Raw genomic sequence first — 56,812 nt, forward strand, 5'->3', positions numbered from 1 at the left:
GCCCGCCATGTCGACTGGCTCAAACAGTGGCGCAATGCGGTCGAGCCACGCCCCGCGGCGCTCTTCTGCCAGGATTGGGGAAGCCTGCTGGGTCTGCGCATGGTCGGGCAGGAACCCGAACGCTTCACCTGCGTCGTCGCCAGCAACGCAGCGCTTCCCGTCGGGGGCAAGATCACCGATGCCTTCCTCGCCTGGCGCGAGTTCGCCCGGACCTCGCCCGATTTCGTGATCGGGGATCTGCTCCAACGCGCGACGCAGACACCGCTGAGCGACGTTGAAGTGGCGGCATACAATGCCCCCTTCCCTGACGAAGCGAGCAAGGCCGGGGCGCGCGCCTTCCCCCAGCTCGTGCCGGTCGAAGACGGGATGGACGGGATCGCCGAAAACCTGGCTGCCTGGGAAGGACTTGCCAACTTCGAAGGCCCCTTCCTGACCCTGTTTGGGGAGGATGACCCGGTCCTCGGTTCGGCGGCTCCCATGCTCAATACGCGTATCGCAGGCGCCAAGGGCCAACCTCACGCAATGTTGAGCAAATGTGGTCACTTCAGCCAGGAGGACCGGCCTGCAGAACTCGCCCAGGGCATTGTCGACATGGCGCGCAAGGCTGGCCATCTCGCTTGAGCACGACAACCTACCTATCGCGGCGGCAGGAACACCTGCTCGCGGCCGTTGCCGCCGTGGTAGTGGCGAATGCCTATTATATTCACCCGATCATCGGCGAAGTCGCGGATCACTTCGGGGTTAGCCACGCCCGCATTGGGCTTGTCCCGGCATTGAACCAGCTCGCGCTCGCGCTGGGAATCTTCCTGCTGCTTCCCCTGGGTGACCGGTTCTCCAATCGGCGATTAGCGATCCTGTTCGCGACTGGTCAGACGGCCGCCATGGGCTTGATGACGCTGGCAGGCGGCTTCGTACCATTCGTTACCGGATCGACGCTTCTCGGCTTCTTCACCATCACGCCTTACCTGCTTCCCGCCTACGCCTCGAAGCGCGTTGCACCCGAACGACTGGGACAGGTCACGGCGCTGATCGCCGCCGGAGCGATCCTCGGTATCCTCGTTGCCCGCGTGGGTGCCGGGGTCATTGCCGAGCAATTCGGCTGGCGCAGCGTCTACTGGATTGCGACCGGCTTGATGGTCCTGGTCACGCTAACGCTGCCGAGGATCATGGAGCACGGCGAACGAGACAGTACGGCGCACCATTCCTACCCGGCTCTGCTGCTCTCCGTCTTCCCGATGATCCGTGAGCACCGCGAGGTATTGCTGTCGGGGATCATCCAGGCGCTGAATTTCGGGCAGTTTATCGCCTTGTGGCTGGCGCTCTCACTCTACCTCACGTCACCGTCCATGGGCTACGGCACCGACACCGTCGGCTATCTTGCAGGTATCGCGGCGGTGAGCATTGTCTCCACACCCCGTCTCGGCAGCTGGGCCGACAGGATCGGCCCGCGCAAGGCTCGGTCTATTTTCGCGCTCGTCCAGCTTGGCGGCATCTCCCTGTTTTGGCCAATGGGCGACACGCTCTGGATGCTGCTGATGCCACTGTTCATTGCCAATCTCGTTGGCCCGGGGATCGACGTAACCTCGCGGATGACCTTCCTGACACTACGCCCCGACCTGCGCACAAGGCTCACGACGATCTACGTAGTACTCATGTTCGTGGGCGGGGGAATTGGCAGCGTTACCGGTACCGCTGCCTTCGACGCATTCGGTTGGAGCGGGACCTGCATCGCGTTGGCGGGAATGTCGCTGACCCTGAGCCTCTTGGCGTCTTTCGGGAGGCGGTTCGGGCAATAGGCCGAAAGTGTGGTGCGCCCGACAGGATTCGAACCTGTGGCCCCCAGATTAGGAATCTGGTGCTCTATCCTGCTGAGCTACGGGCGCTTCCGGGCCCCGTATAGCGGCTCGGACTCGGGAGGCAATCAGTTGAGTTCGTCGGGAGGCGCAACCGGGAACAGCAATGGGGCCACCGCAATGCCTTCGGCGAGCATTTCTGCCGCTTCGTCTTTCGTTGCCTGGCCGTGGATCGGCGCCTCGTCCACCTCGCCGTAATGCATGGAGCGCGCCCGTTCCGCGAATTTGTCGCCGACCCAGGTACTCGATTCGAGTGCCTTGGCTTGCGCTTCGGCCAGCGCCTTCAGGGCCTGTTTGACCTCCGCCGGCATTTCGCCGCGCGCCATTTGCGTCGGTACCGGCTGGTCGGACTTGCTGTTTCCCTTCGCGGGAACTGCCGGTGCCATGGGTGCCTTCGCGACTTCGTCCGTACCGCATTGGGGGCAAGAGACGAGCCCGCGGGCTTGCTGGTCGGCGAAATCGGCTGACGAGCCGAACCAGCCTTCGAACCGGTGCCCTTGGCTGCAGGAGAGGTCGTAAACGATCATCGCACAAGCCTATTTGGCGATCGGGCGGCGGTTGGCAAGGCTCGGGACCTGCGCGCGAACGTCGGCGATCCGCGCAAGGTCGATATCCGCAAAGCCGACTCCCGGCGCATCGCCTCCCATATCGAGCAGCACTTCGCCCCAGGGGTCGACCACCAGGCTATGGCCGTAGGTGCGCCGCCCATCAGCATGCTCACCCACCTGAGCGGCGGCGACCACAAAGGCGCTCGCCTCGATCGCACGGGCACGCTGCAGGACATGCCAATGTGCCTTGCCGGTCGGAACCGTAAAGGCGGCAGGAATCGAGATTACGTCGCAATGTCGATTGCCAAGTTCTTCAAATAACGCAGGAAAGCGCAAATCATAGCAGATCGTCAGCCCAAGCCGACCAACGGGCGTATCGTCCACTGTGACGACGTCCGAACCGGCTGCATAGGCATTGGATTCGCGCCAGCTCTCGCCCGTCGCCAGGTCGACGTCGAACATGTGCATCTTGTCGTAGCACGCCGCGACATCGCCTTTCGCGTCAATCAAGAACGCGCGGTTGGCCCAGCGTCCATCCGCCACCTGGACAGCGAGCGAGCCAAGCGCGACCCAGATACCTGCCGCGGCGGCAGCCTCGCGGGCGCGCTGCAACGCAACGGTCTGCTCTTCCGCCACGATCGAAGCGGCAGCGCGCTTGCGATCGCGATCGAGCACTCCCGACATTTCGGGAGTAAAGAGGATCGCCGCACCATCTCCCGCCGCGCTCGCGATTGCTTCCACAATCGTTGCGGCATTGACCTGCGGATCGATCTCCGCGGTCATCTGGAGGATGGCGATCCTCGTCATTCAGCCCGCCAGCAACACATCCAGCTTGCCCGCCCGCTCAAGGGCAGCAAGCTCATCCGAGCCGCCAACATGCGTTTGACCGATGAATATCTGCGGAACCGTCCGCGCATTGGGCGCGCGATCAAGCATTTCCGTACGCTTGGGACCGCCCATCGTAATATCGTGTTCGGTGTACTGGACACCCTTCTGGTCGAGCAACCGCTTGGCCCTGTAACAATAGCCGCAACCGAACTTGGTGTAGATGACCACCGGGGGATTAGTCATGGAAATTCCTCACTTTCAATCACTAGCGCTAGCGATGCCGCAGCAATCTTGAAAGCGCTTTTGCTTGCCCTATCTAGGTTCTGCCGGAGCATTCGCAAAGGCGGCGTGGTGCCGATTACGGGCCGCGCCATAACAAATTGCTCATAAGAGGATTTGCCACGATGAACCGTATGGATTTTACCCCCTATCGCCGCTCGACCGTTGGTTTCGACCGCCTGTTCGACCTGATGGAACGCCAGGCACGCAACGCCGGTGGCGACAATTACCCGCCCTTCAATATCGAGCGTCGAGGCGAAGACGAATACCGCATCACTCTTGCGGTTGCGGGCTTCCGTCCGGCCGATCTCGATATCACCGCACAGCAGAACCTGCTGGTTGTCCAGGGCCGCAAGCGCGACGAACTGACCGAAGGCGAGATGCTGCATGTCGGCATCGCCAATCGCGGCTTTGAACGCCGCTTCGAATTGGCGGATTATGTCCGGGTCGAAAACGCGGACCTTGCCGACGGACTGCTCGTGATCGACCTGGTGCGCGAAGTACCCGAAGCGATGAAGCCGAAGAAGATCGCGATCGGTGGGCAGGCTACCCTCGAAGTCGTCAAGGATAGCGACAGCGACACCAAGGCCGCCTGACAAGCGACGGCCCACCAGCAGAGTGCTGAAAAACGTAGGGGGCGGAACCTAGGTTCCGCCCCCGCGACGTTTACCGCCGCCTAGCCCCCAAAAACGGTCGTCCGGGTCGCAGAAGACAACCGGCTTCGAGGCAAGCCCATCCCACTCGGCGAAACAAGTGTCTCGAAAGTCCGTAGTTTTACCTCCGAACCGAGTGCAATCTGCACCATTTGTGACACGAGATAAACCAGAATATCACCCGAGCGGCCAAACTTGTCGCACTCTTACAAGTACTTAAACTGACATCTCAATCTAATCAGACACTTGGCACGTCGTTTTTTTACAAAAAATCTTTAAACCAGCCTTGCCTGCTCGAGTGCGGCGCCGATGAATCCGGCAAAAAGCGGGTGGGGATCGAACGGTTTGGACTTCAGTTCCGGGTGGAACTGCACGCCGACGAACCACGGATGATCCGGCCGCTCGACGATTTCAGGCAACAATCCGTCGGGCGACATGCCGGAGAAAATCAGCCCCTGCTTCTCCAGCGGGTCGATAAAGGCCGAATTGACTTCATAGCGATGACGGTGGCGTTCCGAGATTACCGTAGAACCGCCATAGATGCTCGACACATGGCTGTTGGCCGCCAGCTTGGCGTCATAAGCGCCCAGGCGCATCGTCCCGCCAAGATCGCCGCCAGCCTCACGGGTCTGAAGCCCTTCCTCGGTCATCCATTCGGTGATGATACCAACCACCGGATGTTCGGTATCACCGAACTCGGTCGAGCTCGCCTGCTCGAAGCCGGCCGCACGAGCCCCTTCGATGCAGGCCATTTGCATACCGAGGCAGATACCGAGGAACGGGACGTTGCGCTCGCGGGCAAATCGCACAGCGGCGATCTTGCCTTCGCTACCGCGCTCACCGAATCCGCCGGGCACAAGGATCGCATGCATCGGCTCAAGCTGCGCAGCGATGTCGCTGTCGCCCTGCTCGAACACTTCGGCATCGATCCAGTTGATGTTGACCTTGACCCGGTGGGCCATGCCCCCGTGCACCAGTGCCTCGTTCAGAGACTTATAGGCATCCTGCAGTCCGACGTACTTGCCGACCACGCCAATAGTCACTTCGCCTTCGGGGTTCGAATGGCGGTCGACGACATCGTACCAGCGTGAAAGGTCGGGTTCCGGGGCATCGGTAATCCCGAAGCCGCGCAGGACCTCGGTGTCGAGACCTTCCGCATGGTACTGGAGAGGGACCGAGTAAATCGACGGAGCGTCGAGCGCTGGAATTACCGCTTCCTTGCGCACGTTGCAAAAGTTCGCGATCTTTTGGCGCTCGCTATCGGGGATCGGGTGTTCCGCGCGGCACAGCAGCACATCGGGCTTGATGCCCAAGCTTGCCAGCTCGCGCACAGAGTGCTGTGTGGGCTTAGTCTTAAGCTCTCCCGCGGCCTTGATATAAGGCACCAGCGTGACGTGGACGCTCAGCGTCTGGAGCGGTTCCAGCTCATTCCTCAGCTGGCGGATCGCTTCCATGAAGGGCAGGCCTTCGATGTCGCCCACCGTCCCGCCGATCTCGCACAGGATGAAATCATGGTCGCCCTGGTCGGCCAGTGCGAATTCCTTGATCGCGTCGGTAACGTGCGGGATCACCTGCACGGTCGCGCCCAGGTAATCACCCCGCCGCTCCTTGGCGATGATCTGCTGATAGATGCGCCCTGACGTGACGTTATCGCCCTGATGCGCCGACACGCCAGTGAAGCGTTCGTAGTGGCCAAGATCGAGGTCGGTTTCGGCCCCGTCATCGGTCACATAGACCTCGCCGTGCTGATAGGGACTCATCGTCCCCGGATCGACATTGAGATACGGGTCGAACTTACGAATGCGGACCTTGTAGCCGCGCGCTTGCAGGAGGGCAGCGAGCGATGCTGCCATGAGACCTTTGCCAAGCGAGGAGACCACGCCGCCGGTGATGAAAATATACCGCGCCATGGGAGTCGGGCCTTAAGCTGAGGAATGGAGTCGGGGCAAGCGCAAAGCCATGCGAATTGCGCCGCACAGGCGGAGCAATCCACAATTCACGCCAATGGAAGTACTTATTCGGTCGCGTCGGACAGCGGATCAGCGGTTTCCGCCGGCGCAGCGTCGCCACTTGCCGGAGTCGCTTCACCAGTGGTTGCCGCACCAAGCGGATCGACCGGAGCGGCCGGAGCCACTGTACGATCAAGCGTCGATTCAACGCCGCTAGTATCCGAACTGCTCACGGCGATCGCCGCAAGCGCAATCGACAGCACAACGAAAGTTATCGCCAACCAACGCGTGGAACGGGTTAGAAAGTCGGCTGCGCCGCGAGCGCTGAGCATCCCCGCCGGGCTACCGCCGATGCCAAGGCCACCACCTTCTGAACGTTGCATCAGGATGACACCGACAAGCGCGGCGGCGACGATCGCCTGTACGACGGTTAGGAAAAGGAACATCTGGCTGGGCTACTCTTGAAATCGGATACTGTGCTTGAACCGCGCATCTAGGCGCAGTTCGCCTAAACGACAAGGCTGTGCCGGATCAGGCGTCCTCGGTTTCCGAAGCGGCGACGACGATTCCCAGGAAGCTTTCTGCCGACAGGCTGGCGCCACCGACAAGCGCGCCGCCCACTTCCGGTGCCGACAGGATTTCGCGTGCATTCTCCGGCTTGACCGATCCGCCATAGAGGATGCGCACAGCCGACGACACTTCTTCGCCATACGTTTCGTCGAGCAGCTGGCGGATCGCACCGTGCATTGCGGCAATGTCTTCCACAGTTGCGGTCCGGCCGGTGCCGATCGCCCAGATCGGTTCATAGGCAATGGTCAAACGCTCCGCCGGGTCGGTAAAGGCCGGCAGCGCCGCCTTGAGTTGACGGAGCACAAAGTTCTCCGCGTCGCCCGCGTCGCGCGTTTCCAGCGTTTCGCCGCAGCACAGGATCACGCGTAAACCCGCTTCCAGTGCCGATTCGATCTTGGCATTGATCAGTTTGTTGCTCTCACCATGATCCTGGCGCCGCTCGCTATGGCCAAGGATGACGAACTTCGCCCCCGCATCGGCGATCATGGATGCGCAGATATCCCCCGTATGGGCGCCTTCATTGCCCGGATGGCAATCCTGCGCGCCCACGCCGATCTGCTCGGCCTCGCGATGAACGGCGTGAATCAGGGTGTAAGGCGGCGCGACCGCCACCTCTACCTTCATGTAGCGCTGTGCTGCACGGTCGATCGCGCGTGCTTCCGAAAGCATCGCGCGCGTCCCGTTCATCTTCCAGTTTCCAACGATATAGGGCCTAATGGCCATTGTGTGTTCCTGCGGTAAACTAAACTTGGTTACCCTACATAGGGGCGTTGTCTGGCGCCCCGGTAGACAAGCTTTGTTTGCGCGTCAAAAGCCTTTGCGACCTGTTGCCGCGAGGTCGCAGGCCGGATAAAGCGCGCTCTTCGGTGCTGGCGCTACCTCCGTCGCACTCCTGTCAGAACCAATAATCGGAATCCCTCGCCAGCATGCTCCAGTTTTTCCGCAATATGTTCAAGTCGAAGATCGGCCTGGCAATCGTGCTTGGTTTCATCGGCTTGATCGGCTTCGCCTTCGCCCTCAGCGACATCTCGGGAGGATCTACTTTCGGGGGAGTAGCGGGTGGTGACCGGGTGGCGGTAGTTGGCGATGAGAAGATCGGGACCGCCGACCTGCTGCGCGCTGTCAACAACGGACTCGACCGGATGCGGGAGGAAGACCCGACGCTGACGATGCCCAGGTTCATAGCGAATAAGGGGCTCGATCAATCGCTCGACGCCGTGATCGATCGTTTCGCCCTCGCGACCTTTGCCGACAAGTATGGTATCCGTGCGGGCGATAATCTCGTGAACAGCGAAATCCGCCTGATCCCGGCCTTCCGCGGACCCGATGGCAACTTCAGCGAAGACACCTACCGGCAGGTCCTCGCGCAACAGAGGATCACCGATGCGCAGGCACGCGATGACCTGGGGACGCGATTGCTGGCGCAGCAGGTTTTTGTTCCTGCCGGATTGGGCGCAAGCATTCCAAACAAGATGGCCTATCGGTATGCCCAGCTGTTCAAGGAGCGGCGCAAGGGTTCGATCGCACTGCTCCCCGCGGTCGCTTATGCGCCGCCACCGGGCGCATCCGACGATACGCTGAGGGCTTACTACGATTCGCACAGGACGGAGTTTGTACGGCCCGAACGCCGCGTCATCCGCTATGCTACCTTCGACAGCAGCGACCTCGGTGACCGTGCAGTCCCGACGGAAGCGGAAATCTCCGCGCGCTACAAGCAGGATGCAGCCAAGTACTCCGCCAGTGAAACGCGCGACGTCACCCAGTTGATCGTTCCCACCGAAGCGGCGGCGAAGTCGATCCGCGATCGCATCGCAGCTGGCGCCTCGTTCGACGCAGTCGCCCGCGAGGCAGGCCTGCGCGCAGCATCCATCACTGATGCGAGCCGTCAGACGCTTTCGACAGAGGCCTCCCCGGCCGTTGCGAACGCCTATTTCTCGACCGCCGAGGGCACGATTTCATCACCGGCACGCAGTGCGTTGGGTTGGCATGTCGCGCGGGTTGACGCAATCAAGTCAGTCGCAGCCCGCAGCCTCGATCAGGCACGCTCGGAAATCACGGAAACGCTGCGTGAAGAAAAGCGCGTGCGCGGGCTGGCCGAATTGGCGATCGAAGTCGAAGATCAATTGGCCGATGGCGCTACCCTTGCGGAAGTGCTCAATGATCTCGGCCTCGAGCTCCAAATGACCAAGCCGGCGCTCGCCAACGGCCAAGTGTACCAGGCGCCAGGTGAATCGCTGCCCGAAGTCCTGGCCCCGGCGCTCAAGACCGCATTCCAAATGGATGAGGAAGAGCCGGAAATTGCCCCGATTGCGGGTGGCGAGACCTATTTGATCTTTGAAGTCGGTGACATTACGCCGGCAGCAACGGCTCCGTTCGCCGAGATCAAGCAGGCGGTCGAGGCAAACTGGCGCCAGTCGCAGGGTCTCAAGGCAGCGCAGGAAGCTGCGGACCGCGTGCTGAAGCGGGTACGTGGCGGTGCCACGCTCGCCGCCGCGCTCGCCGCCGAAGATGTCCCCCTCCCCTCGGTCGACTCGATCGATCTGACGCGCGAGCAATTGGCGTCCCAGCGCGAACGTCGCATCCCGCCTCCTCTCGCACTGATGTTCAGCATGGCCCAGGGAACCGCGAAGAAGCTGGAAGCTGCGCAGAAGCTGGGTTTCTTCGTCGTCGACCTTGACGCCATCACAATGGACGAACTCGACCGGAACGACCCGCTCGTCACCCAGGCACGCGGCCAGATGGCTCAGCTTGTCGGCGATGAGTATGGCGATCTCCTGCGTTCGGCGATCCGTGCCGAAATGGGCGTCGAACGCAACCCGACCGCCATCGATGCGGTTCGCAAGCAACTGCTCGGCGGGAACTGAGGCGCGCTTGGCACCGGCACTGGAAGGTATTGAGGTAGCACGTGCCGCGCTGGCAGCGGGCAAGCCTGCGCTCGTGTGGCGCAAGGTCGTTGCCGATACCGAAACGCCGGTAGGCGCAGCGCTGAAGCTGTTCGAGGAAGGGCGCGGGGACTTCGTCCTGGAATCGGTCGAGGGTGGCGAAGTCCGCGGGCGCTACAGCCTGATCGGACTCGATCCGGATCTGGTTTTCCGGGCAACGGGCGCCAATGCCGCCATTAACGCCCGTTGGCGCGAAGATCGCGACGCTTTCGAGCCGTGCGAGAACGAAACGATCGAGGCACTGCGTGCCCTCTCTGCTTCATGCCGCTGCGATGTGCCCGAAGCATTACCCTCGGCACTCGCCTGCCTGGTGGGATATTTCGGTTACGAGACCATCGGATTGGTCGAAACGCTGCCGCGCGCGCCGCAGGGCGAACTCGACTTGCCGGACATGCTGTTCGTGCGGCCAACAGTGATCCTTGTGTTCGACCGGTTGAGCGACGCGCTTTTCTGCATTGCGCCAGTGTGGCCCGAGGGCTCGATCGAACTGGCGGGCGAGCGGATCGACGAGGTGTTGCGTAAGCTCGCTCAGCCGCTGCCGATCGCGAAGGTCGTCGCGCAGGGTCACCCTGAGCCCGCGCTCGCACCGACGATGGCTGCGTCCGATTACGAGGCGATGGTCCTGCGCGCCAAGGACTACATCGCCGCGGGAGACATCTTCCAGGTGGTCCTGTCGCAGCGCTTCACTTCGCCTTTCGAACTGCCGCCGATGGCGCTGTATCGATCGCTGCGGCGGATTAACCCCTCCCCCTTCCTCTATTTCCTCGACCTGCCCGGCTTCGCCGTCGTCGGTTCGAGCCCGGAAATCCTTGTTCGCGTGCGCGAAGGCGAGGTGACGATCCGTCCGATCGCCGGAACCCGCCCGCGCGGGGCGACGCTGGCAGAGGATCGGCTCGCCGAACAATCGCTTCTGGCCGACCCGAAAGAGCGGGCCGAGCACTTGATGCTGCTCGACCTTGGCCGCAACGACGTCGGCCGGGTCGCCGAATCCGGGACCGTCACCGTCACCGAAAGCTTCACCGTCGAACGTTACAGCCACGTCATGCACATCGTCAGCAATGTCGTCGGGCGCCTCGCAAGCGACAAGGACGCGCTTGAGGCGCTATTTGCCGGCTTCCCTGCCGGCACCGTCAGCGGCGCACCGAAGATCCGCGCCTGCGAGATCATCGCCGAGCTCGAACCCGCGACTCGCGGACCCTATGCCGGCGGGGTCGGCTATTTCGCACCCGATGGCTCGGTCGATAGCTGCATCGTTTTGCGTACCGCGGTGGTCAAGGACGGCATCATGCACGTCCAGGCCGGGGCCGGCATCGTCGCCGATAGCGAGCCCGCCTATGAGCAGCGCGAATGCGAAGCCAAGGCCGGCGCCCTGCTTGCCGCGGCACGCGAAGCCGTGAGGCTCGCGCAGGAACCAGGCTTCGGACAATGATGACTCGCTTCGCCGCTCTCGCCTTGCTCGTGCTCACCGCATGCAATCCGCAGCCGGAAGGCGAACCGGTCGCGCGTACCCGCATCGATGGCAAGGGCGCGACACCCACGCCAACGCCCACGCAGACTGTGGCAAGCTCGGTCGAAAGCGCCTGCCGCTCGATCATTTTCGAGGATGCGCCGCTGACCGATTGCGTGGCTATCCCAACCCGGCATGAGATCGGAATGGACCTGGGGCCAAGCGGGGAAGCGCCCTATCGCAGCCTCGCGACCTTCGCCAAGGCGCACGACCCAGACAGCATAGCCTTCGCGATGAACGCCGGAATGTTCGACGAAGAAGGGCAGCCGGTCGGCTATTTCGTCGAGAACTCCGAACGCCTCAAGGAGCTCAACACCGCCGATGGCGAAGGCAATTTCCATATGAAGCCCAATGGAGTCTTCTACGGTACCGGCGGCGAATGGCACGTCCGTACGACCAAGGATTTCCTGGCCAATGTTAGGGATCGCCCGGGTTTCGGCACGCAATCCGGGCCGATGTTGGTTATCGGCGGCAAGATTCATCCCGAAATCACCCATGACGGCTCTTCCAGGCTGGTGCGCAACGCGGTTGGCGTGGACGAACAGGGCCGCGCGCATTTCGTGATCTCGAACGCACCGATCTCCTTCGGCAAGCTCGCGCGCTTCTACCGCGACGAGCTCAAGGTGAAGGACGCGCTCTATCTCGATGGAACGGTTTCGCAGCTGTGGAACCCAGCCACCGACCGGCTGGACACCGGCGAACCAATCGGGCCCATCGTCATCGTGACGAAAAAGGACAGTGAATGACGCAAGACCGCCGCACTCTCTACCCCGAGATTGAACCCTATGCGACCGGCATGCTCGAAGTCGGCGACGGGCATACGATCTATTGGGAGAAGGTAGGCAAGCCGGGTGGCAAGCCCGCGGTGTTTCTCCATGGCGGCCCCGGTGCAGGGTGCAGCCCGGGCCAGCGCCGCCAGTTCGATCCCGAACTCTACGACGTGCTGCTGTTCGACCAACGCGGCTGCGGACGTTCGACACCCTTCGCCTCGCTGCTCCACAACACGACCTGGCACCTCGTGCGCGACATGGAAAAGCTGCGCGAGATGTGCGGGCACGAACAGTGGCTGGTGTTCGGCGGCAGTTGGGGATCCACCCTGGCGCTATCCTACGCCCAGACGCACCCCGATCGGGTTAGCGAACTGATCCTGCGCGGCATCTTCCTGGGTCGCCAGATCGAGAACGACTGGCTCTGCAGTTTCGGCGCCAGCGAACTCTATCCCGAAGCATGGGACGATTTCATCGGCCACATCGACGAGGACAAGCAGGACGACCTGATCGAGGCCTATCGCGAACTGCTCGACGATCCCGATCCCGAAGTGCGCAAGGCCGCCGCCGCCGCGTGGAACCGCTGGGAAGGCGCCACCGTCACGCTGCTGCCCGAAGACGACACCATCGACCACATGGCAGAGGGTGAGAACGCCGTCGCCACGGCGCGGATCGAGAACCACTATTTCCGCAACGGCTGCTTCCTCGAGGAAGGCCAGCTGCTCGAGAACGCGTGGAAATTGGCCGACATCCCCGGCATTATCGTGCAGGGCCGGCACGACTGCTGTACCCCGCCCCGTTCAGCTTGGGATCTCAAGCAGGCATGGCCGGAAGTTGAACTGCAGATCGTGCCCGACGGCGGGCATCTCTATACCGAGCCCGGCATCACCGATGGCCTGATCCGCGCCAGCGACCGGTTTGCTGGCAAGTCCGCGTGACGCCACGGCGAGCTTAACTTGCTTGATAGCGCGGCTTCGCGCGCCCATTGACGCCCACTATGACCAACCGCCGCACCATCCTTGTCATCGACAATTACGACAGCTTCACCTTCAACCTCGTCCATTACCTGATGGAGATGGGCGCGGGTGTGGAGGTCGTGCGCAATGACGCCATTTCTGCCGGGCAGGCGATCACCAGCGGCGCGGCCGGCTTCCTGATCTCGCCCGGCCCGTGCACCCCCAACGAGGCTGGCGTCAGTCTCGACCTCGTGGCGGCATGCGCGGATGCAGGCAAACCCCTGCTCGGCGTGTGCCTGGGCCACCAGTCGATCGGCCAGCACTTTGGCGGCAATGTGGTGCGCGGCGGGCTGATGCATGGCAAGACGTCACCGGTCACGCATGACGGCAGTGGTGTCTTTGCCGGATTACCGTCACCCTTTACCGCGACCCGCTACCATTCGCTGGTGGTTGAGGAGATTCCCGACAGTCTCGTGGTCAATGCCACCAGCGATACACCCGGCCTCGACGGCAGCAGCGTGATGGGGTTCCGCCATCGTGAATTGCCAATCCACGGCGTGCAATTCCACCCCGAGAGCATCGCGACCGAGCACGGCCATGCCCTGCTCGCCAACTTCCTTGCCTTGTGCGGGATCGACGCGAAGCTTCCCGCATGAAGACGCTACCCGCATCGGAACCCCATCTGAGCGAAGCCGAGGCCGAGGAGGTTTTTGGCTGGATCCTTGATGGCGAGACCAGCGACGAGGAAATCGCCCGCTTCCTGCTGGCAATAACCGAGCGCAGCGAGACTGCGGAAGAAATTGCAGGTGCCGCACGCGCGCTGCGGGCTCGCTATATTCCCGTGGCCGGGCCTGAAAACGCCATAGATGTCTGCGGCACCGGCGGCGACGGGCACCACACGCTCAACGTTTCGACCGCGGTCGGTCTGGTGGTAGCCGCCTGTGGCATTCCGGTTGCGCGTCACGGCAACCGCGCAATTTCATCGCTGGCGGGCGTGGCCGATACGTTAGAAGTCTTGGGACTCGACATGGTCGCTGCCGGACGGACGGCGGAAAAGACGCTCGCGGAAATCGGCATCTGCTTCCTGTTTGCGCCAAACCACCATCCAGCGATGGGGCGTATCCAGCCCATCCGGAAGAAGCTGGGTCGCCGGACAATCTTCAACCTTATGGGACCGCTTGCTAATCCGGTGGGAATCAAGCGACAGCTGATCGGCATTGCCCGGCCCGCATATGTCTCGATTTACGGCGACGCGACCGCGCGATTGGGTACCAAGCGTACCTTCATCGTCTCTGGTGACGAGGGGCTGGACGAACTGAGCCTGGCGGGCGGAAATGAAATGGCCGACGTCACCGGGCACGATTTCGAGATGAAGAGGGTGGATGCGGGCATAGCCGGGATCGGGCATGCGCCCCTCGAGGCGATACGTGGCGGCGATTCGCGACATAACGCACAGGCACTCACCGCACTGCTTGCTGGTGAAAGCGGTCCCTATCGCGATACGGTGAGATTCAATTCGGCGGCCGCGCTACTGGTTGCCGGTGCCACCGAAAGTTGGGAGAGCGGCGCGGCGATGGCTGGCGAAGCTATCGACAGCGGCAAGGCTGCCAAGCTGCTGGCCGACTGGATTGAAATGGCGAAGTGAAACGATGAACAAGCTGGTCGAGATCTGCGCCACCAAGCGCGATGAAGTCGCTGCGCGCAAGACTGCTCGTTCGCTGGGCGATCTTGAAGCGCTGGCCGCTGAACAGGGTGCGCCGCGTGGATTTCGTGCTGCGCTGGAGCGCGCGCAGGCAGGGGGTTACGGCCTGATTGCTGAAGTGAAGAAAGCTTCGCCTTCCAAGGGATTGATCAGAGAGGACTTTCGCCCTTCTCAGCATGCCCGTGATTATGCCATCGGCGGGGCTGCGTGTCTTTCGGTACTGACCGATGCCCCTTATTTCCAGGGCCACGAGGACTTCCTGATCGAAGCCCGGGCGGCCTGCGACCTGCCCGTCCTGCGCAAGGACTTCATGGTCGACCCGTGGCAGGTTGCCGAAGCGCGTGCCATCGGTGCCGATGCTATCCTGATCATCGTTGCCGCGCTCGAGGATGCGCAGATGGCAGAAATCGAAGCGGCAGCGATGGAGCACGGGATGGACGTGCTGGTCGAAGTGCATGACGAAGCCGAAATGGAACGTGCCGCGCGCCTTCGCTCGCGCCTGATCGGGGTAAACAATCGCGACCTCCGCACTTTCGTCACCGATCTGGCCACGACGGAACGCCTTGCGCCGCTTGCGCCGCAAGGGGCCCTGCTGGTCGGCGAAAGCGGCATTGCCTCCCATGCCGATTGCCAGCGCCTTGCCTTGGCAGGGGTGCGCAGTTTCCTTGTCGGTGAGAGCCTGATGCGGCAGGCCGACGTCGCGTCGGCTACCCGTACACTTCTGCGGGGATGATCCTGTCCTACAGGTCCGCCGGGCGCTAACTTGGCGGCATGCGTGCACCATTTCCCTTCAAGCTTGCGAATGAACTTGTCGCTCGAGCTGGAGGCAATTTTTTGGATTCAGGACTGTGTTCCATCTGTTCCACGGTTCAGGCCCGTAGCTGAGAGTCTGAACATGACCGACGCGCAATCTGGACCGAATGGAGAACACCTGTTCCACAGGAAAAGCGTAAAAGTGGCGGGATTGCTTGACTTACGAATCATGGTTGCCTAATTGTTCCTTATTCGTTCACGGGTTGTGAACAGCGGCACGGGAGTATCGCACCAATGCTGACGGCCAAGCAGCACGAGCTGATCCGCTTCATCCAGCAAAAGCTGGAAGAGACCGGCATTTCACCCAGTTTTGAAGAAATGAAGGAAGCGCTCGACCTCAAGAGCAAGTCGGGCGTTCACCGCCTGATTTCGGCGCTGGAAGAGCGCGGTTTCATTCGGCGCTTGCCCAATCGTGCTCGCGCGCTTGAAGTAGTCAAGCTGCCTGAAGATGCCGTAACCGGCGGAGCCCGGCCGCGTGCAGCCAATGACGCCGTGTCGGCAGCAATTGCTCCGAAGGCGATCGCGCCCGAACCGGCCAATGACATCATCCAGGTGCCGCTGCATGGGCGCATTGCCGCCGGCGCTCCGATCGAAGCGATCGAGGGTCAGTCTAGCATGCCTGTCCCGGCCGCCCTGCTCGGCCCGGGCGAGCACTATGCGCTCGAAGTGTCGGGCGATTCGATGATCGAAGCGGGTATCTTCGACGGCGATTTCGCGCTGGTGAAGCGGACCGAAACCGCACGCGACGGCGAAATCGTGGTCGCGCTGGTCGACAATGAGGAAGCGACTCTCAAGTACTTGCGGCGTGAGGCTGGTCGGATACGGCTTGATCCCGCCAATGGCGCTTACGAACCGCAAATCTACGAGCCGCACCGGGTCAAGGTGCAAGGCAAGCTGGCGGGACTGTTGCGCCGCTATCACTGAGTGGATGGTGGCGCTCTGCGGGGCCGATCTTCGCGTGGCCGCCACCAGCCATGCTCACCCTGCGTTCGGGCTACCGTGTCGATGCGGCCCGAGGCAAGATAGAGCGCAACACCGCCTTCACGCTGGAGGAATCGACGATCGAGCCTGAGCCATGCGGGGCGGCACGCACGAGGCAAGTATCGATCGGAGATCACGATATCTGCCTTCTCGCACGCTGCAGCGAGCGCCCGCTCCTCAACGAGGTTACGACTGCGCGAAACCAGCAGGCGCCAAGTCCTCCCTCCACGATCAAGCTCCAGCGCGCAAAAGTCATCGCTGCATCGCGCGCCCGACCATTCAGCCAGCGCCTGTGGCTCGGTTCCGCTTGCGGCGATCTCCAGCAAGCTGTCCTGGGCATATCCGCCCTCGCTTTGGCGGAGCACCAGCACCTGATCGCCCTCCCCGACTATCGCGAAGTCACGACCATCGCGCGTGACAAGGATGTCGGGCACAGGTGCGCTCAGCATCCACACCGTTGCGGCAATGGCTGGGACCAGGCCCCAAAGTCGTTGAGTGCCGTGCCACAGGGCGAGCCACAGCCCGCCACCTACGAACAGCAGCAGAGCCGCCGGGGGAACCGGAGGTGCGAGCTTGACTGCCCCGGGCAAGCCCGCGGCGAAGTGGGCCAAGTCGAGCAGCAGCTCGAGCGAATGCCCGGCCAGCCACCAAAAGGGCGCGCCCATTCCTACCATGTCGAACGCCATGGCCAGGGCCAAGAGCGGCATCGATACGAAGGTCACCAGAGGTATCGCAACTAGGTTCGCCAAGGCACCATACACGCCGGCCCGATGGAAGTGGAACAGCACGATCGGCATCAGCGCGATCTCGATCACCAAACCGGTAAGGAACAGAACTGCGAGCCGCCGCCCAAGGCGGGATGTCCACCCCTCCTCTCGCGGTGCAAGGAATTCGCGCACCGGCTTCGCGCCATGTAGCGCGACGATCGCCAGCACGGCGGCAAAGCTCATCTGGAAACTCGGTCCAATCAGCGACTCCGGCCACAACAGCAAGACGAGCATGGCCGCCACCGCGACCATGCGCATCGACAGCGGTTCACGTCCCAGCGCCAGTGCCAGCAACACGAGAACCGCGCCGATACAGCTGCGGATTGTGGGGACTTCGGCCCCAGTAAGCAGCGTATAACCGATCCCCGCCAATGCCGCTGCTCCTGCAGCAACCAGCGGCAAACGCACGCGCAACGCAAACCAGGGCCAACAAGCCAGCAGCTTGAGCGTCAGGAGATAGGTCGCCGCGATGATGGCACTGACATGCAGTCCGCTGATCGACAGCAAGTGCGTCAGTCCGGCGTCGCGCATGGCTTCCTCGTCAGCGCTCGGAATTGCCCCGCGATCGCCGCTCGCCAATGTCGCTGCGATGGCACCTGGCGCTCCGTCGAGCCGGCTCCGCACATAGGACGACAGATCGCGCTGGACCCGAGCGAGGCGGCCCTCATTTTGCTTAGGTGGTTCCAGAACCTCGACCGTCCCAGCAACCGCGCCGGTCGCAGACAGCCCTTCGAACCAGGCCCTTCGCGCGAAGTTGTACGCTCCCGGTACAATCGGAGGTGCGGGAGGCAGCAAACGCACCGAAAGCCGGACTCGTGCCCCTTCACGCAAGTTCTCGGCGTCCTGATCAAGCGGTAGGTTGACCCGATATGCGACTGCGCGGCCCGCCACTACATCACGCGCAGCTAGGGTAAGGCGTATGCGCCCTTCCGTAGGCTGCTCTTGTCGCTCCAGGATACGCGCATCGAGCCGCTCGAAACGCGGGGCAGGAATGGGCTCGGCACCCACGATTTCGGAGCGCGCCCATACCACCGCAACACCCAGGGCTATAGTCAACGACACTGCAATGGCGGCTACCATCACATACGAGCGTTCGTTCCGCCCGCGCCAAATCGCAGCAGCCGATAATGCGAGGAGCAGAAATGCGCCCATTGCTGCAAGCCACTGCCAAGGACTCCCAAGCCCGAACCAAAGGGCAATGCCCGCAGCCAGTGCCACCGCCAACCAAGGCCCACGATCGAATTCCGATCCTGCAAGCAGGCGCTCGATCCGGTCCGTGAATCTGGACAAGAGGCCGCGCATGCGCCAAGGGCGCCGCACTGCGTCGCGGGCAGTGCCGCCCGCCTCCCCCAATGGTACAAGAGGCGTCCCTTGCGTCGCCATGTAAGTGTTTGAAAGGAAGCGAGAGACAATGGCAAGCGATAGTGTGAGCACCGCTGCTTCGCCATCCGGGACGGTCGTCACCCGCTTCGCCCCCTCACCCACGGGTTATCTCCATATCGGCGGGGCGCGCACGGCGTTGTTCAACTGGCTATACGCGCGCCATCACGGCGGTCGCGTGCTGCTCCGCATCGAGGATACCGATCGCAAGCGCAGCACGCAGGATGCGATCGACAAGATCATCGACGGACTCGCCTGGCTTGGCCTCGATTTCGACGAAGCACCCGTATTCCAGTCTGATCGCGCTGAGCGCCACGCTGAAGTCGCCCGTCAGCTGCTCGCAGCGGGCCATGCCTACAAGTGCTTCGCCACCCAGGAAGAACTCGAAGAGATGCGCGAAGCGCAGCGTGCGGCAAAGCAGCCCTTGCGCTACGATCGCCGTTGGCGTGACCGAGATCCGTCCGAGGCGCCTGAAGGCGCGCCCTACGTGATCCGGCTCAAGGTTCCGGTCGAAGGCGCAACCACGATCGAAGATGCGGTCCAAGGCAGCATCACCGTCCAGAACTCCGAGATTGACGATTACATCATCCTGCGTTCGGACGGCACGCCGACCTACATGCTCGCGGTAGTAGTCGACGACCACGACATGGGCGTGACCCACATCATCCGTGGTGACGATCACATCAACAATGCCTTCCGACAGCTGCCGATCATCCGTGCAATGAACGAGATCGAGGGCAACTGGCCCGATCCGGTCTATGCGCATGTCCCCCTGATCCACGGCGCCGACGGGGCGAAGATGTCTAAGCGACATGGAGCGGTCGGGGTCGAGGCCTATCGCGACGAGGAAGGCATTCTCCCAGAGGCGCTGGTCAACTATCTGCTCCGACTCGGTTGGGGGTATGGCGATCGCGAGGAAATCAGCCGAGAGGAAGCGATCCAACTGTTCGATCTCGATGGGGTCGGCAAAGGCCCGGCACGCTTCGACATCAAGAAGCTCCAGAATCTCAACGGCCACTATATCCGCGAAGCAGACGATGCACGATTGGCTGCACTCGTAGCCGAGCGCATTGGTTCCGATGCAGATGTTGCGCTGCTGACGAAGGCAATGCCTGTCCTTAAAGTTCGCGCCAAGTCCGTCAATGAACTCGTTGAAGGTGCTGCGTTTCTCTCCGCAAAGCGTCCGCTCGAAATGAGCGAAAAGGCAGGCGCATTGCTCGACGATGAAGCGCGCCAGCGACTGGGTGAACTGTCCAAAATGCTGCAACTGCAAAATGACTGGACAATCGAGGCTCTCGAAGCCACTACGAAATCGTATGCCGAGAACCTTGGGGTTGGGCTCGGTAAGCTCGCGCAACCGATGCGTGCAGCACTCACCGGTACGACCACGTCGCCCGGTATTTTCGATGTGCTGGTCCTGTTGGGAAAGGAAGAGGCGCTCGCTCGTATCGACGCGCAAGCCTGACCTTCCCCGGGAACCGCAAAAGACGTTTGAGGAGACAAGTGTGGCCGACAATCAGGCAACTCTCGATCTGGGTGGCAAGACCCAGGAATTCCCCGTCCTGAAAGGGAGCGTCGGTCCCGATGTGATCGACATTCGTAAGCTTTATGGTGCGACCGGGGCGTTCACCTACGATCCCGGCTACAAGTCGACCGCGAGCTGCGAGAGCGCCCTCACCTACATTGACGGTGAAGAAGGCATCCTGCTTCACCGCGGCTACCCTATCGGCCAGCTGGCCGAGCATTCGAGCTTCATGGAGGTCAGCTATCTGCTGCTGAACGGCGAACTGCCGACGCAGGAAGAGCTCGACGATTTCACGTACACAATTACCCGCCACACCATGGTGCACGAACAGCTGCGGAGCTTCTACCAGGGCTTCCGTCGCGATGCGCACCCGATGGCGATCATGTGCGGCGTGGTGGGCGCGCTTTCGGCCTTCTACCACGACAGCACCGACATCGCAGATCCCGAACAGCGCAAGATCGCCAGCCATCGCCTGCTGGCGAAGATGCCGACGATCGCGGCGATGGCCTACAAATATTCGGTCGGTCAACCGTTCCTGCAGCCGAAAAACTCGCTCAGCTACACCGGCAACTTTCTGCGCATGACCTTCGGCGTCCCGGCCGAGGAATATGAGATTCATCCCGCCATCGAACGCGCGATGGACCGGATCTTCATTCTCCATGCCGATCACGAACAGAACGCTTCGACCTCGACCGTCCGCCTTGCAGGCTCGTCGGGAGCCAACCCGTTCGCCTGCATTGCCGCGGGCATTGCCTGCCTGTGGGGCCCGGCGCACGGCGGCGCGAACGAAGCGGCGCTCAACATGCTGCAGGAAATCGGCTCTCCCGACCGCATCCCGCACTATATCGAACGCGCCAAGGACAAGAACGACCCGTTTCGCCTGATGGGCTTCGGCCACCGCGTCTACAAGAACTACGACCCGCGTGCGACGGTCATGCAGAAGACACTGCGAGAGGTGTTCGACGCGCTGAACGTCGACGACCCGGTGTTCGAAACCGCGTTGCGCCTGGAAGAACTCGCGCTGAGCGACGATTACTTCAAGGAGAAGAAGCTCTTCCCGAACGTGGACTTCTACTCGGGCATCATCCTCAACGCGATCGGCTTCCCGACCACCATGTTCACCGCACTCTTTGCGCTCGCCCGCACGGTCGGCTGGGTTGCGCAGTGGAATGAAATGATTTCCGATCCTGCACAGGTCATCGGCCGCCCGCGCCAGCTCTACACTGGCCCGACCGAACGCGATTACGTGCCCATCGGCAAGCGCTGAGCGGACTTTAGGAACCAGAGATCAAGGGGCGCCTCGGCGCCCCTTTTTCATATTAGCGGCTGTTGCCGCCGCGTTCCTCGCTGCGTAGATCGTCGGCCGCCGGGACCGAAAGCGTAAATCGCGCACCTTGCCCCGGCGCGCTCTCAACCGTCAGATCGCCGTCCATCGCACGGGCAATTCGGCGCGAGATATAGAGCCCCAAGCCGGAACCTCCGTCGCCACTACGTCCGAGCCGCTCGAATTTCTCGAAGACTTTCTGTTGCTGAGCCTCGTCGAGCCCATGGCCCTGGTCGGCCACGGTGATAAGCGCACGGCTCCCTATCCGATCGAGACGGATCCAGACCTGGCTGTCTTCCGGCGAGTACCGGATCGCATTGCCCACAAGGTTGAGCAGGATCTGTAGCACTCGACGGAATTCGGCGATTGCCAATTGGCTCTCGCCTTCGACCGGTGGCACGAGCGTAATGCCCTTCTCCTGCGCCCGAACGCCCAGGATTCCGCATGCTCGCCGCGCGACATCGGCCAATTCGATGCGGTCTGGTGCGGTGACAAACTGGTCGGATTCGACCACCTCGAGATCGGAAAGGTCATCGATCAGCGCCAGCAAGTGCTGCGCGGCAGTCGCTATATCTGCCGCATAGTTCGAATATTCGTCAGCGATCGGTCCCGCCAGCTTCGTCCGGATCGTTTCGGCATTGGCGATGATGCGGTTGATCGGTTGGCGCAGGACAGGGGTAAGGTCGCGTCCGAATGACGCACCTTCGATGGCCGTGCCCGAAGCAGGATCGAACACCGCCGGATCGGGGGTGTCCGCAGTAAGGTAGAGCACGAATCCAGCGCTGCCGGGTTGCCCCTGCCCTAGTGGCTCAAGGTGAGCGGTCCACTGGCGCGCGGATCCAGGAATCTCGCAGTGCGCCCCATCGAGGAGCCGCCAATGGAGCGGTTGCTCGTGTGCATTGCCCGGCAGGCGGACAAAATCGGTCCAGGGTCGCCCGATTGCGTCACGGGTCGCCTCGACGAAGTCCGCCAGGTCTGGCGCTTCCGTGACAACCGATAGAAGCCCCTGGCGCGGATCGAGACGCGCGGTGCAATCGGCAAGGTGGCGATTGATCTCGACGCGCCGCCGCGCGGACTCGAGCTCATTTTCGGGGGGCAACTCCTCCGAATGCCAGCTAACCACATCAATGGAACAAGCCTCGACCGCACCCTCACCTCCGAGTTCCGGCGCTATCTCTACCCAGGCCGAAATACGGTTCTCACCGTCGATGGCGTTGAACTGGCGAGCGAGACGGAGGCCGTAGTGACCCGCCTTGTCAACAAGAGCGCGCAGCTCCGGGATAGCGATCGTGCTTCCCAACTTCCCTCCACATGCCTCCTGGAGACTGGCAAGGGGTTCACCGGCCTCAACCAGATGCCCCTCGGCATCAGTGCGACCATGCGCAATGTAGCGGGTTCCAACGCTGGCCATCTCAGGCGATCCCCAATGTGCCGGCTTCCGCTAGCATTTGTGCAGCTTCGCCCGGTTCGAGCGATTCAAGACCCCGTATCGGCTCCGCCGAAGGATGAAGGCGCAAGACCTGGTTTTCGATCTCGACCCCGCTCAAGCCTGCGGCACGCAGCCCGAGCGCAAATCGCGCCGATTGCTTTGCGTTGGTGGATAGTACGGCCATAGACCGCGACTGGCGTGACCCTGTCGCAAGGGCGGTAAGGAACAGCGGAACGCCTGCCTGTTCGATATCGAGCGCTTCCCGAGCATGGTCGCCCATACCGGCGATAAGGCGCGCCAGCAATGCAAGCCTTCCCGCGCTCTCGTCAAACCCGTTGCGTAGCTTGGCCTCCGCCCGGACCATCGCATCTGAACGGCGTGGGCCGTTGAAGGCTCTCCAGCCCAGCAACAACTCATGGAACAGGTCCCCGGGCAGTTCGCCCAGCGGAAGCTCCATGCGTCGCTGCGATTGTGCGAACCGGGCCTGCGCCGCCAGTGCAGCCATTGCAGCGCTTGCCTGACTGGAGTCTGCTGATGCGATCAATTGCTGGAGGACCGGCGAGAGCACGGGATCCATCCCGTATTGCGCCTCCAAGCGTGCCGAGAGCTGCCACTCCAATGCAAGGGCATGGCAATGCGATAGGACCTGCGGGCTGCTGAAGAAGTGCTCCGCCAAGGCTTCGCCATGGCGTTCAGCGAAGGCTTCGCGTCCCGCTTCGCCTGTAGCTTCGGCTTGCGCCCGCAACACTTGCGAGGAGAGATCAAGGCACATGGCCCGGATGCGCGCGACAAGTTCATCCGAAAACAACGACGTGTCCGGAGTCGCAAGCAGATGCGTAAGGATTGGGCCGACGCGCGCCAGAATAGCGTTCCCGCGCGCGAGAGCATCGCGCAGGGCAGCCGCCCGGTCCTTGTCCGAGGCGTCAGGCACGGCGTTCCACAAAGTCATGGCCTTGGATTAGCATCCACATGGTTAATTCGCCGTTATTCCACCCTGTCCGGCAGACGAAAAAGCGATAGGAGTACTACCAGCACAAGGGTCGCAGTGACTGGCTGGACAATTCCCACGAAGGCCGCCGGAACCATGAGGATGGCAAGCGCCACCCTGTCACGATAGCTTTCTCGCCATTTCCCGCCGCCGCGATGTTGCGCCAGCCTCAGTAGGCCGAAGAGCACCGCAGGAACGAAAAGGCGCAGCCATTCCGTGTCTTCCGGCGACGCGAGGGCAATCAGGATCGCCAGAATTGGGTCGAGCATCCAGTCGATCGTCTTGGCCAATGCGGAACGACGCGCACCTATTTGTCCTGCTTGCGCTATTCGTTCGACCGTTTCCCCCGCCACCCCCAACATCGCCATCAGAGCGCCAAAACCGAAGGAGGCCAACGGATACCCCAGAATGCCAAGCGAGAGTGCCAACACCCCTGACAATCCCGCGGCTATTGCCGGTACACGGGCACTCCTACCGCCGAGAATATCGCGAGCAAGCCGGGTGCCCATTCGCTCGGCAATGGCCAGGCCAGGCGCGGTGAACGGCGCTGGTGCAGCGTGCGAAGTGATCCACCGCGCTTCGCGTTCGCTCAGTGCGCCTTCATTTGGCGAGAGGTGCCACAGCCCCTCTTCCAGCAACCGCTTCTCAAGAGGTTGGATCCGAACACCCGATTGGAGTGCGATCCGGAGAAGTGCCGAGATCACGTCAGCATCGGGCGGCAGTTCTGAAAGGCGCTCTACATTGGCGCCCAATGTCAGCATCGCCCCGGACCAGGCGAACTCAGCATCGATACGCTCATAGCCCTTCGAAACGGCATCTTGCGCCGGGAAAACCAGTACCGCAGGGCGAGCCGTATAACGCAGCACTGCGCCCTCATCTGGAAGGGCGCCCGATGCGAGGACGAATAGCTCGTCCGCGGCCGTGACAAGGCCAGACAGCGGTCGTGGCTCCTGGAGGGCAATAAACCGTGCACCGCCGCGTTCCGCCCGGCGCTGCGCCTCGATGACCTCCCGCCCGATTCCCTCGACGAGGCAAGCGATCGTTTCGCAACCGGCCGCCAGCGCAAGATCGATCTGGCGCTCGATAATGCGCGAGCCTGCAAATTGCCGAAACGGCGCACGCGTGTGACCTGGGGCGGTCGATCGATCGAGCGTGGACAAGAGGGCAACGCGCAAGACGCACTCCGGGTGTGGCGGATAGGACGGCCCGCAGTTCTAGGTTCCCACAGGCCGATCGGCCAGTGCCAATGCGCCAGTTTCCTTCAATTGGGTCTCGTTGGTCAAACGAGCGAAGGCATCGGTCACCAAGTCAATTGTAGTAGTGAAAACGCGAGATCGCAGAAGCATGGTTAAAGTGGGTTTAAGCAACGAAGAAACATGATAGATTCCGTCCCATGAGAAAACGCAACCTGATCAAGGCCGTCGAATCCGAGACGGAAGTGGAATCTTCACAATCCTCCATTTCGGAGGAGCTTATGGAGGATACTTCCGATGAATTCGAGGACGTAGAGGAGGACTACGTGCAAGAGCCGAAGCTGCGGAGCTTCGGCTGGGTGCTTCCTACGCTCGCGCAATTGGCGATCGCCGGCTGGACCGGGTTCTATGCTTGGGCTTACCAGCAAGAAATCCTTGCAGGTGGGCCCCCGCAACAGTGGATCGAGTGGATAACCGCCTGGATCCTCCCTGTGCTCCTGATCGTCTCGCTCTGGTTACTCGCGACCCGCAATTCGACGCGCGAGGCGCAGCGGTTCGGCCAGGTGGCGCAGAGCCTCGCCGAGGAGTCTGCACGGCTCGAAGCACGTCTGGTCACCGTCAATCGGGAGTTGAGTCTCGCCCGCGAGTTTCTCACCACGCAAACCCGCGAGCTCGAGTTTCTCGGCCGCTCGGCGAGTGAACGACTATCCGACCATGCCGATCGACTGCAAGAACTGGTCCGCGACAATGGCTCACAGATCGACGCCATTGCCAGTGTCAGCGGCACCGCACTGGAGAATATGGACCGATTGCGCGACAATCTGCCTGTCATTGCCAATTCAGCAAAGGACGTCTCCAATCAGATCGGCGGCGCAGGCCGCATGGCAAAGGCGCAGCTCGACGAGCTTGTGGCGGGGTTCAAGCGTCTAAACGACTTTGGTGCCGCGAGCGAACGGCAGGTTGCTTCCTTGCGCGAGCGGGTCGACGATGCCCTCACGGCCTTTGGCGAACAGGCCGACCAACTCGGCACCGTGACGGAACAACGCTTTGCTGCTCTGCGCGAAAATAGCGATAGTTTCCGTGCCGACCTCGACAGCCGGGAAATCGATGCCTTGGCCGCGATCCGTGCAAGGGCGGAGACCTTGCGCGCCGAGCTGGCCGAAGCGGGTCAGATTGCTGCCGCCGAGCATGATGCGGCCGTCGACTCACTTCAACAGCGCCTCGAAGCCCTGCGCAGTGATGCCGCGTCGATTTCGGGCACGGTACGCGAAGGTGAAGAAGCTGCGCTGGCAGCCTGGACGAACCAGGTTGAGGCTATGCGTAAACGGCTGGAAGAAGCCATTGAGGAAATTCGCGAAATCGACGAATCCGCGTTGGCGGCCGCCAACTCGAAGCTCAAGGCGTTGTTCGAGGAAGCAGAGGCCGTCGATGCCAGGATCGCCGAGCGCAATCGCACCTTCGATACTGAGACTGTCCAGCGGCGTGTCGAATTCGAAGTCGCGGAACAGGCGGCATTGGCGCTCATGCGGGAACGGCTCTCCGAACTCGATGCAGCGCTGGACGAACGCCGCGCTGCTCACCAGGAACGTACCGCTGCACTGGTCCGCGAAGGCGAAGCGCTTGACGCGCGGATCGCGGCACTCGGACAGGCGTTCGCCAGTGCCGAAAGTCAGGGTCGCGAAGCCTCACAAGCTATCGCGCAAGGCGTCGACGAGCTTTCGGGTAAGCTGGTGGAAACCCGCGAGGCGCTCGACGGAACGGATATGGCTGTCTCGGCCCTCACCGATGCAAGCGTACGCCTACTCGAGTTGATTCAAGCCAGCGCCAAGCAGAGCCGGGAAACCTTGCCAGAGGCAATGCAGGCGAGCGAAAGCCGGCTCGCACAGATCGAATCTCGCGCGGCTGCAGTTCACAGTCTGCTCGATCAGGCGCGTGAGGCCGGCGAAGAAGCGGCCAAGGCCATGGAGACAGCAGACAACCGCACCCGGTCGGTCATGGCCGAGGTCGACAGCTTCCAGGCACGCTTTGGCGAAACCGCAACCGCACAGGTCGAAGCGATCGAGCGTCTGCGATCCAGCGTTGCCGCATTGGGAAGCGAAAACGAGTCTGTTGCCGCCAAGGCGCAAAACGAGTTGCGCGCCGCGATCGCGGCTCTCGAGACAAATGCCCGCGCAGCGCTGTCTGCCATCGAGAACGAGCAGTCCGAACGAATTTCCAGGATCGCAGCCAAGGTCGGTGAACAGAGCACCGAAGCCATAGACCGGGCGCTGGCCACGCACACCGAGCAGGCGCTGGCCAAGCTGGATGAGGCGACGGCGCGTTCGAGCGAAGCAGGACGCGAGATCACGCGCCAACTGCGTGACCAACTGGCCAAGGTCAACGAGTTAACGGGCAATCTCGAAAGCCGCATCGCGCAGGCCCGGGCCCGAGCAATGGAGGATGTCGACAATGACTTCTCCCGTCGCGTCGCGCTGATCACCGAGAGTCTCAACTCGAACGCCATCGACATTGCGAAGGCGCTATCGACCGAAGTGACGGATACGGCCTGGGCAAGCTACTTGCGTGGCGACCGCGGCATCTTCACGCGCCGTGCAGTTCGCCTGCTCGACAACACCGAGGCGCGCGAGATTGCCGAACTCTACGACACCGATCGCGACTTCCGTGAACACGTGAGCCGCTACATCCATGACTTCGAGTCGATGCTGCGGACAATGCTGTCCACGCGTGATGGTCACGCGGTTAGCGTGACGCTGCTGTCGGGCGATATGGGTAAACTCTACGTGGTCCTTGCACAGGCACTCGAACGCCTGCGCCAGTAAGCTAGCGGACCGTCGGGCCCCAAAAGATCAGATCTTGCGCGGTGATCCACCCGTAGATGTAGTTGCTAACATAGGCAGCGGTCGCCACGGCTGCCAGCACAGCCGCTCGCAGGATGAGTAGCCCCGGCCGGAAATTTACGGGCGCGCTCTCGGCTTGCCCCGGAATCTTCTCGACGCCTGCCTCTTCATGCGTACGTACTCCGAAGGGCAGCAGCACGAAGGCGCTGAACACCAGGAACAGGAAGTAGATCGCAAGAATGCTCGTCCATTGCACGGTTCGTCACCTCACAAATTAGGCATGATGACGCGGACTTGCGGACGCTTGCCAGACCAGCGTTGCGCCGCACGACGAGCAGCGAGCCGTGCAGCTTCATGGATAGACGCTTCGTCCTTACGCGCGGGCCCCTTTAGCTTGCGAATCGCCTCGATCACGTCGGCCCGGGTCTCGGCAAGGAATTCGGGGTAGTCCTCATCGAGCGGCAGGCCGAGGCTGTCGATCTTCGGATTCAGCTCGCCGTCGAGAGCCACAATGACGACCCCCTCGCGCATGATGCGTCGGCGCACGGTGATGGCATCGCCATCTGCTGGGACGATGATGTCGCCGTCGAGCACAAGCCGCCCCGCCCTTACATCGGCAACCTTGCCTGGAGCGCCTGGCGCTAGCCTGACTATGTCGCCGTTCTGCTGGACGACCTGATTGGGAATGCCATAAGATGCGCCGAGCCTGCCTTGCTCATGCATGTGCCGCATCTCTCCGTGGACGGGTACGAGGATCTCGGGCCGCAACCAGCCATAGAGCGCCTCCAGTTCGGGCCGCCCGGGGTGGCCAGAAACATGAATCATGCTCTGCCGGTCGGTCACCATGGTGATCCCGCGAGCGGCAAGCCGGTTCTGGACCACACCGATGGAGATCTCATTGCCTGGAATCTGGCGGCTGGAAAACAGCACGACGTCGCCACTTACCAATTCGATCGGGTGATTTTCCTCGGCGATCCGTGCCAATGCAGCGCGTGGTTCGCCCTGCCCACCGGTAGCGAGGATCAGCAACTCTCCGCGGGGTAGGCCCATCGCGGAGTCGAAATCGATCGGGGTGGGGAAATCCTGCAAATAGCCGTTGGTCTGTGCCACCTCGATGATGCGATCGAGCGAGCGACCGGCCACGCAGACCTGTCGCCCCGTCTCACGAGCGACATCGCCCAAGGTCTGCAGGCGAGCGACGTTGCTGGCGAAAGTGGTGACCAGCACCCTTTTGCCCGCATGCTTCTGCACTTCTTCGAGAAGGCCTTTGTGCACCGTGCCTTCGGAACCGCTTGGGGCCGGATTGAAGACATTGGTGCTGTCGCAAACCAATGCGAGGACACCCTCGTCACCGATTGCCGCAAGCTCCTCCTCGGTGGTCGGCACCCCGATGATCGGATCCTCGTCGAGTTTCCAGTCGCCGGTATGGAATATGCGACCATGCGGAGTTTCGATCAGCAGCGCATTGCCCTCCGCAATCGAGTGGGCAAGCGGGATGTAGGTGATTTCGAAGGGACCGATTTCGAAACTGCCATGATCATCATCGATGACGTTCAATTCGATATCGTCTGCGATCCCCGCTTCTTCCAGCTTGCGCATGACCAGGTCGGCGGTGAACGGCGTGGCGTAGATCGGAACGCCGAGGTCAGCTGCGAAATAGGGCACGGCACCGATGTGATCCTCATGCGCGTGCGTAAGAACGATCGCCTCGAGCTGATCGGCCCGCTCCTCGATGAATTCGAGATCGGCAAAAACAAGGTCGACGCCGGGGTACTGATCCCCCGAAAAGGTCATGCCGAGATCGACCATCAGCCAGCGCCCCTGGCAGCCGTAAAGGTTGACGTTCATGCCGATCTCACCCGAGCCTCCAAGGGCGAGGAACAGCAATTCGTCTTCGGGTGTAAAATCCTTCTTCAAGCAGAGCGCTCCGCCAGGATGGCAAGACCATCGAGCGTAAGGTCGCTGTCGACCGCATCGAATATCTCGGTGTGCAGGTCGAACAGGATCGCCAGACCGCCAGTCGCGACCACCTTGCTGGGGCGACCGATCTCGGCCTTCATTCGATCGATGAGCCCTTCCATCATCGCGACATAGCCCCAGAAGACGCCGATCAGCATCTGGTCCTCTGTGTTGGTGCCGATCACGCTGTTGGTTCGCGGCGCTTCAATCGCAATGCGCGGAAGCTTGGCCGTATTGCCCACGAGAGCGTCGAGCGAGAGGTTGATGCCGGGAGCTATGATTCCGCCCTTGTAGGCACCGTTAAAGTCCACCGCATCGAAGGTGGTCGCGGTACCGAAATCGACAATGATCAAGTCGCCCTCGTAGCGCGCGTGCGCCGCGATCGCGTTGAGCGCGCGGTCCGCTCCAAGCGAACTTGGCAGGTCGACATCGATATTGATGCCCCATTGCGCCTCGCCCTGCCCCGCGATCAACGGAGTTACGCCGAAGTACTTCTCCGAGAGCACCGTAAGATTATGGATCGCGCGCGGCACCACCGAGCCGACAATAATCTGCTTCACGTCCTCACGCCCGTACCCTTCGATCTCGAGCAGTTGAAGAAGCCAGACGGCGTACTCGTCACCGGTACGCCGGGGGTCGGTGGCGATACGCCAGCGGGCCTTGATCTCGCGCCGGTCATAGAGCGCAAAGACCACATTGGTGTTGCCGACATCGGCTGCGAGCAGCATCCCTCACCTCTCCTCGGTTGCGAGCATCACGTCGCCTGCGTGGATGGCACGGCTGGAGCCGTCCGCCAAGCGCAGCAACAAGGCACCGTCCGGCGCCAGTCCGGCAAATCCGCCATCGACCGGCCCCTCGCTCGGCGGATGAACGGTAATCGGGGTCCCCTTTGGATGCGCCACGCTTTCCCACCGCCGCACGACTGGCTCAAGCCCATAGGTCCGCCAACGCTCGAGTTCGCGATCAAACGCTGCAGCCAGTCCAGCGGCGAACAAGTCGCGATCGGGTGCCGGTCCCAGGGCTGCCAGTGCAATGGTGCGGCGATCGGGCAGTTCCGGCGCCCGGGCAAGGTTCACGCCGATACCGACGACAATTGCATCACCTTCCCGCTCGAGCAGGATCCCGGCAAGCTTGGCACCGCCCAGCATAAGGTCGTTCGGCCATTTGAGTTGAAGCGCGGTCGGGTCCGCAAGCAGGGGGATCACCGCTTCATAAACGGCCAGGCCCGCGACCAGCGCCAGCGTCGCCGGATTGGGATCGCGAGATGTGATCCGGACAAGGGTCGAGCCCATGAAATTGCCCGAACCGTCGAACCAAGTGCGGCCCTGTCGACCCCTTCCCGAAACCTGTCGGTCGGCAACCAGCCAGTAGCCTTCGCCCAAGGCCTCGCCCCCGCGCAGGGCAGCAGCGAGGTCGGTATTGGTCGAGCCGGTCTCGGTGACGGTACGGATCACACCAGGATAGCGAAGGCCGCTGCGGCGCGCGCAGTCCAGTCACCCAGCGGGATCGTGAGCAAATACCCAAGCGGCGAAATGAATGCCGCGCAAAGTGCCAGCACGACCCAGTGACCCAGCGGGCTCCTCGCCTCCACCTCACGGGTGGGCTCGTCGAAGAACATCACCTTGATGAACTTGAGGTAATAGAACGCGCCGATCACACTCGCTGCGATACCGATCGCCGCAAGCGCAATGAGATCCGCGCGGACTGCCGCCTGGAACACCACAAACTTGCCCCAGAAGCCAAACAGCGGCGGAATACCCGCGAGGCTGAACATCAGCGCCAGCAGGCACCACGCCAGAACCGGCCGCTTGGTCGACAGGCCGGAGATATCGGCGAACGTTTCGAGCGGGTTGCCCTGCGGATCGCGCAACATCAGCAGCGCGGTGAAGCTACCCACCGTCATGGCGACATAGATCGCAAGGTAGGTCATCACCCCCGCAACTCCATCGGGGGTCGCGGCCGCAAGACCGATCAGGATGAACCCGACGTTGTTGATCGAGGAATAGGCGAGCAGCCGCTTGAGGTTCTGCTGGCCGATCGCGCCCAGTGCGCCGACAACAATGGATGCGAGCGCTGCGAAGATCACGATCTGCTGCCAGCTATCGACCTGACCGCCGAAGGGATCCATCGCCATGCGAACCAGCATCGCCACCGCAGCGACCTTCGGCGCGCTGGCAAAGAAGGTAGTCACCGGTGTCGGCGCGCCCTCATAGACGTCGGGAGTCCACATATGGAACGGCACCGCCGCAATCTTGAAGGCCAAACCGGCAAGCACGAAGACGACCCCGAACAGTGCCCCGGTCGAAAGCCCGCCATCGAAAGCTGTGCGGATCGCCAAGTAGTTGGTCGTACCTGAGAAGCCGTAGACCAGGCTCATGCCGTAAAGGATGATGCCCGAGGCAAGTGCACCCAGGACAAAATACTTGAGCCCCGCTTCGCTCGAACGCGAGTCCTGCTTGAGGAAGCTGGCGAGCACGTAGCTCGACAGGCTCGACATCTCGAGCCCGATGTAGAGCGTCATCAGGTCGGCCGCGGAGACCATCATGCCCATGCCAACGGCATTGAACAGCATCAGGACGGGGTATTCCCCACGCCAGGCCCCGCGCTCTTTGAAATAGGAACCCGATACGATGAGGCAGGCAATGCAGGCCAGATAGATCAGGATCTTGGCAAAGCTGCCGAAGCCATCGACGCGGTATAGACCGCCGAATGCGTCTCCGCCCAATTCGAACGAAGGGTTGGTCAGCAGGTGGGCGCTGAACACTACACTCGCGAACAGGGCCACGACGGCGGCGATCGCCACGGGCCGCACCACGCGTGCCCCGCCCCAGGCGGTGACCAGGAGGAGGACCAGTCCGGCAAGCGAGAGGGTAATCTCGACTGCCGTGAAATACAGGGAGCTCAACAAAGCCATCAGTGCGCTCCCTCTTCGGTCGCTTCTTCGCCATGCACGGCAGCGACATAGTTCGCATTATGCTCGCGAGGCGTACCCACCTCGTTTGCAGAGTCGAACGAAGGCGCGGCACGTGCGATGCGCGCCTCTAGGGTGGCAATGTCCTGTCGCATGGGTGCTAGGAAGCTTTCCGGATAAACGCCCATCCACAGCACAGCAGCCGCGATTGGGGCGAGCATTGCCCACTCGCGGGCGTTGAGGTCGGTCATGCGCGCGGCATCTTCATTGACCTGCGCACCGAACACGACGCGACGATAGAGGTAGAGCATGTAGGCTGCACCAAGGATGATGCCCGTTGTGCAAACCAGCGTCACCAGGGTCGAAACCTTGTAGATGCCCGCAAGCGCCAGGAACTCACCAACGAAGTTGCTGGTCCCCGGCAGTCCGACCGAGGCCATGGTGAACAGCATGAAGAACAGCGCATACTTCGGCATGTTGATGCTGAGCCCGCCGTAGCGCGCAATCTCGCGCGTGTGCAGCCGGTCGTAGATCACGCCGACGCAGAGGAACAAAGCGCCGGAGACGAGGCCGTGGCCGAGCATGACCATCATCGCACCCTCGATCCCCTGCACGTTGAACGCGAAGAGGCCGACAGTGACGATCGCCATATGCGCGACCGACGAATAGGCGATCAGCTTCTTCATGTCGTCCTGCACCAGCGCCACCAGTGACGTGTAGACCACTGCAATCATCGACAGCACGAAGATGAGCCAGGCGAACTGCGCGCTCGCTTCAGGGAACATCGGCAAGCTGAACCGGATGAAACCGTAACCGGCGAGCTTCAACAGCACCCCGGCGAGGATGACCGATCCTGCGGTCGGTGCCTGCACATGCGCGTCGGGCAACCAGGTGTGGACTGGCCACATCGGCATCTTCACCGCAAAGCTGGCAAAGAAGGCCAGCCACAGCCACGTCTGCGCCGCCGGGCTGAAGTCATAATTCATCAACGTCGGGATGTCGGTGGTACCTGCGGTGTTCGCCATCCACATCATCGCAATCAGCATCAGGACCGAGCCGAGCAGCGTGTAGAGGAAGAACTTGTAACTCGCGTAGATACGATCCTGACCGCCCCACACACCGATGATCAGGTACATCGGGATCAGGCCAGCCTCGAAGAAGATGTAGAATAGGTAGAGGTCCTGCGCCATGAACACGCCGAGCATCAGCACTTCCATGAACAGGAAGGCGCTCATGTATTCGCCAACGCGCTTGGTGATGCTGTCCCAGCTCGCGAGGATACAGATCGGCATCAGGAACACGCTGAGCATGATCAGCATCAGGGCGATGCCGTCGATCCCGAGCGCGTAGCTGAAACCGGCAAAGACCTCGGCGCGTTCGGTGAACTGCCACTGCGCGCCGCCAATGTCGTAGTTCATCCACAACAGCACACCAAGTGCGAGGTCGAATATCGTCACGCCCAGAGCGACCAGGCGCGCGGTTGGCGCGTTCAGGAACAGGCAGGCGATTGCCCCGGCAAGCGGAACAGCGAGCATCAGGGAAAGGATGGGGAACTCCATCAGAACAGCACCCAGGTGATCGCGGCGACGAGTCCGAGGAGCATCACCAGCGCATAGGTATAGAGATAACCGGTCTGGAACCTGTGGGCGCCGATCGAGCCCTTCTCGACCACCCAGGCGACGCCGTTGGGGCCGAAACGGTCGATGATGCCGATATCGCCGAGCTTCCAGAACTGGCGGCCGAGCCAGAAGGCGGGGACCACGAAGAGGTAATGGTACAGTTCGTCGAAATACCACTTGTTGTAGAGGAAGCGGTACACTGGGCCGAGCTGTTCGGCGGTCTTACCCGGGATCGAGGTGTCCTTGATGTAGGCAAGCCAGGCGACGAACAGGCCAAGTACCATCACGATGAACGCCGCATACTTAACCAGGTACGGTACGTTGTGCATCGCGTGGATCAGTGACTCGTTGTAGAAGATCGAGCCGCTCCAGAATGCCGCGCTGTCGAGGAACGAAGGCGCGAAGAACTGACCAGCGGCGATCGCCCCAATCGAAAGCAGGCCAAGCGGGACCAGCATCGACAGCGGGCTTTCATGCGGGTGATATCCACCCGTCGTGTCTGCACCCGCTTCTTCAGGCGTCTTGTGAACCGAATGCTGGATATGCTCGCTCTCAATCCAGCGCGGCTTGCCCCAGAACGTCAGGAACATCAGGCGCCAGCTATAGAAGCTGGTCAGCAAAGCGGCGAAGGTACCCATCCAGAAGGCGAAATCGCCAAGCTCGGTACCGCGGCCATAGGCGACCTCGATGATCGCGTCCTTCGACCAGAAGCCTGCGAACCCGGCACCGAGGTGGTAAACACCAACACCGGTGATCGCCAATGTGCCTGCCATCATCGCCCAGAAGGTCAGTGGGATGTGCTTACGCAGGCCGCCGTAGTAACGCATGTCCTGCTCGTGATGCATGGCGTGAATGACCGAGCCAGCACCAAGGAACAGCAGCGCCTTGAAGAAGGCATGCGTAAACAGGTGGAACATCGCAGCGCCATAGGCGCCGACGCCGGCGGCGAAGAACATATAGCCGAGCTGCGAACAGGTCGAATAGGCGATGACGCGCTTGATATCCCACTGCGTGGTGCCGACGGTGGCGGCGAAGATACAGGTCGCGGCACCGATGAAAGTCACCATTGCCAGTGCTGCCGGTGCGGTTTCGAACATCGGCGACAGGCGGCAAACCATGAACACACCCGCCGTCACCATGGTGGCGGCGTGGATCAGCGCGGAAACCGGGGTCGGACCCTCCATCGCGTCGGGAAGCCAGGTATGCAGGCCAAGCTGCGCAGACTTGCCCATCGCACCGATGAACAGGAGGATGCAGAGCACATCCATTGTTTGGACGCGGTAACCGAGGAAGCCTATGGTGGCCCCGCTCATGCCCGGTGCAGCTTCGAGGATCGCCGGGATCGATACGGTCCCGAACACCAGGAAAGTACCAAAGATGCCGAGCATGAAGCCGAGGTCGCCTACACGGTTGACCACAAAGGCCTTGATCGCGGCGGCATTGGCGCTGGGCTTCTTGAACCAGAAACCGATCAACAGGTAGCTGGCAAGGCCCACCCCTTCCCAACCGAAGAACATCTGGACCAGATTATCGGCGGTCACCAGCATCAGCATGGCGAAGGTAAACAGCGAGAGATAGGCGAAGAAGCGCGGTTGGTCCGGGTCCTCGTCCATATAGCCCCAGCTATACAGGTGGACGAGCGCCGAGACGGTGGTGATGACCACCAGCATCACCGCGGTCAGCGTGTCGACCCGCAATGCCCAGTCGACCGCCAGATCGCCCGAATGCATCCAGGTCAGAACCGGGACAACAGTCGCCTCATAGGTGCCACCGACAAAACCGAGGAAGATTGGCCAGCTCAACGCGCAGCTCACGAACAGTGCGCCGGTCGTGAGCGACTTGGCGAAGACGCTCGGCGCGGCCTTGTTGGTCAGCCCGGCGACGATCGCCGCGAGCAGCGGCAGGAATACGATGAAAAGGATCGGGTGCACCGGAGCTTATCCCTTCAGCCGGTCGACGTCGTCGACCGCGATGGTACCGCGGCCGCGGAAGTAGATGACAAGGATGGCGAGCCCGACGGCGGCTTCACCCGCAGCGACGGTCAGCACGAACATCGCGAAGACCTGACCAACCAGGTCGCCAAGGAAGGCGCTGAACGCCACAAGGTTGATATTCACCGCCAGCAGGATCAGCTCGATCGCCATCAGGATGACGATGATGTTCTTCCGGTTGAGGAAGATGCCGAGCACGCCGAGCACGAACAGGATCGCGCTGACGACGACGTAATGTTCGATGCCGATCACAGCTCGACCCCCTTGCCGATCGTCGGCTGCTTCATGACAGTTGCCTCGTCAGGGTTGCGGCGAACCTGCTTGCCGATGTCCTGCTGTCCGCGCGCACCATCGGGGCGCTGGCGATGGGTCAGCACGATCGCGCCGACCATGGCGACAAGCAGGATCACGCCCGCAGCTTCGAACAGGAACAGGTAGTCGCGGTAAAGCACCGCACCGATGCTCTCGATATTGGCACGGTCGGCCAGTGGCGCGGCAACGCCGCTCGGCGTACCAAGCTGAAGCGCGCCCGCGCGATAGGCGCCGATGCCCAGGACCAGTTCCGCCAGCAGCACCAGTGCGATGGCGATGCCCAGCGGGAAGTTCTTCACGAAACCCGCCCGCATCTCCGAGAAATCGATGTCGAGCATCATCACGACGAACAGGAACAACACCGCGACCGCACCAACGTAGACGATCACCAGCAGCGCCGCGATGAATTCGGCGCCGACCATGACCATCAGGCCCGCGGCATTGAAGAATGCCAGGATCAACCACAGCACCGAATGGACCGGATTGCGCGCCATGATGACCATGACGGCGCTGCCGATCACCAGCGTGGCGAAGAGATAGAAAGCTAGGGTCTGGATCACAGCGACGGCCCCCTATCGATACGGCGCATCGGCTTCAAGGTTCGCAGCGATAGCGCGCTCCCACTTGTCACCATTGGCGAGCAGCTTGGCCTTGTCGTAAAGAAGCTCCTCGCGGGTTTCGGTCGCATATTCGAAGTTCGGCCCTTCGACGATGGCATCGACCGGGCAAGCTTCCTGGCAGAAACCGCAGTAGATGCACTTGGTCATGTCGATGTCGTAACGCGTGGTGCGGCGGCTGCCGTCCTCGCGCGGTTCGGCCTCGATCGTGATCGCCTGTGCCGGGCAGATCGCTTCGCACAGCTTGCAGGCAATGCAGCGTTCTTCGCCATTGGGATAGCGACGCAGCGCATGCTCGCCGCGAAAGCGCGGGCTGATCGGGTTCTTCTCAAACGGGTAATTGATCGTCGCCTTGGGCTTGAAGAAGTACTTCAGCGTGAGGGCGTGTGCCTTCACGAACTCCCACAGGGTGAACGACTTGACGAGTTGCGCGACAGTCATGCGTAATGTCCCGTGGCCATCAAGTAGCCACTTACGAGTACGACGAAGAACAGGCTCAGCGGCAGGAATACCTTCCAGCCCAGGCGCATCAGCTGGTCATAGCGATAGCGCGGTACGGTAGCCTTCACCCAGCTGAAGATGAAGAAGAAGAACAGGATCTTCGCGAACAGCCAGAAGACTGCGGTCAGGCCTTCGGTGAAGAAGAAGCTGTAGAGGACCGGGATATCGAGCGGCGGCAGCCAGCCACCCCAGAACAGAATGGCGTTCAGCGCGCACATCAGGATGACATTGGCGTACTCACCGAGCCAGAACAGCGCGAAGCTCATCGAGGAATATTCGGTCTGGTAGCCACCCACCAGCTCGCTCTCCGCCTCGGTCAGGTCGAAAGGCGCGCGCGCGGTTTCTGCCAGTGCGCTGATCAGGAACATGACCCACAGCGGGAACAGCAGCGGGTTGAACACGAAGCCGTTGATCAGGCCGAAGATGTGCCCTTTCTGGGCCAGGATGATGCCGTTCATGTTGAACGTGCCCGCCCACAGCACCACGCAGATCAGGATGAAACCAATCGAGACTTCGTAGCTGATCATCTGCGCCGCGGCGCGCATGGCGGAGAAGAAGGGGTACTTCGAGTTGGATGCCCAACCCGACATGACCACGCCGTAAACCCCAAGCGAACTGATCGCGAGGATGTAGAGCAAGCCGATGTTGATATCGGCCAGCACCGCCACGGGACCAAACGGCACCACCGCCCACGCAAGCAGTGCCACCGTGAAGGTGATGATCGGGGCGATGAGGAAGATCGCCTTGTTCGCCGCGGTCGGGACGATCGTTTCCTGCAGGAACACCTTGAGCCCGTCGGCAAAGGACTGAAGCAGTCCGAAGGGTCCGACCACGTTCGGCCCCTTGCGCAGCGCGATCGCTGCCCAGATTTTGCGATCGGCATAGATGATCATCGCCACCGCCAGCATCAACGGCAAGGCGATCAGCAGGATGCCGGCAACCGTCGCGACAAGCCATGCGCCCTCGTATGGCAGGCCGAGGTTCTGGAAGAATTCGGTCATTATTCGTCACCTACCGGAGTCGCGTAGCCGCTGTCGGCATTGATTTCGGAAGCATCGGGAGTCCGCTTCTTCAGATCCTCATTCGATTTGCGATCGGTCAGTTTCATCGAAACGACGAACACGAGCACTAGCAGAAGCAGCGCACCAACAATGGCGAGTCCCACGGTCATTCCGCAGCCTCCGCCAAGGCGTCACCATGGAGCAGTTCTGCCGAGCAGCGCTGCATCATTTCGCTGGCGCGGGCGATCGGGTTGGTGAGGTAGAAATCCTTGATCGGATAGGCGGAGATGACGCCTTCTGCCTTGGTCTTTGCATCAGCCTTGGGCAGCGCGCCGTAGTTCGAAAGTCCTTCCTCGCCCAGTGCCGGGACTTCCTTGATCATCGCCGCCTGGAGCCGCGCGAAACTGTCGAAACCGACCGAGACACCCAGCGCATCGGCCAACGCGCGCAGGATGGTCCAGTCTTCACGCGCGTCGCCCGGTGCGAAGACAGCCTTCTCGGCAAACTGCACACGCCCTTCGGTGTTGACGTAGGTACCGTCCTTTTCGGCGTAGCTCGCGCCCGGCAGGATGATATCCGCCGCATGCGCACCCTTGTCGCCATGATGGCCGATGTAGACCTTGATCGCGTCAGCAAAGGGCTCGAAATCCATTTCGTCCGCGCCAAGGCTGATCACGACCTTGGGCTTGGCCGCAACAATATCCTTCATCCCACCCTTTTGCGCGAAGCCGAGCATTAGCCCGCCCATGCGCGCGGCGCTGAAATGGAGAACGTTGAAGCCGTTCCAGCCATCCTTCACGAGACCGTACTTGTCCGCGAAGGCCAGTCCGGCGCCCAAAGCGCCTTTGGCCAGTGCCGCACCGCCCATGATGATCGCCGGACGCGCGGCACCCTTGAACACATCGGCCACTTCCTTGGGCAGCTTGCCGAGCAGCGAGAGATCCTCGCCGAGGAACTCTGCCGGATAGGTCGGGTCCCAATAGGGGCCCAAAATGAACACCTTGGCACCGCGCTTTACCGCCTTGCGGAGGCGGACATTGACCAGCGCAGCTTCCCAGCGGATGTGGCTGCCAACGATCAGGATTGCGTCGGAAGTCTCGATCCCGGCAAAGGTCGAGTTGAAATTGACCGCGGCGAGATTGGTCACGTCATAGTCCATGCCGGTCTGGCGGCCTTCGAGCAGGGTCGATCCGCAGGCCTTGAGCAAGGCCTTGGCCGCGAACATCGTCTCGCAATCGACCATGTCGCCGGCGATGGCCGCAATGGACTTGCCCGGCTTGGCCTTGGCGATCGCCTTGAAGGCATCGTCCCAGCTCGCAGGTTTGAGGCCGCCCTTGACGCGCATGAAGACCTTATCGAGCCGGCGCTTGCCGAGGCCATCGACCATGTAGCGGCCCTTGTCGGACAGCCATTCCTCGTTGACGTCGTCATTGATGCGCGGAAGTGCACGCATGACTTCACGGCCGCGGCTGTCGAGGCGAATGTTCGCACCCACCGCATCGGAAACATCGATGCTGAGGGTCTTCTTGAGTTCCCACGGACGCGCCTCGAAGGCGTAGGGGCGCGATGTGAGCGCGCCGACCGGGCACAGATCGATCACATTGGCAGACAGCTCATGTTCGGCCGCCTGCTCAAGGTAGGTGGTGATCTGCATGTCCTCGCCGCGATAGAGCGCGCCGATTTCGTCCACGCCCGCGATCTCTTCGGAGAAGCGCACGCAGCGAGTACAGTGAATGCAGCGGGTCATGACCGTCTTGATCAGCGGGCCCATGTACTTCTCGGTCACCGCACGCTTGTTCTCGTGATAGCGCGAGCCACCACGACCATAGGCGATCGATTGGTCCTGCAGGTCGCATTCGCCACCCTGGTCGCAGATCGGGCAGTCGAGCGGGTGGTTGATCAGGAGGAACTCCATCACCCCTTCGCGCGCGGTCTTCACCATCGGCGTGTCAGTGCGGATTTCCTGTCCTTCAGTCGCCGGAAGCGCACAGCTTGCCTGCGGCTTGGGCGGCCCGGGCTTCACCTCGACCAGGCACATGCGGCAATTGCCAGCAATCGAGAGCCGCTCGTGATAGCAGAAGCGGGGGATTTCCTTCCCCGCAAGCTCGCAGGCCTGCAGGACGGTGGCGCCGTCCGGAACCTCGATTTCCTGTCCGTCTACGGTGACTTTAGGCATTATTCAGTTCTCAAGCTCGATACGGCGGATACGGTGATAGAGCGGCTCTGTAACCGCCAAGCGAAGCGTTTCAGTCGAAAGCTTGAGTTCTTGTCCTTGTCCAAGGCAAGAGCTCAGAAACGGCACAAGTGCTTGTACGGCAAGACGCTCATCCGTCGACTCTGGCTCACTCTTCGCCAACTCGATCGACTCCTGCGGTGCCGACGCCACAACGCAGTCTCCGAAATCCATGTAGGAAAGATACGCAAGATCGCCGCGAGTGCCCTCTGGCGCGGCTGCTACCGCTTCTACAAACCAGGACTCGCCGCTAGCCAGCAAGCTCGTATCGACCTTCCTTCGCAGCTGGACCCGTACCATCTCGCGCACGAGCGAGCGCCGAAAGCTCCTGGCAACGAAAGACAACTGCCAATTTCCTACAGCAACGTCGGAACTGTCCATGCAGTTACCGATGTCACCCTCATTGCGCCGGATAATAAGGAACTCATCTTCACTACCAGGGAGTGATTCCATCAGGTCGAAGGCGTAACCGGGCCCGCGCCTGGCCACGCATTCTGCAGTGATTTGCATGACTTCGCTTGGATTTCCGCGTTTCGCGGTGCTTCCGATCCGCGACCCGGTCCATTGGGCACTCGCGGCGGTCGGTAAAGCTACAAAAGTAACCAGAGCCAACGAAAGCAACCCGCGCATTGTAAGGGATCGCCTACGAGTCATTCCGCCGCCTCCGCAAACTTGGCGTTATGTTCGTGGATCCGACGCTCGAGCTCGGGGCGGAAGTGACGGATCAGGCCCTGGATCGGCCAAGCCGCCGCGTCGCCCAGTGCGCAGATGGTGTGGCCTTCGACCTGCTTGGTCACCTGCTGGAGCATGTCGATCTCTTCGATCGCGGCATCGCCAGTGCGCAGGCGCTCCATCATGCGCCACATCCAGCCCGTACCCTCGCGGCAAGGAGTGCACTGGCCGCAGCTTTCGTGCTTGTAGAAGTAGCTCAGGCGCGAGATTGCGCGGACGATGTCGGTGGACTTGTCCATCACGATAACTGCTGCGGTACCAAGTCCCGAGCCGACTTCGCGCAGGCCATCAAAGTCCATCGGCGCGTCCCAGATCTGCTGGGCCGGGACTAGCGGGACCGAAGAGCCGCCGGGGATTACAGCAAGGAGGTTGTCCTTGCCGCCGGTGATGCCGCCGCAGTGCTTCTCGATTAGCTCGCTGAAGGGGATGCTCATCGCCTCTTCGACGACACAGGGCTTGTTCACATGCCCGCTGATCTGAAAGAGCTTCGTGCCCTTGTTGTTCTCACGCCCGAAGGAACTGAACCACGACGCGCTGCGCCGCAGGATCGTCGGGACAACCGCGATGCTTTCGACGTTGTTGACCGTGGTCGGGCAGCCATAGAGCCCCGCCCCGGCCGGGAACGGCGGTTTGAGGCGAGGCTGCCCCTTCTTGCCTTCGAGGCTCTCGATCATCGCGGTTTCTTCACCGCAGATGTAAGCGCCCGCACCGCGGTGGACGAAGACGTCGAAATCATAGCCCGACTTCGCCGCGTTCTTACCCAGCAGCTTCGCAGCATAGGCTTCGTCGATCGCCTTCTGCAGCGTTTCTGCCTCGCGGATGTATTCGCCGCGGATGTAGATGTAGGCCGCCCGCGCACGCATGGCGAAACCCGCGATCAGCGCGCCTTCGATCAATTTGTGCGGATCGTGGCGAATGATTTCGCGGTCCTTGCACGAACCCGGCTCGGATTCGTCGGCATTGATAACCAGGAAGCTCGGACGACCGTCGCGGCTTTCCTTGGGCATGAACGACCACTTGAGGCCGGTGGGGAAGCCAGCGCCACCACGGCCGCGAAGACCGGAAGCCTTCACCTCCTCAATGATGGCATCCTGCCCGCGCGCGATCAGCGACTTGGTATCGTCCCAGTCGCCACGCGCCTGCGCCGCCTTCAGGCCCCAGTCCTGATAGCCATACAGGTTGGTGAAGATGCGGTCCTTATCCGCGAGCATCAGAGTGACCCTCCCTGCGAGAGGAAATAGAATGCGCCGACAAGCACCACGGCCATCAGCCCGAACTTGATGATGCCTGTCAGCACCTTCCAGGCGACAAAGCACACGATCAGTGCGACTAGAATGGTCGCTATGCTCATCACCATTCCTTCCGGTAATCGTGATTGGCGTCGACCATGGCGGTCAGCGTGGTCGGACCGCCGACGGGTTCGACCGTATGACGGCCGGGTTCCTGTGTGCCGGTCTTCGGTTGCTCGTCCTTCGCCAGCGTATCGAGGATCGCGTCGAGCCGTTCGGGCGTCAGATCCTCGTAATTGTCGTCGTTGATCTGAACCATGGGTGCGCTTGAGCAGTTGCCCATGCACTCGACTTCAGTGAGAGTCCAAAGGCCGTCGTCCGAAACGTGGCCCTTCTTCATCCCGCGCTTCTTGCAGGTTTCAAAAAGTCCGTCCGACCCGCGCAGCATGCACGGCGTCGTGCCGCAAACTTGCACGTGGTACCTGCCAACCGGCTTCATGTTGTACATGAAGTAGAAGGTCGCGACCTCGAGCACGCGGATCACCGGCATGCCGAGATAGTCGGCGACATACTCGATCACGGGCAGCGGCAGCCAGCCCTGCGTGTTGGTTTCCTCGCCAACCTGCCGCTGGGCATAGTCGAGCAGCGCCATCACTGCCGAGCGCTGGCGCCCTTCGGGATAGCGCGCGATCGTGGCGTCGGCCTTAGCGCGCCAAGCATCGTTGAACTCGAATCCGCCCCAACGGTCGCGTAGTTCGGGGGTGTCAGGTGCGGGGGAACGGTCAGCCATTAGCGGTCACACTCCCCGAACACGACGTCGATGGCGCCAAGAATGGCGGTGGCATCAGGCAGCATGTGGCCTTTCGACATGAAATCCATGGCTTGCAGGTGGCTGAAGGCGGTCGGGCGGATCTTACAACGATAGGGTTTGTTCGACCCGTCGCTGACGAGGTAGACGCCGAATTCGCCCTTAGGGCTTTCGGTCGCGACGTAGACTTCGCCCGCGGGCACGTGGAAGCCCTCCGTGTAGAGCTTGAAGTGGTGGATCAGCGCTTCCATCGACTGCTTCATCTCGCCGCGCTTGGGGGGTGAGACCTTGCGGTCATCCGAGCAGATCGGCCCTTCAGGCATCTGCGCGAGACACTGCTTGATGATCTTCGCGCTCTCGTAGACCTCCTTCACGCGAACCATGAAACGGTCATAGCAGTCCGAATTGGTGCCGACGGGAATGTCGAACTCCATCCGGTCATAGACGTCATATGGCTGGCTCTTGCGCAGGTCCCACGGAATGCCCGCAGCGCGGATCATCGGGCCGCTGAAGCCCCAGGCCAGCGCATCTTCCTTGCTCACCAGAGCGATATCGACGTTGCGCTGCTTGAAGATGCGGTTGTCGAGCACCAGGCTCATCGCATCGCCGAACAGTTCGGGCAGGCGCGTATCGACCCAGGTGCCGATATCAACGAGCAGCTTCTCCGGAACGTCCTGGTGGACGCCACCGGGGCGGAACCAGGCGCTGTGCATGCGTGCACCCGAAGCCCGCTCGAAGAAGTTCATGCAGTCTTCGCGCAGCTCGAACACCCACAGGTTCGGGGTCATCGCGCCCACGTCCATGACGTGTGCGCCGATGTTGAGCATGTGGTTGCAGATGCGGGTCAACTCGGCGAACAGCACACGCAAGTATTGCGCGCGTTCGGGCACTTCGAGGTTGAGCAGCTTCTCGATCGCGAGGACGTAGCTGTGCTCCATGCACAGCGGGCTGCAGTAATCGAGCCGGTCGAAATAGGGCAGCGCCTGCAGGTAGGTCTTGTTCTCGATCAGCTTTTCGGTCCCGCGATGAAGCAGGCCGACATGCGGATCGATCCGTTCGATGATCTCACCGTCGAGTTCCATCACCATGCGCAGCACACCATGCGCCGCCGGGTGCTGGGGCCCGAAGTTGATCGTGTAGTTGGTGATGACCTCGTCGCCGGTGGTGGGCGAGGCTTCAAGCTGCATGCTCATGCGCAGATCCACGTTCCGGAATAGGTTTGCGATTTGCCCGCCGCGTCGGTGACGATGACATTCGCCGGACGGCTCTGGGCGTCACCCGCGGCCGGGCGGACGGTAACTTTGAAACCTTCACCCTCGAAGGTCGTGCCGCGCCTCACGGCCTCAAGTCCGCCAATGGCAGCGTCGGTCATCACGAGCGTGCTGCCCACGCGGACCACCGCCTTACCCGGTAAGGCCTTGTCCTTCATCGCCGCGGCGATCAGCATTTCCTGCTCACCCACCATCAGCGTGCAGCCACCGTCGCGAGGGCCGAGGTTGACCCCGCCAACGTCACCCAGTTGCTGCAGCGCGGTCAGGTCGACATTGGCTGGCGGTGCAGGTTGCGCGGTATTCGGCGCATCCGGATCGGGCTGCGCAGGATCGAGCTGCTGCGAGCCGTCTTGCCCGATACGAGCCGCGAAATCGTCGGCGCTTTCCTGTTCGGTAGATTGCTGCGAGCAGGCCGCGAGCGCGACAATAGCGATAGGGAGAAGCCGACGCATCATTCGGCGTCCTTCTTCTTCGCTGCAGGCTTGCGTTTGGCCGGCGCCTTGGTTGCGGCAGGCTTCTTCGCGGTGGCCTTCTTTGCTGCAGGCTTCTTGGCCGCGGCCTTCTTGGTTGCAGCCTTCTTCTTCGCGGGCGCCTTGGCTGCGACCTTCTCGGCTGCCTTGGCATCGGCCTTAGCACCAGCCCCGGTATCAGCAGGCTTTGCAGTCGTCTTCGGCTCGGCGACAGGTGGCGTCGCCGCCTTCTCGTCCCCCGGCAGCACGTATTCCGCGCCCTCCCAGGGAGACATGAAGTCGAACTGGCGCAAGTCCTGCGCAAGCTGGACCGGCTCATAAACCACGCGCTTGAGCTCTTCCGAGTAACGCAGTTCCTGATACCCCGTCAGCGGGAAGTCCTTGCGGAAAGGATGTCCTTCGAACCCGTAGTCGGTCAGGATGCGGCGCAGGTCGGTGTTCCCGGCGAATAGCACGCCGTACATGTCGAACACTTCGCGTTCGAGCCAACCTGCGTTGGGCCACAGCGTGGTGACCGTCGGCACAGGCGTGTCCTCGTTCGCACGGCACTTCACGATGATGCGGCTGTTGGTCGTGACCGAAAGCAGCATGTAAACCACTTCGAAGCGCTCAGCCCGGGCCGGATAGTCAGCCCCGGCGATTTCCATCAGCTGCTGGTATTCATGGTTGTCGCGCAGGATGCGCAGCGCATCCTCAACTCTGTCGCGCTTCACATGGAGCAGCAGTTCGCCATGCGCCTCTATCGCCTCGACGAGATGATCACCAAGCGCTTTTGCCAGCGTGTCCTTGAGGCCCTCGATCTTCGTGAAACGGGGCGCGGAATGTAGCGTTGCCATTGCTTCGCCCTTACCTCTGGATCGTGCCCGTGCGGCGGATCTTCCGCTGCAGCTGCATCACACCGTAGAGCAGCGCTTCTGCGGTCGGCGGGCAGCCGGGGACGTAGATATCGACCGGCACGATGCGATCGCAGCCACGCACGACGGAATAGCTGTAATGGTAGTAACCGCCGCCGTTGGCGCAGCTCCCCATCGAAATGACGTACTTGGGGTCCGACATCTGGTCATAGACCTTGCGCAGTGCCGGGGCCATCTTGTTGCACAGCGTACCGGCGACAATCATAACGTCGGACTGGCGCGGCGAAGCGCGCGGGGCGACGCCGAAGCGCTCCATGTCATAGCGCGGCATGTTGACGTGGATCATCTCGACCGCACAACACGCAAGACCAAAGGTCATCCACCACAGCGAACCGGTGCGCGCCCAGTTGAACAGGTCCTCGGTGCTGGTGACGAGGAAACCCTTGTCATTCACCTCGGTCTGCAAGGCGCTGAAATAATCGGCATCTGGCTGGCGAACATCGCCTGGCCGTGCCGCCGGGGGCATGATGATATCCTGCTGGGTCATTGGATTACTCCCACTCCAGCGCGCCGACCTTCCACGCATAGGCGAGGCCAACGGCGAGTTCGAAGAGGAACACCATCATGGTAGTCCATCCCGCCCAACCGGTGAGGTCGAGGCTGACCGCCCAGGGGAACAGGAAAGCCGCTTCGAGGTCGAAGATGATGAAAAGGATCGCGATCAGATAGAATCGCACGTCGAACTGGCTGCGCGGATCTTCGAATGCCGGGAAGCCGCATTCGTACTCGCTGAGCTTCTCGGCGTCCGGGTTATGGGTGCCGGTCAGCCGCGCCACGCCCATGGGCAGGAAGACGAACAGCGCCGACAGGCCCACCGCGATGAACAGGAAGATCAGGATCGGAAGATATTGCTCGAGGTCGACCACGTAGGAATCCATCTGGGCTCGAAATTTGGCCTGCCTCTAGGCGGACGGGCTCGCGGGCGCAAGGGGTCGGGCCGTGCAAATTTGGCGACAACCCTTGCGCGCCGTTTGCGGTTCGTCGGAAGTGTGTGTCGGGTAATCCAATCGCTGCACAAGCGACGTTGCCATTGGTTTTTTGTTGCTGGCGGAGATCACTTCGAAAGATGTATCGCTAGGACTGTTCGGCGCTTTCGCGTGCGCCGACATCCGAGGAAGAGGGGGGATACCAAACCATGAAATTTCGATCCAAGGCCCTGCTATGTGCAATGGCTGCAGCGGCCCTGCCGGCCGCCACACCCGCAACTGCACAGATGGTCACTCCGAAAGACCCACAGGCAATCTCGTCTGCGATCAAGGAAAAAGGCTGGCCCGCCAAACTCGTGCTGCCCGACGACGACAATCCGTATATCGAGAGCAGCTACAACGACATGAAGTTCCTCGTCCTGCTCATGAACTGCGACGACGAACACCAGAACTGCACGACCTTGCAGTATTACATGGGCTTCAGCGATGCCAAGGACACTACGCTCGACGAGCTCAATGAATGGAACAGGACCAAACGGTTCGCCCGCGCCTATCGCGACAACGAAGGCGATCCGGTGTTGGAGATGGACGTCGATCTCGACTTTGGGGGTATCCCGCGGGCCAACCTGCTGGAGACGTTCAATACGTGGTCGGCATTGATGGACGCCTATCACTCATACCTGTTCGACTGAGCCGGCGCCGCGAGGCGCCGGCTAGCACGGCGCCCCTACTTCATCATGCCTTTGACCGCTTTCTCGGTTGCCGTACCATAGGGCGGCTTGAAACCGCCGAGCTTGGCAATATCGATCTTCGGTTGGGTATATACGCTTCGCGCGTGGCTGAACTCGCGGAAGCCTTCAACCCCGTGGTAGCTTCCCATCCCTGAAGCACCCACACCGCCGAATGGCAGGTCATCCATGGAGACGTGGAAGATGACGTCGTTTACGGTTACGCCCCCGCTGATCGTCTTGGTCAGCACCTTCTCGCGCTCGTCGGCGCTTTCGCCGAAGTAGTAGAGCCCGAGCGGGCGATCATGCTCGTTGACGTAGTCGATTGCCTCGTCGATCCGGCTGTAGGTTTTCACCGGCAGGACCGGGCCGAAGATCTCCTCCTTCATCGCCAGCATGTCGTCGGTGACGTTCTTGAGGATCGTCAGCGGCATCTTGCGGGCGTTGGTGTTCGAGAAATCCTCATTGCCGGGATTGACCTCGATAACCTCGGCGCCCTTGTCCCTGGCGTCCTGCACCAGGCCCTTGAGGCGGTCGAAGTGGCGGTCGGAGACGACACTCGCGTAGTCTTCATTCTCCAGCAGGGTCGGGTACATGTTCGCAGTACCCTGCCACACGCCATGGATTGCCTCGTCCTGCTTGCTTTCGGGGACATAGAGATAGTCGGGCGCAAGGCAGATCTGCCCGGCATTCATCATCTTGCCCAGCGCGATGCGTTCGCCTGCCTTCGCGAAATCCGCGCTCTCACCCATGAACACCGGGCTCTTGCCGCCCAGTTCCAGGGTCACCGGCACAAGGTTCTTCGAAGCAGCCTCCATGACCCGTCGCCCGGTCGCGGTCGATCCGGTGAAGACGAGGTGGTCGAAGGGCAGCTCTGAAAAGGCCGCCGCGACCTCCGGCCCCCCGGTGAACACCGCGCACTCGTCGGGAGTGAAGTATTCCGCGATCAGTTCCTTGGTCAGCAGGCTGGTCTTCTCGGTAAACTCGGAAGGCTTGATCATCGCACGGTTGCCGGCAGCGAATACCTGCATGAGCGGCCCGAAGCTGAGATTCACCGGAAAGTTCCATGGGCTAAGGATTCCGACGACGCCCTTGGGTTCGTAGCGCAGCTCTGCCTTTGCGCCGAGCAGCCCCAGTGGAAACTGCACGTGGCGCTTCTCCGCCCGCGCCCACTTCTCCATGTTCTTCAGACAGTATTTCCCGAAGTTCACGGTCCCGCCGATATCGGTGATCATCGACTGGTGGGGGCTACGGCTGCCGAAATCGGCGCTCATCACCTTGCAGAGATCTTCGGCATGGGTCTTGAGGAGCCTGATTGCGCGCTCGATTCGATCGCGGCGCAATGCCATCGGTTCCGGTCGCATCTGGTGGTGTGCCGCACGCTGCTTACGCAGCACTGCTTCCATTTCCGCCTTGCGGTCATCCGCCATCGTATTCTCCCCTTGTCCATGTTGCGCCGCAGCGACGCAGGCCCTATCTCGCCTGCATGCTATTCCAGAAGCCAAGGACCTGCACAAGATGACCCAGTTCAGCGCCGCCGATCCCGTCGTGATCCTTTCCTATGCCCGTACGCCGATGGGCGGCATGCAGGGTGCCCTTTCCGAAGTCTCGGCAACCGACCTTGGCGCCACGGCCGTCAAGGCCGCAGTAGAACGCTCGGGCGTGGCGCCTGAGAAGTTCGACCGGACCTATATGGGCTGTGTTCTTACAGCCGGCCTCGGCCAGGCACCCGCGCGCCAGGCCTCGATCAAGGCAGGCCTACCCAAGTCGGTCCAGGCGACCACGGTCAACAAGGTATGCGGCAGTGGCATGCAGACAGTCTTCATGGGCGCAGAAGCTCTCGCTAGCGGAACGGTCGACTACATCGTCGCCGGCGGCATGGAGAGCATGACCAACGCCCCCTACCTGCTCAAGAAGCACCGTTCAGGTGCTCGCATTGGGCACGACACAACCTACGACCACATGTTCCTCGACGGTCTCGAGGACGCCTATGACGTTGGCCGCGCGATGGGCACTTTTGCCCAAGATACCGCCAACGAATACCAGCTTACCCGTGAAGACATGGACGGTTACTCGATCGAATCGCTACGTCGCGCCAATGCCGCAATCGAAAGCGGTGCCTTCGAAGGTGAGGTCGTCGGCGTAACCTTCGCTACCCGCGCTGGAGAAGTGACCGTCGACACCGACGAACAGCCCGGCAAGGGCAAGCCCGAGAAGATCCCGACGCTGCGTCCGGCCTTCGCCAAGGACGGCACCATTACCGCGGCAACGTCCTCCTCGATCTCGGACGGCGCGGCCGCGGTGGTGCTGACTCGCGAGAGCCTCGCCAATGCCAACGGGCAAACTCCCGTAGCCAAGATCGTCGCCATGGCCGCCCATGCGCAGGAGCCCAAGGACTTCACCGTGGCCCCTGTCGGCGCCATCCAGAAATTGCTCGACAAGGCCGGCTGGTCGACCGACGACGTCGATCTGTGGGAAGTCAATGAAGCCTTCGCCTGTGTCGCGATGTTCGCGATGCGCGACATCGGCATTCCGCATGAGAAGATCAATGTGAACGGTGGCGCGACGGCGCTCGGCCATCCGATTGGCGCCAGCGGCGCGCGCATCATCGTGACGCTGCTCAACGCGCTGCAGAAGCAAGGCAAGAAGCGCGGCGTCGCGTCGCTCTGCATCGGCGGCGGTGAAGCAACTGCGGTGGCGGTCGAGCTGGTCTAACCGCCTCACGCCTCGCAGTTTCCCAAGTGACCGGCCCTGTGCTAGCAATAGTGCAGGGCCGCACTCGCACTTGGGGAGATGTGATATGCGGATACTGCTACTGGCGACATCAATCATGGCACTTGCGGCCTGTTCAGGCGAAGCGCCTGCGCCTGCGGAGGAAGAGACTGCGGTTGAAGCACCGGCACCAGAAGGCGTCGTTGCCAACGGCTCACCTGCCGGTGCCTATGAAGTGACCAATGCCGACGGCACGACGATGACCGCCAACATCAACGCCGATGGGACATATTCCGATGTCGCGGCGGATGGGACCGTCGTCGAGGAAGGGACCTATGCGGTGGTCGATGGCAAGACCTGCTTCACTCCGACGACCGAAGGTGCGACGCCGATGTGCTTTACTGAATCGGAGCGGGCGGAGGATGGGTCCTTTACCGCAACGCCCGACGAAGGCGATCCGGTGACAGTCAAGCCGAAGACTGCGAGCTGAACTCCGGCACGAACCAAAGCAACAAGGGTTAGGGCGGCGGGAGTGATCCTGCCGCCCTTTTCCCTTTCGTGCCGCAAAAGCAGGCGGCACGACAGCCGGAGCTCCATCGAAGAGAGACCTGATGAGAACTGCTTTGGCCATTACCACCATCATCGCCTTGGCCGGTTGCAGCCAACAGGACACGCTCGCCGAAATCGCATTTGGCGCGCCGTCAAACGAAACTGCGCAAGACGACGTCGCTGGCACTTACAAAATCGTGCTCGCCGATGGGTCGGTGATGATCGAGACGATCGGAGCTGACGGAACCTATATCGACACTACCGAAGGTGGCGCAGAAACAGAATGAGGCAGGTGGCGACAGGAGGGCGAGACAATGTGCTTCGACTCCGATGGCGAGGAACCGGAGACCTGCTATACCGGCGGCGCCCCGGGCGCGGACGGCAGTTTCGAGATCAAGGATGCTGCAGGCCTGATCACTTCGTCAGTGACCCGGCTGGACCCGATATCGCCGACCGAGCCAGCAGAAGTCCCTTCGCAAGAGTGGTCCTTAGGGGTCGCCCGCACCCCACAGGCGGGCGGATCTGATCCAGCCACTACGCTTGGCGACGGTGAGTTCGCACCATCCGGCCTCGCAATCGCCCAAAACGCCCGAAACGCCTGGTTCGATCCGCCACTTGACCGCCGCACTGTCCGATGGAGCGTCGCGCAGCTCGGTTGCGCCTTTCCCGACAACGATCGCCCCACGGTCCGGGCTGAGCAGCCTCGCGACGACCCATCCCCGGGCTCCGTCCGGATCTTCGATGAGACGCCAGCCTTCAAGCACGCGGATCACCTTCACGGGCAATCCTGGACGGCGATAAACCCAGTCGATGCGATAATCTGCGCTAGGGCCCACACGCATATTGAGCTCGCTTGCACGGATGGTCGCCCAGTAGGGAACCTCGCGATCCTGCGCGGCAGCCGACACAGCAATCCCGAACATGGCGATCAATAAGAGGAGCGCACGCGCAATCATCGCTGGGCGCATACATGATTCCGGTCTCAGGCGGCAACTGCAAGCGGCGTGAAATGCGGCAGGTTTTCTCGTGGGGAGCTTGACCACCACCCTCGCCTGCTCATAGCTCTGTAGCCCAGATGGAACAGCCTAGCGACACGGTCACCAAGCGCCTTGAGCGCCGCCCGCGAGTCTTCGTGACGCGGCACCTGATGCCATCGGTGGAAGACCGGATGGCCGAGCTGTTCGACGTGACGCTCAACCGATCTGATACCCCGCTGACCCGCGACCAGCTCGTGGACGCAATGCAGGGTTGCGATGTGCTGGTACCGACGGTCACAGATCGCATCGACGCCGTACTGATCGGAGCCGCGGGGCCGGAGATGCGGTTGATCGCCAACTTCGGTGCGGGCACCGAACATATCGATCTCAAGGCTGCTGCCGCACGCAAGGTGATGGTTACCAACACCCCGGGCGTGTTCACCGACGATACCGCCGACATTGCGATGGAGATGATCATCGGCGTGCCCCGCCGGGTGCGCGAAGGCGTGCACCTTGTGCGCAGCGGCGAATGGTCAGGCTGGACCCCGACCTCGTTGCTCGGGCGCAAGCTCGGCGGCAAGGTGTTGGGCATAGTCGGAATGGGACGCATCGGGCAGGCGGTGGCGCACCGCGCGCGCGCCTTTGGGCTGGAGATCGTCTATCATAATCGCAAGCGGCTGCCCGAAGCGGTAGAACGGATGTTCTCGGCCACCTATGTCGAAACGCTCGACGAGCTGGTTGCCCGGGCCGATATCATCACCCTGCACTGCCCGGCCGGCCCAAACTCCCATCACATGATCGACGCCGGGCGGTTCGCCTTGATGAAAGAAGGCACCTGCCTGGTGAACACCGCGCGCGGCGATCTGATCGATCAGGAAGCACTGGTTACCGCCCTGGCCGAAGGTCGGCTGGCCGGCGTGGGCCTCGACGTCTATCCGGACGAACCCAATGTCGACCCGCGCCTGCTTGAGTACCCCAATGTCATGACGTTGCCCCATATCGGCAGTGCGACCCGTGAAGGCCGCGAGGAGTCGGGCCTAAAGGTCATCGCCAACATCCGTATGTGGGCCGATGGTCACCGCCCCCCCGATCAGGTGCTGACCGGCCTCGACTGAGGTATCAAAGCGCCTTTTCGTAAAAGATGTTGAACGCGGTTTCGCTGTAGTCTCCGAACGGTCCGCGGCGGACGAATCCGTTTCGCAGGTAGAGCCGATTGGCCGGCTCGAAGACCTCACCCGTACCGGTCTCCAGCAACAAGCTGGCATAACCGCGCTCGCGTGCGACAGCCACGATGTGATCGAGCAAGGCCTGGCCTGTCCCGCGCCGAAGGGCAGTGTCGGCAGTACGCATCGACTTGATCTCACCGCTCGTGGCGCTCAGCGCCATCAAGGCGCCAACGCCGAGCAAGGCGCCATCCTCTCGCGCTTCAAACACCGTCACCTCAGGCCGGTCCAACCCGGTCAGGTCCAGCGCGAAGGATGTCCCGGGCGGCGATGCCTCATACATCCGCCGCTGATGCACCGTTATGAGCTCGCGCACGTCGGCATCTGCTAGGCTTGCCACGCCGATACGCACGGTCAGTCTCCGGTCAGAATCCGGTCGACCAGTTCCTTCACCGTAGGAGTGAAGTTGTTCGAATAGAACGGGTCCTGCTTGAAGCGGTAGGCCGCGTGACCGGCGAAGGCGAGGTTTTCGTCCGGATCGCCACCGTGGGCGATATCTTGCAGCGTCTTCTGGATGCAGAAGCTGCGCGGGTCGGCAAGCCGCCCGGTGGTGTGATCGTCGTGGTCCTTCCAGCTCGAGAACTGGCAGTGCGACAGGCAGCCCATGCAACCCTGCTGGTCGGCCCGGATTTGCTCAGCGCTTTCGGGGGTAACGAAGACCACCGTGTTCTCGGGGGTCTTGAGGGGTTCGGTAAAGCCCTCGTGCATCCACGCCAGGGCCTTGCGCTGGTCGCCCGGGTGGACCCAGAAATACTTGGCCTTGCCGTGGTCGGCGAGCGGGACGGTGCCGTCTTCCTCGTCGCGCTTGAAGATCGGGATTTGCCGTTCCGACCGATGGATCAGGTCGTAGAGGAACGGCGTCTTCACGGCGCTCGAATAGAAACCGGTCGGGCTGAACTTGTGCAGCAGCACATCGCCCGGCTCGACCGTGCGAAGCATGTCCTTCCACACCTGCGGGATCGGGCTCTCATGGGTGAGCAGCGGACGCGTGCCGAACTGGAAGGCAATCTTGCCCAGTTCGGGATTATCGATCCAGTTCTCCCACTCGCGCAGGAACCAGACGCCGCCAGCCATGACGATCGCGGTATCCTCGCTGACGCCTTCGGCACGCATCGTGTCGCGCAGCGCCTTCACTCGCGGATAGGGATCCTCGGGTTTTTCCGGGTCCTCCGCATTGGAAAGACCGTTGTGCCCGCCGGCCAACCAGGGGTCTTCGTAGACCACTGCCGCCATCAGTTCGGGTACTTTCGAATAGCTGCGCTTCCACAGTGCACGGAAGGCACGCGCCGAACTGATTATCGGCAGGTAATTGACGTTGAAGCGCGCGGCGATTTCGGCGAGTTTGTAGGGCATGCCCGCACCACAGGTGACGCCGGTAATAAGGCCCTTGCAGTTCTCTAGAACGCCCTCGAGAACCTGCTGCGCTCCACCCATTTCCCACAGCACGTTGATGTTGATCGCACCCTTGCCGTCGGCGATCTCATAGGCGCGCTTGACCTGTTCGGTGGCACCGTCAATCCCGTAGCGGACGAGCTGCTCGAAGCGCTCCTTGCGGGTGGCCTGCGGATAGACCTGGGGGATCGGGTTGCCGTCCTCGTCATAGGTATCGGCATTCACCGCGCTGACAGTACCGATTCCGCCTGCAGCAGCCCATGCGCCGGAACTGGCATGATTCGTTGCGGAAACCCCCTTGCCCCCTTCCACCAGCGGCCAGACCTCTCGGCCGCCGTATAGAATTGGGCTCAACCCCTTGAAACTCATTATACTTTCTCTCTCTTGGTTGGGCGCAGCCTGCGCGCCTCACCCGTTGCAGCTCTTTCGCTGCGACACGGTTTGATCTCTCCCGGCTCGGGCCTGCTAGCCGCTGCCTTGAATTGTGCATAGTAGCCCAGCAATTCAGGGGCGTCCTTGAACTCTACAAGCTCATAGCCAACCCGCTCGAACTCGCAGGACAGCAACAAAGGGTCGATCCCATGCTGATCGGTGGGCCGGTCGATGTCGACCACCACAACCTCGCCACCCTTGCGCAACGCTGGCCACATCCGCCAGAGGAACTCGTAGGGTTGCTCGATCTCGTGGTACATATGGACCATGAAAATCCGGTCGAAACTGTTCTCTGGCAGCTTCGGATCGGCCGGATCCCCACGCAGGATCGAGACGTTCTCCAACCCTTCGCGTTCGACCCTTCGGCCAAGCCGGGCCAGCGCATCGCCATCGATGTCCTGCGCCAGCACCCGGCCATCCACGCCGACCCGTTCGGCAAGCCTGACCGTATAGTAGCCATTGCCTGCGCCGATATCCGCGACGGTCATGCCATCCTTGATGTCGGCCAGGTCCATCACCGTCCGGGCCTCACCGCGATTGTCGCGCTGGGTCTCGGTCGAAACCTGGTAACTGCCCTTGCCCGATACCGGGCGATCGGGCTTGGGGAACGACTGCTGCTCGGGAGCAAAGGGCGTTCCATCGCAAGCCGCGCAAAGGATTGCGAGAGGGGTAAGGAGCGCGAGGCCGAGCCTCACTCGACGTCCTCCACCTCAACCGCTTCACCGGTCACGCGCTGGGCCAGAGCAGCCGAAATGAACGGGTCGAGCGCACCGTCAAGTACGTCGTCCGGCGTGGGTGAGGTAACCCCGGTGCGTAGGTCCTTGACCATCTGGTACGGCTGCAGGACGTAGCTGCGGATCTGGTGGCCCCAACCGATCTCGCTCTTTTCCTGGTATTCCCCGCTGGCCACAGCTTCGCGTTCCGCCATTTCACGCTCGAACAGGCGGGCCTTGAGCATATTCATCGCCGTGGCGCGGTTCTTGTGCTGGCTGCGGTCGTTCTGGCTGGCAACCACGATCCCGGTCGGCACGTGCGTGATACGAACCGCGGAATCGGTAGTGTTGACGTGCTGGCCGCCGGCACCCGAAGCTCGGTAGGTGTCGATCTTCAGATCGCTCTCGTTGATCTGGATGTCGATGTCGTCATCGATCACCGGATAGACCCAGACCGAGCTGAAGCTGGTATGGCGACGCGCAGAGCTGTCGTAGGGGCTGATACGAACCAGGCGATGGACACCGCTTTCGGTCTTCGCATAGCCATAGGCGTTCTCGCCCTTGAGCAGCAGCGTAGCGCTCTTGATCCCCGCCTGATCGCCCGCCTGGTACTCGACGGTCTCAACCTTGAAACCCTTCCGCTCGGCCCAGCGCGCATACATGCGGAACAGCATTTCGGCCCAGTCCTGGCTTTCGGTCCCACCGGCGCCGGCGTGGATCTCAACGTAAGTGTCGTTGCCATCAGCCTCGCCCGAAAGCAGCGCCTGAACCTTGTCCTTGTCCGCGCGATCCGCAAGCCCG

General features: G+C 61.8%; 57 protein-coding genes and 1 tRNA gene (2 of these 58 only partly in view). 19 read left to right on the plus strand and 39 right to left on the minus strand.

All coding sequences use genetic code 11. From position 1 onward, the window contains the following. Both HQR01_RS09785 and HQR01_RS09790 read left to right on the plus strand, forming a co-directional pair. Positions 1-621, plus strand: partial view of a haloalkane dehalogenase gene (locus HQR01_RS09785; protein WP_173214696.1) — the 3' portion only. 294 nt of this gene lie to the left of the window's left edge; only the last 621 of its 915 coding nucleotides appear in the window; its start codon lies beyond the left edge, outside the window; its stop codon occupies positions 619-621. Next, on the plus strand, positions 618-1,796 hold the full coding sequence (locus HQR01_RS09790) for an MFS transporter (RefSeq protein WP_173214697.1): 1,179 nt from the start codon (positions 618-620) through the stop codon (positions 1,794-1,796). Before HQR01_RS09785 ends, HQR01_RS09790 begins: the two co-directional genes overlap by 4 nt. A 10-nt stretch (positions 1,797-1,806) precedes the next feature. Here HQR01_RS09790 and HQR01_RS09795 read toward each other — a convergent pair. The 4 genes from HQR01_RS09795 to grxC form a co-directional block, all read right to left on the minus strand. Further along, positions 1,807-1,883 (minus strand) — tRNA-Arg (locus HQR01_RS09795). Between the two features lie 38 nt (positions 1,884-1,921). Then, the gene (locus HQR01_RS09800) at positions 1,922-2,380 is read right to left on the minus strand and encodes a DUF1178 family protein (protein WP_173214698.1); all 459 of its coding nucleotides are present in this window, start codon (positions 2,378-2,380) and stop codon (positions 1,922-1,924) included. 9 nt (positions 2,381-2,389) lie between these two features. Then, on the minus strand, positions 2,390-3,208 hold the full coding sequence (locus tag HQR01_RS09805) for a carbon-nitrogen hydrolase family protein (RefSeq protein ID WP_173214699.1): 819 nt from the start codon (positions 3,206-3,208) through the stop codon (positions 2,390-2,392). Beyond that, complete coding sequence (gene grxC / locus HQR01_RS09810; RefSeq protein WP_173214700.1) at positions 3,209-3,472, minus strand: glutaredoxin 3; 264 nt, start codon at positions 3,470-3,472, stop codon at positions 3,209-3,211. Positions 3,473-3,633: 161 nt separating this feature from the next. Here grxC and HQR01_RS09815 point away from each other — a divergent pair, with 161 nt between their 5' ends. Next, positions 3,634-4,104 carry an Hsp20 family protein gene (locus HQR01_RS09815; protein ID WP_173214701.1) on the plus strand — a complete coding sequence of 157 codons (471 nt, stop codon included), beginning with the start codon at positions 3,634-3,636 and terminating at the stop codon, positions 4,102-4,104. A 332-nt stretch (positions 4,105-4,436) separates the two neighbouring features. Here the strand turns inward: HQR01_RS09815 and HQR01_RS09820 are convergent, their stop codons facing one another. The 3 genes from HQR01_RS09820 to tpiA all read right to left on the minus strand — a co-directional run bounded on the left by HQR01_RS09820 (position 4,437) and on the right by tpiA (position 7,403). After that, positions 4,437-6,071, minus strand: coding sequence for a CTP synthase (locus HQR01_RS09820; RefSeq protein WP_173214702.1), 1,635 nt, complete (start codon positions 6,069-6,071; stop codon positions 4,437-4,439). Positions 6,072-6,175: 104 nt separating this feature from the next. Next, a complete protein-coding gene (gene secG, locus HQR01_RS09825; RefSeq protein ID WP_173214703.1) occupies positions 6,176-6,556 on the minus strand; it encodes a preprotein translocase subunit SecG in 381 nt (126 codons plus the stop codon). An 85-nt stretch (positions 6,557-6,641) separates the two neighbouring features. After that, on the minus strand, positions 6,642-7,403 hold the full coding sequence (gene tpiA, locus HQR01_RS09830) for a triose-phosphate isomerase (RefSeq protein WP_173214704.1): 762 nt from the start codon (positions 7,401-7,403) through the stop codon (positions 6,642-6,644). 203 nt (positions 7,404-7,606) lie between these two features. Between tpiA and HQR01_RS09835 the strand changes: the two genes are divergently transcribed. The 8 genes from HQR01_RS09835 (at position 7,607) to lexA (ending at position 16,291) form a co-directional block, all read left to right on the plus strand. After that, complete coding sequence (locus HQR01_RS09835; RefSeq protein ID WP_173214705.1) at positions 7,607-9,544, plus strand: peptidyl-prolyl cis-trans isomerase; 1,938 nt, start codon at positions 7,607-7,609, stop codon at positions 9,542-9,544. Then, entirely contained in the window at positions 9,510-11,051 is a 1,542-nt protein-coding gene (gene trpE, locus HQR01_RS09840) for an anthranilate synthase component I (protein ID WP_173214706.1), read from the plus strand. Before HQR01_RS09835 ends, trpE begins: the two co-directional genes overlap by 35 nt. After that, positions 11,048-11,875 carry a phosphodiester glycosidase family protein gene (locus tag HQR01_RS09845; RefSeq protein WP_173214707.1) on the plus strand — a complete coding sequence of 276 codons (828 nt, stop codon included), beginning with the start codon at positions 11,048-11,050 and terminating at the stop codon, positions 11,873-11,875. The genes trpE and HQR01_RS09845 overlap by 4 nt, the downstream gene beginning before the upstream one ends. Beyond that, a complete protein-coding gene (gene pip / locus HQR01_RS09850; RefSeq protein ID WP_173214708.1) occupies positions 11,872-12,834 on the plus strand; it encodes a prolyl aminopeptidase in 963 nt (320 codons plus the stop codon). Before HQR01_RS09845 ends, pip begins: the two co-directional genes overlap by 4 nt. A 59-nt stretch (positions 12,835-12,893) precedes the next feature. Continuing rightward, on the plus strand, positions 12,894-13,508 hold the full coding sequence (locus HQR01_RS09855; RefSeq protein ID WP_173214709.1) for an anthranilate synthase component II: 615 nt from the start codon (positions 12,894-12,896) through the stop codon (positions 13,506-13,508). Further along, positions 13,505-14,497 carry an anthranilate phosphoribosyltransferase gene (gene trpD / locus HQR01_RS09860; protein ID WP_173214710.1) on the plus strand — a complete coding sequence of 331 codons (993 nt, stop codon included), beginning with the start codon at positions 13,505-13,507 and terminating at the stop codon, positions 14,495-14,497. The genes HQR01_RS09855 and trpD overlap by 4 nt, the downstream gene beginning before the upstream one ends. 4 nt (positions 14,498-14,501) lie before the next feature. Further along, positions 14,502-15,287: an indole-3-glycerol phosphate synthase TrpC gene (trpC, locus tag HQR01_RS09865; protein ID WP_173214711.1), complete on the plus strand. Its 786-nt coding sequence runs from the start codon at positions 14,502-14,504 to the stop codon at positions 15,285-15,287. A 314-nt stretch (positions 15,288-15,601) separates the two neighbouring features. Then, positions 15,602-16,291, plus strand: a complete 690-nt coding sequence (gene lexA / locus HQR01_RS09870) for a transcriptional repressor LexA (protein WP_173214712.1) — start codon at positions 15,602-15,604, stop codon at positions 16,289-16,291. Here the strand turns inward: lexA and HQR01_RS09875 are convergent. Continuing rightward, positions 16,285-18,498 (minus strand): ComEC/Rec2 family competence protein, encoded by a 2,214-nt coding sequence (locus tag HQR01_RS09875; RefSeq protein ID WP_173214713.1) that lies wholly within the window; start codon positions 18,496-18,498, stop codon positions 16,285-16,287. The genes lexA and HQR01_RS09875 overlap by 7 nt on opposite strands. 28 nt (positions 18,499-18,526) lie before the next feature. Here HQR01_RS09875 and gltX point away from each other — a divergent pair, with 28 nt between their 5' ends. Continuing rightward, the gene (gene gltX, locus HQR01_RS09880) at positions 18,527-19,960 is read left to right on the plus strand and encodes a glutamate--tRNA ligase (protein WP_173214714.1); all 1,434 of its coding nucleotides are present in this window, start codon (positions 18,527-18,529) and stop codon (positions 19,958-19,960) included. Positions 19,961-20,000: 40 nt separating this feature from the next. Then, complete coding sequence (locus HQR01_RS09885) at positions 20,001-21,287, plus strand: citrate synthase (RefSeq protein ID WP_173214715.1); 1,287 nt, start codon at positions 20,001-20,003, stop codon at positions 21,285-21,287. Between the two features lie 52 nt (positions 21,288-21,339). Here HQR01_RS09885 and HQR01_RS09890 read toward each other — a convergent pair whose 3' ends face one another. Genes HQR01_RS09890 through HQR01_RS09900 form a run of 3 tightly spaced genes read right to left on the minus strand, consistent with a single transcriptional unit; the run spans position 21,340 to position 24,921 of the window. Then, positions 21,340-22,755 (minus strand): sensor histidine kinase, encoded by a 1,416-nt coding sequence (locus HQR01_RS09890; protein WP_173214716.1) that lies wholly within the window; start codon positions 22,753-22,755, stop codon positions 21,340-21,342. A 1-nt stretch (position 22,756) separates the two neighbouring features. After that, complete coding sequence (locus HQR01_RS09895; protein WP_173214717.1) at positions 22,757-23,722, minus strand: hypothetical protein; 966 nt, start codon at positions 23,720-23,722, stop codon at positions 22,757-22,759. A 35-nt stretch (positions 23,723-23,757) separates the two neighbouring features. Continuing rightward, a complete protein-coding gene (locus HQR01_RS09900; protein WP_173214718.1) occupies positions 23,758-24,921 on the minus strand; it encodes a hypothetical protein in 1,164 nt (387 codons plus the stop codon). Positions 24,922-25,235: 314 nt separating this feature from the next. On the opposite strand from HQR01_RS09900, the gene HQR01_RS09905 reads away from it, so the two are divergent. Continuing rightward, positions 25,236-27,773, plus strand: a complete 2,538-nt coding sequence (locus HQR01_RS09905) for a coiled-coil domain-containing protein (protein ID WP_173214719.1) — start codon at positions 25,236-25,238, stop codon at positions 27,771-27,773. Between the two features lies 1 nt (position 27,774). Here the strand turns inward: HQR01_RS09905 and HQR01_RS09910 are convergent, their stop codons facing one another. From HQR01_RS09910 to ndhC, 22 genes are read right to left on the minus strand one after another with little or no spacing between them, the layout of a single operon-like run. Then, complete coding sequence (locus tag HQR01_RS09910) at positions 27,775-28,047, minus strand: DUF1467 family protein (RefSeq protein WP_173214720.1); 273 nt, start codon at positions 28,045-28,047, stop codon at positions 27,775-27,777. Positions 28,048-28,058: 11 nt separating this feature from the next. Then, on the minus strand, positions 28,059-29,708 hold the full coding sequence (locus HQR01_RS09915) for a ribonuclease J (RefSeq protein WP_173214721.1): 1,650 nt from the start codon (positions 29,706-29,708) through the stop codon (positions 28,059-28,061). Continuing rightward, positions 29,705-30,478: a type III pantothenate kinase gene (locus tag HQR01_RS09920; protein ID WP_173214722.1), complete on the minus strand. Its 774-nt coding sequence runs from the start codon at positions 30,476-30,478 to the stop codon at positions 29,705-29,707. Before HQR01_RS09920 ends, HQR01_RS09915 begins: the two co-directional genes overlap by 4 nt. Positions 30,479-30,481: 3 nt before the next feature. Continuing rightward, positions 30,482-31,204: a biotin--[acetyl-CoA-carboxylase] ligase gene (locus tag HQR01_RS09925; RefSeq protein WP_173214723.1), complete on the minus strand. Its 723-nt coding sequence runs from the start codon at positions 31,202-31,204 to the stop codon at positions 30,482-30,484. Further along, a complete protein-coding gene (gene nuoN, locus HQR01_RS09930) occupies positions 31,201-32,664 on the minus strand; it encodes an NADH-quinone oxidoreductase subunit NuoN (protein WP_173214724.1) in 1,464 nt (487 codons plus the stop codon). The genes HQR01_RS09925 and nuoN overlap by 4 nt, the downstream gene beginning before the upstream one ends. Next, a complete protein-coding gene (locus HQR01_RS09935) occupies positions 32,664-34,220 on the minus strand; it encodes an NADH-quinone oxidoreductase subunit M (RefSeq protein WP_173214725.1) in 1,557 nt (518 codons plus the stop codon). Before HQR01_RS09935 ends, nuoN begins: the two co-directional genes overlap by 1 nt. Then, complete coding sequence (gene nuoL, locus HQR01_RS09940; protein WP_173214726.1) at positions 34,220-36,211, minus strand: NADH-quinone oxidoreductase subunit L; 1,992 nt, start codon at positions 36,209-36,211, stop codon at positions 34,220-34,222. The genes HQR01_RS09935 and nuoL overlap by 1 nt, the downstream gene beginning before the upstream one ends. Positions 36,212-36,217: 6 nt before the next feature. Continuing rightward, positions 36,218-36,523, minus strand: a complete 306-nt coding sequence (gene nuoK, locus HQR01_RS09945; protein ID WP_173214727.1) for an NADH-quinone oxidoreductase subunit NuoK — start codon at positions 36,521-36,523, stop codon at positions 36,218-36,220. Then, entirely contained in the window at positions 36,520-37,143 is a 624-nt protein-coding gene (locus HQR01_RS09950; RefSeq protein ID WP_173214728.1) for an NADH-quinone oxidoreductase subunit J, read from the minus strand. Before HQR01_RS09950 ends, nuoK begins: the two co-directional genes overlap by 4 nt. Positions 37,144-37,155: 12 nt before the next feature. Then, complete coding sequence (gene nuoI / locus HQR01_RS09955; protein WP_173214729.1) at positions 37,156-37,641, minus strand: NADH-quinone oxidoreductase subunit NuoI; 486 nt, start codon at positions 37,639-37,641, stop codon at positions 37,156-37,158. Continuing rightward, the gene (gene nuoH / locus HQR01_RS09960; protein WP_173214730.1) at positions 37,638-38,702 is read right to left on the minus strand and encodes an NADH-quinone oxidoreductase subunit NuoH; all 1,065 of its coding nucleotides are present in this window, start codon (positions 38,700-38,702) and stop codon (positions 37,638-37,640) included. Before nuoH ends, nuoI begins: the two co-directional genes overlap by 4 nt. Next, a complete protein-coding gene (locus tag HQR01_RS09965) occupies positions 38,702-38,872 on the minus strand; it encodes a hypothetical protein (protein ID WP_173214731.1) in 171 nt (56 codons plus the stop codon). The genes nuoH and HQR01_RS09965 overlap by 1 nt, the downstream gene beginning before the upstream one ends. Next, the gene (gene nuoG, locus HQR01_RS09970) at positions 38,869-40,878 is read right to left on the minus strand and encodes an NADH-quinone oxidoreductase subunit NuoG (RefSeq protein WP_173214732.1); all 2,010 of its coding nucleotides are present in this window, start codon (positions 40,876-40,878) and stop codon (positions 38,869-38,871) included. The genes HQR01_RS09965 and nuoG overlap by 4 nt, the downstream gene beginning before the upstream one ends. A 3-nt stretch (positions 40,879-40,881) precedes the next feature. Then, positions 40,882-41,565: a hypothetical protein gene (locus HQR01_RS09975; protein ID WP_173214733.1), complete on the minus strand. Its 684-nt coding sequence runs from the start codon at positions 41,563-41,565 to the stop codon at positions 40,882-40,884. 20 nt (positions 41,566-41,585) lie between these two features. Continuing rightward, on the minus strand, positions 41,586-42,878 hold the full coding sequence (gene nuoF / locus HQR01_RS09980; protein ID WP_173214734.1) for an NADH-quinone oxidoreductase subunit NuoF: 1,293 nt from the start codon (positions 42,876-42,878) through the stop codon (positions 41,586-41,588). Continuing rightward, positions 42,878-43,018, minus strand: coding sequence for a hypothetical protein (locus HQR01_RS09985; RefSeq protein ID WP_173214735.1), 141 nt, complete (start codon positions 43,016-43,018; stop codon positions 42,878-42,880). Before HQR01_RS09985 ends, nuoF begins: the two co-directional genes overlap by 1 nt. Then, positions 43,018-43,686, minus strand: coding sequence for an NADH-quinone oxidoreductase subunit NuoE (nuoE, locus tag HQR01_RS09990; protein ID WP_173214736.1), 669 nt, complete (start codon positions 43,684-43,686; stop codon positions 43,018-43,020). The genes HQR01_RS09985 and nuoE overlap by 1 nt, the downstream gene beginning before the upstream one ends. Further along, the gene (locus tag HQR01_RS09995; protein WP_173214737.1) at positions 43,686-44,897 is read right to left on the minus strand and encodes an NADH-quinone oxidoreductase subunit D; all 1,212 of its coding nucleotides are present in this window, start codon (positions 44,895-44,897) and stop codon (positions 43,686-43,688) included. The genes nuoE and HQR01_RS09995 overlap by 1 nt, the downstream gene beginning before the upstream one ends. Next, on the minus strand, positions 44,894-45,430 hold the full coding sequence (locus HQR01_RS10000) for a hypothetical protein (RefSeq protein ID WP_173214738.1): 537 nt from the start codon (positions 45,428-45,430) through the stop codon (positions 44,894-44,896). The genes HQR01_RS09995 and HQR01_RS10000 overlap by 4 nt, the downstream gene beginning before the upstream one ends. After that, a complete protein-coding gene (locus tag HQR01_RS10005; RefSeq protein WP_173214739.1) occupies positions 45,427-46,281 on the minus strand; it encodes an NADH-quinone oxidoreductase subunit C in 855 nt (284 codons plus the stop codon). The genes HQR01_RS10000 and HQR01_RS10005 overlap by 4 nt, the downstream gene beginning before the upstream one ends. Positions 46,282-46,291: 10 nt before the next feature. Continuing rightward, positions 46,292-46,846, minus strand: a complete 555-nt coding sequence (locus HQR01_RS10010; RefSeq protein ID WP_173214740.1) for a NuoB/complex I 20 kDa subunit family protein — start codon at positions 46,844-46,846, stop codon at positions 46,292-46,294. Positions 46,847-46,850: 4 nt separating this feature from the next. Then, positions 46,851-47,225 carry an NADH-quinone oxidoreductase subunit A gene (gene ndhC / locus HQR01_RS10015; RefSeq protein ID WP_173216304.1) on the minus strand — a complete coding sequence of 125 codons (375 nt, stop codon included), beginning with the start codon at positions 47,223-47,225 and terminating at the stop codon, positions 46,851-46,853. 269 nt (positions 47,226-47,494) lie between these two features. On the opposite strand from ndhC, the gene HQR01_RS10020 reads away from it, so the two are divergent. Next, positions 47,495-47,977, plus strand: coding sequence for a YbjN domain-containing protein (locus HQR01_RS10020; RefSeq protein ID WP_173214741.1), 483 nt, complete (start codon positions 47,495-47,497; stop codon positions 47,975-47,977). A 35-nt stretch (positions 47,978-48,012) separates the two neighbouring features. Here the strand turns inward: HQR01_RS10020 and HQR01_RS10025 are convergent, their stop codons facing one another. Next, positions 48,013-49,443, minus strand: a complete 1,431-nt coding sequence (locus HQR01_RS10025; protein ID WP_173214742.1) for a coniferyl aldehyde dehydrogenase — start codon at positions 49,441-49,443, stop codon at positions 48,013-48,015. 88 nt (positions 49,444-49,531) lie between these two features. Between HQR01_RS10025 and HQR01_RS10030 the strand changes: the two genes are divergently transcribed. The 3 genes from HQR01_RS10030 (at position 49,532) to HQR01_RS10040 (ending at position 51,561) form a co-directional block, all read left to right on the plus strand. After that, complete coding sequence (locus HQR01_RS10030) at positions 49,532-50,728, plus strand: acetyl-CoA C-acyltransferase (RefSeq protein ID WP_173214743.1); 1,197 nt, start codon at positions 49,532-49,534, stop codon at positions 50,726-50,728. 85 nt (positions 50,729-50,813) lie between these two features. After that, positions 50,814-51,215: a hypothetical protein gene (locus HQR01_RS10035; RefSeq protein WP_173214744.1), complete on the plus strand. Its 402-nt coding sequence runs from the start codon at positions 50,814-50,816 to the stop codon at positions 51,213-51,215. A 121-nt stretch (positions 51,216-51,336) separates the two neighbouring features. After that, entirely contained in the window at positions 51,337-51,561 is a 225-nt protein-coding gene (locus tag HQR01_RS10040) for a hypothetical protein (protein ID WP_173214745.1), read from the plus strand. Positions 51,562-51,762: 201 nt separating this feature from the next. Here the strand turns inward: HQR01_RS10040 and HQR01_RS10045 are convergent, their stop codons facing one another. Further along, positions 51,763-52,197 (minus strand): SH3 domain-containing protein, encoded by a 435-nt coding sequence (locus HQR01_RS10045; protein ID WP_234030119.1) that lies wholly within the window; start codon positions 52,195-52,197, stop codon positions 51,763-51,765. 152 nt (positions 52,198-52,349) lie between these two features. Between HQR01_RS10045 and HQR01_RS10050 the strand changes: the two genes are divergently transcribed. Further along, the gene (locus HQR01_RS10050) at positions 52,350-53,366 is read left to right on the plus strand and encodes a 2-hydroxyacid dehydrogenase (RefSeq protein WP_173214747.1); all 1,017 of its coding nucleotides are present in this window, start codon (positions 52,350-52,352) and stop codon (positions 53,364-53,366) included. A gap of 4 nt (positions 53,367-53,370) precedes the next feature. Here the strand turns inward: HQR01_RS10050 and HQR01_RS10055 are convergent, their stop codons facing one another. The 4 genes in view from HQR01_RS10055 to prfB are tightly spaced (at most 2 nt apart) and all read right to left on the minus strand, a layout consistent with a single transcriptional unit that may run on beyond the window. Further along, complete coding sequence (locus HQR01_RS10055; RefSeq protein ID WP_234030120.1) at positions 53,371-53,826, minus strand: GNAT family N-acetyltransferase; 456 nt, start codon at positions 53,824-53,826, stop codon at positions 53,371-53,373. Positions 53,827-53,828: 2 nt separating this feature from the next. After that, the gene (locus tag HQR01_RS10060; RefSeq protein ID WP_173214748.1) at positions 53,829-55,235 is read right to left on the minus strand and encodes an NAD(P)H-dependent flavin oxidoreductase; all 1,407 of its coding nucleotides are present in this window, start codon (positions 55,233-55,235) and stop codon (positions 53,829-53,831) included. Then, positions 55,235-55,993: a class I SAM-dependent methyltransferase gene (locus tag HQR01_RS10065; RefSeq protein WP_173214749.1), complete on the minus strand. Its 759-nt coding sequence runs from the start codon at positions 55,991-55,993 to the stop codon at positions 55,235-55,237. Before HQR01_RS10065 ends, HQR01_RS10060 begins: the two co-directional genes overlap by 1 nt. Then, positions 55,990-56,812 carry the 3' portion of a peptide chain release factor 2 gene (gene prfB / locus HQR01_RS10070; protein WP_173214750.1) on the minus strand. Its footprint extends 305 nt past the window's final position, so only the last 823 of its 1,128 coding nucleotides appear in the window; its start codon lies beyond the right edge, outside the window; it ends in the stop codon at positions 55,990-55,992. The genes HQR01_RS10065 and prfB overlap by 4 nt, the downstream gene beginning before the upstream one ends.

The organism is Erythrobacter mangrovi (assembly GCF_013260645.1).
GTDB classification, from domain to species: domain Bacteria; phylum Pseudomonadota; class Alphaproteobacteria; order Sphingomonadales; family Sphingomonadaceae; genus Qipengyuania; species Qipengyuania mangrovi.

Excerpts from the sequence above, each read along its gene's own strand:
- HQR01_RS09800 (WP_173214698.1), bottom strand. The coding sequence starts at position 2,380 with ATGATCGTTTACGACCTCTCCTGCAGCCAAGGGCACCGGTTCGAAGGC.
- HQR01_RS09805 (WP_173214699.1), bottom strand. The coding sequence starts at position 3,208 with ATGACGAGGATCGCCATCCTCCAGATGACCGCGGAGATCGATCCGCAG.
- grxC (WP_173214700.1), bottom strand. The coding sequence starts at position 3,472 with ATGACTAATCCCCCGGTGGTCATCTACACCAAGTTCGGTTGCGGCTAT.
- HQR01_RS09815 (WP_173214701.1), top strand. The coding sequence starts at position 3,634 with ATGAACCGTATGGATTTTACCCCCTATCGCCGCTCGACCGTTGGTTTC.
- HQR01_RS09820 (WP_173214702.1), bottom strand. The coding sequence starts at position 6,071 with ATGGCGCGGTATATTTTCATCACCGGCGGCGTGGTCTCCTCGCTTGGC.
- secG (WP_173214703.1), bottom strand. The coding sequence starts at position 6,556 with ATGTTCCTTTTCCTAACCGTCGTACAGGCGATCGTCGCCGCCGCGCTT.
- tpiA (WP_173214704.1), bottom strand. The coding sequence starts at position 7,403 with ATGGCCATTAGGCCCTATATCGTTGGAAACTGGAAGATGAACGGGACG.
- HQR01_RS09835 (WP_173214705.1), top strand. The coding sequence starts at position 7,607 with ATGCTCCAGTTTTTCCGCAATATGTTCAAGTCGAAGATCGGCCTGGCA.
- trpE (WP_173214706.1), top strand. The coding sequence starts at position 9,510 with ATGCGGTTCGCAAGCAACTGCTCGGCGGGAACTGAGGCGCGCTTGGCA.
- HQR01_RS09845 (WP_173214707.1), top strand. The coding sequence starts at position 11,048 with ATGATGACTCGCTTCGCCGCTCTCGCCTTGCTCGTGCTCACCGCATGC.
- pip (WP_173214708.1), top strand. The coding sequence starts at position 11,872 with ATGACGCAAGACCGCCGCACTCTCTACCCCGAGATTGAACCCTATGCG.
- HQR01_RS09855 (WP_173214709.1), top strand. The coding sequence starts at position 12,894 with ATGACCAACCGCCGCACCATCCTTGTCATCGACAATTACGACAGCTTC.
- trpD (WP_173214710.1), top strand. The coding sequence starts at position 13,505 with ATGAAGACGCTACCCGCATCGGAACCCCATCTGAGCGAAGCCGAGGCC.
- trpC (WP_173214711.1), top strand. The coding sequence starts at position 14,502 with ATGAACAAGCTGGTCGAGATCTGCGCCACCAAGCGCGATGAAGTCGCT.
- lexA (WP_173214712.1), top strand. The coding sequence starts at position 15,602 with ATGCTGACGGCCAAGCAGCACGAGCTGATCCGCTTCATCCAGCAAAAG.
- HQR01_RS09875 (WP_173214713.1), bottom strand. The coding sequence starts at position 18,498 with ATGGCGACGCAAGGGACGCCTCTTGTACCATTGGGGGAGGCGGGCGGC.
- gltX (WP_173214714.1), top strand. The coding sequence starts at position 18,527 with ATGGCAAGCGATAGTGTGAGCACCGCTGCTTCGCCATCCGGGACGGTC.
- HQR01_RS09890 (WP_173214716.1), bottom strand. The coding sequence starts at position 22,755 with ATGGCCAGCGTTGGAACCCGCTACATTGCGCATGGTCGCACTGATGCC.
- HQR01_RS09895 (WP_173214717.1), bottom strand. The coding sequence starts at position 23,722 with ATGACTTTGTGGAACGCCGTGCCTGACGCCTCGGACAAGGACCGGGCG.
- HQR01_RS09905 (WP_173214719.1), top strand. The coding sequence starts at position 25,236 with ATGGAGGATACTTCCGATGAATTCGAGGACGTAGAGGAGGACTACGTG.
- HQR01_RS09920 (WP_173214722.1), bottom strand. The coding sequence starts at position 30,478 with ATGCTGCTCGCAGCCGATGTCGGCAACACCAATGTGGTCTTTGCGCTC.
- nuoN (WP_173214724.1), bottom strand. The coding sequence starts at position 32,664 with ATGGCTTTGTTGAGCTCCCTGTATTTCACGGCAGTCGAGATTACCCTC.
- HQR01_RS09935 (WP_173214725.1), bottom strand. The coding sequence starts at position 34,220 with ATGGAGTTCCCCATCCTTTCCCTGATGCTCGCTGTTCCGCTTGCCGGG.
- nuoI (WP_173214729.1), bottom strand. The coding sequence starts at position 37,641 with ATGACTGTCGCGCAACTCGTCAAGTCGTTCACCCTGTGGGAGTTCGTG.
- nuoH (WP_173214730.1), bottom strand. The coding sequence starts at position 38,702 with ATGACCGAATTCTTCCAGAACCTCGGCCTGCCATACGAGGGCGCATGG.
- HQR01_RS09965 (WP_173214731.1), bottom strand. The coding sequence starts at position 38,872 with ATGACCGTGGGACTCGCCATTGTTGGTGCGCTGCTTCTGCTAGTGCTC.
- nuoG (WP_173214732.1), bottom strand. The coding sequence starts at position 40,878 with ATGCCTAAAGTCACCGTAGACGGACAGGAAATCGAGGTTCCGGACGGC.
- HQR01_RS09975 (WP_173214733.1), bottom strand. The coding sequence starts at position 41,565 with ATGCGCGGGTTGCTTTCGTTGGCTCTGGTTACTTTTGTAGCTTTACCG.
- nuoF (WP_173214734.1), bottom strand. The coding sequence starts at position 42,878 with ATGCTCGCGGATAAGGACCGCATCTTCACCAACCTGTATGGCTATCAG.
- HQR01_RS09985 (WP_173214735.1), bottom strand. The coding sequence starts at position 43,018 with ATGAGCATAGCGACCATTCTAGTCGCACTGATCGTGTGCTTTGTCGCC.
- nuoE (WP_173214736.1), bottom strand. The coding sequence starts at position 43,686 with ATGGCTGACCGTTCCCCCGCACCTGACACCCCCGAACTACGCGACCGT.
- HQR01_RS09995 (WP_173214737.1), bottom strand. The coding sequence starts at position 44,897 with ATGAGCATGCAGCTTGAAGCCTCGCCCACCACCGGCGACGAGGTCATC.
- HQR01_RS10000 (WP_173214738.1), bottom strand. The coding sequence starts at position 45,430 with ATGATGCGTCGGCTTCTCCCTATCGCTATTGTCGCGCTCGCGGCCTGC.
- HQR01_RS10005 (WP_173214739.1), bottom strand. The coding sequence starts at position 46,281 with ATGGCAACGCTACATTCCGCGCCCCGTTTCACGAAGATCGAGGGCCTC.
- HQR01_RS10010 (WP_173214740.1), bottom strand. The coding sequence starts at position 46,846 with ATGACCCAGCAGGATATCATCATGCCCCCGGCGGCACGGCCAGGCGAT.
- HQR01_RS10020 (WP_173214741.1), top strand. The coding sequence starts at position 47,495 with ATGAAATTTCGATCCAAGGCCCTGCTATGTGCAATGGCTGCAGCGGCC.
- HQR01_RS10025 (WP_173214742.1), bottom strand. The coding sequence starts at position 49,443 with ATGGCGGATGACCGCAAGGCGGAAATGGAAGCAGTGCTGCGTAAGCAG.
- HQR01_RS10030 (WP_173214743.1), top strand. The coding sequence starts at position 49,532 with ATGACCCAGTTCAGCGCCGCCGATCCCGTCGTGATCCTTTCCTATGCC.
- HQR01_RS10035 (WP_173214744.1), top strand. The coding sequence starts at position 50,814 with ATGCGGATACTGCTACTGGCGACATCAATCATGGCACTTGCGGCCTGT.
- HQR01_RS10040 (WP_173214745.1), top strand. The coding sequence starts at position 51,337 with ATGAGAACTGCTTTGGCCATTACCACCATCATCGCCTTGGCCGGTTGC.
- HQR01_RS10045 (WP_234030119.1), bottom strand. The coding sequence starts at position 52,197 with ATGTTCGGGATTGCTGTGTCGGCTGCCGCGCAGGATCGCGAGGTTCCC.
- HQR01_RS10050 (WP_173214747.1), top strand. The coding sequence starts at position 52,350 with ATGGAACAGCCTAGCGACACGGTCACCAAGCGCCTTGAGCGCCGCCCG.
- HQR01_RS10060 (WP_173214748.1), bottom strand. The coding sequence starts at position 55,235 with ATGAGTTTCAAGGGGTTGAGCCCAATTCTATACGGCGGCCGAGAGGTC.